This is a genomic window from Streptomyces sp. WM6386, from assembly GCF_000972385.1.
Lineage (GTDB): Bacteria > Actinomycetota > Actinomycetes > Streptomycetales > Streptomycetaceae > Streptomyces.
In genome coordinates this window covers 1-56,536 of the sequence record NZ_JXTE01000036.1, presented here as the reverse complement: position 1 = coordinate 56,536, position 56,536 = coordinate 1, and the positions used below count along the sequence as shown (strand labels likewise).

The 56,536-nt window shown below is 70.4% G+C and carries 55 protein-coding genes (1 of these 55 cut by a window edge); 20 read left to right on the top strand and 35 right to left on the bottom strand.

What is annotated here, in order from left to right:
- The 3 genes from tilS to dacB form a co-directional block, all read right to left on the bottom strand.
- Positions 1–521: the 5' portion of a tRNA lysidine(34) synthetase TilS gene (gene tilS / locus TN53_RS22385; RefSeq protein ID WP_046260374.1), read on the bottom strand. It extends 505 nt beyond the left edge of the window; the window shows 521 of its 1,026 coding nt (coding positions 1–521); its start codon is at positions 519–521; the stop codon falls past the left edge of the window.
- A 194-nt stretch (positions 522–715) separates the two neighbouring features.
- Positions 716–1,837 carry a zinc-dependent metalloprotease gene (locus TN53_RS22380; RefSeq protein ID WP_046260373.1) on the bottom strand — a complete coding sequence of 374 codons (1,122 nt, stop codon included), beginning with the start codon at positions 1,835–1,837 and terminating at the stop codon, positions 716–718.
- Positions 1,838–1,968: 131 nt separating this feature from the next.
- Positions 1,969–3,549: a D-alanyl-D-alanine carboxypeptidase/D-alanyl-D-alanine-endopeptidase gene (gene dacB / locus TN53_RS22375; protein ID WP_046260372.1), complete on the bottom strand. Its 1,581-nt coding sequence runs from the start codon at positions 3,547–3,549 to the stop codon at positions 1,969–1,971.
- A gap of 79 nt (positions 3,550–3,628) precedes the next feature.
- Between dacB and TN53_RS22370 the strand changes: the two genes are divergently transcribed.
- The gene (locus tag TN53_RS22370; RefSeq protein ID WP_046260371.1) at positions 3,629–4,120 is read left to right on the top strand and encodes an inorganic diphosphatase; all 492 of its coding nucleotides are present in this window, start codon (positions 3,629–3,631) and stop codon (positions 4,118–4,120) included.
- A 100-nt stretch (positions 4,121–4,220) separates the two neighbouring features.
- Positions 4,221–5,885, top strand: a complete 1,665-nt coding sequence (locus tag TN53_RS22365; RefSeq protein ID WP_046260370.1) for a threonine/serine ThrE exporter family protein — start codon at positions 4,221–4,223, stop codon at positions 5,883–5,885.
- 36 nt (positions 5,886–5,921) lie between these two features.
- On the opposite strand, the gene TN53_RS22360 is transcribed toward TN53_RS22365, so the two are convergent.
- Positions 5,922–6,863, bottom strand: a complete 942-nt coding sequence (locus TN53_RS22360; protein WP_046260369.1) for a DedA family protein — start codon at positions 6,861–6,863, stop codon at positions 5,922–5,924.
- Positions 6,864–6,996: 133 nt separating this feature from the next.
- Between TN53_RS22360 and TN53_RS22355 the strand changes: the two genes are divergently transcribed.
- Positions 6,997–7,362 (top strand): YbjQ family protein, encoded by a 366-nt coding sequence (locus tag TN53_RS22355; protein ID WP_046260368.1) that lies wholly within the window; start codon positions 6,997–6,999, stop codon positions 7,360–7,362.
- A gap of 24 nt (positions 7,363–7,386) precedes the next feature.
- Here TN53_RS22355 and TN53_RS22350 read toward each other — a convergent pair whose 3' ends face one another.
- Positions 7,387–8,148, bottom strand: a complete 762-nt coding sequence (locus tag TN53_RS22350) for a MerR family transcriptional regulator (protein WP_046260367.1) — start codon at positions 8,146–8,148, stop codon at positions 7,387–7,389.
- Between the two features lie 133 nt (positions 8,149–8,281).
- Between TN53_RS22350 and TN53_RS22345 the strand changes: the two genes are divergently transcribed.
- Together TN53_RS22345 and TN53_RS22340 are read left to right on the top strand one after the other, a co-directional pair.
- The gene (locus TN53_RS22345; protein WP_046260366.1) at positions 8,282–9,556 is read left to right on the top strand and encodes an ion channel protein; all 1,275 of its coding nucleotides are present in this window, start codon (positions 8,282–8,284) and stop codon (positions 9,554–9,556) included.
- A 24-nt stretch (positions 9,557–9,580) separates the two neighbouring features.
- A complete protein-coding gene (locus tag TN53_RS22340) occupies positions 9,581–10,981 on the top strand; it encodes a glutamate decarboxylase (protein ID WP_046260365.1) in 1,401 nt (466 codons plus the stop codon).
- A 5-nt stretch (positions 10,982–10,986) separates the two neighbouring features.
- Here TN53_RS22340 and TN53_RS22335 read toward each other — a convergent pair whose 3' ends face one another.
- The 5 genes from TN53_RS22335 to TN53_RS22315 all read right to left on the bottom strand — a co-directional run bounded on the left by TN53_RS22335 (position 10,987) and on the right by TN53_RS22315 (position 15,257).
- The gene (locus TN53_RS22335) at positions 10,987–12,183 is read right to left on the bottom strand and encodes a WD40/YVTN/BNR-like repeat-containing protein (protein ID WP_159038171.1); all 1,197 of its coding nucleotides are present in this window, start codon (positions 12,181–12,183) and stop codon (positions 10,987–10,989) included.
- 77 nt (positions 12,184–12,260) lie between these two features.
- On the bottom strand, positions 12,261–13,022 hold the full coding sequence (locus TN53_RS22330) for an ABC transporter permease (protein WP_046260364.1): 762 nt from the start codon (positions 13,020–13,022) through the stop codon (positions 12,261–12,263).
- Entirely contained in the window at positions 13,019–13,987 is a 969-nt protein-coding gene (locus TN53_RS22325; RefSeq protein ID WP_046260363.1) for a daunorubicin resistance protein DrrA family ABC transporter ATP-binding protein, read from the bottom strand. The genes TN53_RS22330 and TN53_RS22325 overlap by 4 nt, the downstream gene beginning before the upstream one ends.
- Before the next feature lie 73 nt (positions 13,988–14,060).
- Positions 14,061–14,702, bottom strand: coding sequence for a PadR family transcriptional regulator (locus TN53_RS22320; RefSeq protein WP_046260362.1), 642 nt, complete (start codon positions 14,700–14,702; stop codon positions 14,061–14,063).
- A gap of 18 nt (positions 14,703–14,720) precedes the next feature.
- Positions 14,721–15,257, bottom strand: a complete 537-nt coding sequence (locus TN53_RS22315; protein WP_046260361.1) for a DinB family protein — start codon at positions 15,255–15,257, stop codon at positions 14,721–14,723.
- Between the two features lie 282 nt (positions 15,258–15,539).
- Here TN53_RS22315 and TN53_RS22310 point away from each other — a divergent pair, with 282 nt between their 5' ends.
- Complete coding sequence (locus tag TN53_RS22310; protein WP_159038170.1) at positions 15,540–16,061, top strand: hypothetical protein; 522 nt, start codon at positions 15,540–15,542, stop codon at positions 16,059–16,061.
- 409 nt (positions 16,062–16,470) lie between these two features.
- Here the strand turns inward: TN53_RS22310 and TN53_RS22305 are convergent, their stop codons facing one another.
- Both TN53_RS22305 and TN53_RS22300 read right to left on the bottom strand, forming a co-directional pair.
- Positions 16,471–17,931 (bottom strand): aldehyde dehydrogenase family protein, encoded by a 1,461-nt coding sequence (locus tag TN53_RS22305; RefSeq protein WP_046260359.1) that lies wholly within the window; start codon positions 17,929–17,931, stop codon positions 16,471–16,473.
- Between the two features lie 141 nt (positions 17,932–18,072).
- On the bottom strand, positions 18,073–18,897 hold the full coding sequence (locus TN53_RS22300) for a helix-turn-helix domain-containing protein (RefSeq protein ID WP_046260358.1): 825 nt from the start codon (positions 18,895–18,897) through the stop codon (positions 18,073–18,075).
- 333 nt (positions 18,898–19,230) lie between these two features.
- Between TN53_RS22300 and TN53_RS22295 the strand changes: the two genes are divergently transcribed.
- Positions 19,231–19,728 carry an ATP-binding protein gene (locus TN53_RS22295; protein WP_095046647.1) on the top strand — a complete coding sequence of 166 codons (498 nt, stop codon included), beginning with the start codon at positions 19,231–19,233 and terminating at the stop codon, positions 19,726–19,728.
- Positions 19,729–19,834: 106 nt separating this feature from the next.
- Here the strand turns inward: TN53_RS22295 and TN53_RS22290 are convergent, their stop codons facing one another.
- From TN53_RS22290 to rpmG, 5 genes are all read right to left on the bottom strand, one after another.
- Positions 19,835–20,089, bottom strand: a complete 255-nt coding sequence (locus TN53_RS22290) for a DUF397 domain-containing protein (RefSeq protein WP_046260356.1) — start codon at positions 20,087–20,089, stop codon at positions 19,835–19,837.
- A 317-nt stretch (positions 20,090–20,406) separates the two neighbouring features.
- On the bottom strand, positions 20,407–20,640 hold the full coding sequence (gene rpsR / locus TN53_RS22285; RefSeq protein WP_046260355.1) for a 30S ribosomal protein S18: 234 nt from the start codon (positions 20,638–20,640) through the stop codon (positions 20,407–20,409).
- A gap of 5 nt (positions 20,641–20,645) precedes the next feature.
- Positions 20,646–21,824: a CobW family GTP-binding protein gene (locus tag TN53_RS22280; protein ID WP_046260354.1), complete on the bottom strand. Its 1,179-nt coding sequence runs from the start codon at positions 21,822–21,824 to the stop codon at positions 20,646–20,648.
- Positions 21,824–22,072, bottom strand: a complete 249-nt coding sequence (locus TN53_RS22275; protein ID WP_046260353.1) for a type B 50S ribosomal protein L31 — start codon at positions 22,070–22,072, stop codon at positions 21,824–21,826. Before TN53_RS22275 ends, TN53_RS22280 begins: the two co-directional genes overlap by 1 nt.
- 8 nt (positions 22,073–22,080) lie before the next feature.
- Positions 22,081–22,245, bottom strand: a complete 165-nt coding sequence (rpmG, locus tag TN53_RS22270; protein ID WP_046260352.1) for a 50S ribosomal protein L33 — start codon at positions 22,243–22,245, stop codon at positions 22,081–22,083.
- 62 nt (positions 22,246–22,307) lie between these two features.
- Between rpmG and rpmB the strand changes: the two genes are divergently transcribed.
- The 4 genes from rpmB (at position 22,308) to TN53_RS22250 (ending at position 24,046) form a co-directional block, all read left to right on the top strand.
- Complete coding sequence (gene rpmB / locus TN53_RS22265; protein ID WP_046260351.1) at positions 22,308–22,544, top strand: 50S ribosomal protein L28; 237 nt, start codon at positions 22,308–22,310, stop codon at positions 22,542–22,544.
- 13 nt (positions 22,545–22,557) lie between these two features.
- Positions 22,558–22,863 (top strand): 30S ribosomal protein S14, encoded by a 306-nt coding sequence (gene rpsN, locus TN53_RS22260; protein WP_046260350.1) that lies wholly within the window; start codon positions 22,558–22,560, stop codon positions 22,861–22,863.
- Between the two features lie 44 nt (positions 22,864–22,907).
- Positions 22,908–23,441 (top strand): hypothetical protein, encoded by a 534-nt coding sequence (locus TN53_RS22255; RefSeq protein ID WP_046260349.1) that lies wholly within the window; start codon positions 22,908–22,910, stop codon positions 23,439–23,441.
- Positions 23,442–23,521: 80 nt separating this feature from the next.
- Positions 23,522–24,046, top strand: a complete 525-nt coding sequence (locus TN53_RS22250; RefSeq protein WP_046260348.1) for a DUF4232 domain-containing protein — start codon at positions 23,522–23,524, stop codon at positions 24,044–24,046.
- On the opposite strand, the gene TN53_RS22245 is transcribed toward TN53_RS22250, so the two are convergent.
- Entirely contained in the window at positions 24,043–25,152 is a 1,110-nt protein-coding gene (locus TN53_RS22245; RefSeq protein ID WP_046260347.1) for a DUF2786 domain-containing protein, read from the bottom strand. The genes TN53_RS22250 and TN53_RS22245 overlap by 4 nt on opposite strands.
- 65 nt (positions 25,153–25,217) lie before the next feature.
- On the opposite strand from TN53_RS22245, the gene TN53_RS22240 reads away from it, so the two are divergent.
- The 3 genes from TN53_RS22240 to TN53_RS22230 all read left to right on the top strand — a co-directional run bounded on the left by TN53_RS22240 (position 25,218) and on the right by TN53_RS22230 (position 28,402).
- Positions 25,218–25,844 (top strand): LysE family translocator, encoded by a 627-nt coding sequence (locus TN53_RS22240; RefSeq protein WP_046260346.1) that lies wholly within the window; start codon positions 25,218–25,220, stop codon positions 25,842–25,844.
- Between the two features lie 75 nt (positions 25,845–25,919).
- Positions 25,920–26,645: a Clp protease N-terminal domain-containing protein gene (locus tag TN53_RS22235; RefSeq protein ID WP_046260345.1), complete on the top strand. Its 726-nt coding sequence runs from the start codon at positions 25,920–25,922 to the stop codon at positions 26,643–26,645.
- 68 nt (positions 26,646–26,713) lie between these two features.
- Positions 26,714–28,402, top strand: a complete 1,689-nt coding sequence (locus TN53_RS22230) for a bifunctional 3'-5' exonuclease/DNA polymerase (protein WP_046260344.1) — start codon at positions 26,714–26,716, stop codon at positions 28,400–28,402.
- 27 nt (positions 28,403–28,429) lie between these two features.
- Here the strand turns inward: TN53_RS22230 and TN53_RS22225 are convergent, their stop codons facing one another.
- From TN53_RS22225 to TN53_RS22185, 9 genes are all read right to left on the bottom strand, one after another.
- A complete protein-coding gene (locus TN53_RS22225; RefSeq protein ID WP_234441671.1) occupies positions 28,430–31,549 on the bottom strand; it encodes an AfsR/SARP family transcriptional regulator in 3,120 nt (1,039 codons plus the stop codon).
- Between the two features lie 364 nt (positions 31,550–31,913).
- Positions 31,914–32,810, bottom strand: a complete 897-nt coding sequence (locus tag TN53_RS22220; RefSeq protein ID WP_046260343.1) for a glycosyltransferase family 2 protein — start codon at positions 32,808–32,810, stop codon at positions 31,914–31,916.
- 63 nt (positions 32,811–32,873) lie between these two features.
- Positions 32,874–33,311 (bottom strand): hypothetical protein, encoded by a 438-nt coding sequence (locus TN53_RS22215; RefSeq protein WP_046260342.1) that lies wholly within the window; start codon positions 33,309–33,311, stop codon positions 32,874–32,876.
- An 85-nt stretch (positions 33,312–33,396) separates the two neighbouring features.
- Complete coding sequence (locus tag TN53_RS22210) at positions 33,397–35,859, bottom strand: SpoIIE family protein phosphatase (protein WP_046260341.1); 2,463 nt, start codon at positions 35,857–35,859, stop codon at positions 33,397–33,399.
- An 88-nt stretch (positions 35,860–35,947) separates the two neighbouring features.
- A complete protein-coding gene (locus tag TN53_RS22205) occupies positions 35,948–37,021 on the bottom strand; it encodes an ABC transporter permease (RefSeq protein ID WP_234441669.1) in 1,074 nt (357 codons plus the stop codon).
- Positions 37,014–38,564: a sugar ABC transporter ATP-binding protein gene (locus TN53_RS22200; RefSeq protein WP_046260340.1), complete on the bottom strand. Its 1,551-nt coding sequence runs from the start codon at positions 38,562–38,564 to the stop codon at positions 37,014–37,016. The genes TN53_RS22205 and TN53_RS22200 overlap by 8 nt, the downstream gene beginning before the upstream one ends.
- Positions 38,565–38,610: 46 nt before the next feature.
- Positions 38,611–39,654 carry a sugar ABC transporter substrate-binding protein gene (locus TN53_RS22195; RefSeq protein ID WP_046260339.1) on the bottom strand — a complete coding sequence of 348 codons (1,044 nt, stop codon included), beginning with the start codon at positions 39,652–39,654 and terminating at the stop codon, positions 38,611–38,613.
- 62 nt (positions 39,655–39,716) lie between these two features.
- Entirely contained in the window at positions 39,717–40,478 is a 762-nt protein-coding gene (locus TN53_RS22190; protein WP_046260338.1) for an SDR family NAD(P)-dependent oxidoreductase, read from the bottom strand.
- A complete protein-coding gene (locus tag TN53_RS22185) occupies positions 40,475–41,827 on the bottom strand; it encodes an L-fuconate dehydratase (RefSeq protein WP_046260337.1) in 1,353 nt (450 codons plus the stop codon). The genes TN53_RS22190 and TN53_RS22185 overlap by 4 nt, the downstream gene beginning before the upstream one ends.
- Before the next feature lie 388 nt (positions 41,828–42,215).
- On the opposite strand from TN53_RS22185, the gene TN53_RS22180 reads away from it, so the two are divergent.
- A complete protein-coding gene (locus TN53_RS22180) occupies positions 42,216–42,770 on the top strand; it encodes a Uma2 family endonuclease (RefSeq protein ID WP_046260336.1) in 555 nt (184 codons plus the stop codon).
- 177 nt (positions 42,771–42,947) lie between these two features.
- Here TN53_RS22180 and TN53_RS22175 read toward each other — a convergent pair whose 3' ends face one another.
- Positions 42,948–43,139 carry a hypothetical protein gene (locus tag TN53_RS22175; RefSeq protein WP_046260335.1) on the bottom strand — a complete coding sequence of 64 codons (192 nt, stop codon included), beginning with the start codon at positions 43,137–43,139 and terminating at the stop codon, positions 42,948–42,950.
- Positions 43,140–43,530: 391 nt separating this feature from the next.
- Between TN53_RS22175 and TN53_RS22170 the strand changes: the two genes are divergently transcribed.
- The 4 genes from TN53_RS22170 to TN53_RS22155 all read left to right on the top strand — a co-directional run bounded on the left by TN53_RS22170 (position 43,531) and on the right by TN53_RS22155 (position 48,356).
- Complete coding sequence (locus tag TN53_RS22170) at positions 43,531–44,811, top strand: uracil-xanthine permease family protein (protein WP_046260334.1); 1,281 nt, start codon at positions 43,531–43,533, stop codon at positions 44,809–44,811.
- A complete protein-coding gene (locus tag TN53_RS22165) occupies positions 44,811–46,118 on the top strand; it encodes an amidohydrolase family protein (RefSeq protein ID WP_046260333.1) in 1,308 nt (435 codons plus the stop codon). The genes TN53_RS22170 and TN53_RS22165 overlap by 1 nt, the downstream gene beginning before the upstream one ends.
- A gap of 212 nt (positions 46,119–46,330) precedes the next feature.
- Positions 46,331–47,326, top strand: a complete 996-nt coding sequence (locus TN53_RS22160) for an isopenicillin N synthase family dioxygenase (protein WP_046260332.1) — start codon at positions 46,331–46,333, stop codon at positions 47,324–47,326.
- 10 nt (positions 47,327–47,336) lie between these two features.
- Positions 47,337–48,356 (top strand): solute carrier family 23 protein, encoded by a 1,020-nt coding sequence (locus TN53_RS22155; protein WP_234441668.1) that lies wholly within the window; start codon positions 47,337–47,339, stop codon positions 48,354–48,356.
- 29 nt (positions 48,357–48,385) lie between these two features.
- Here TN53_RS22155 and TN53_RS22150 read toward each other — a convergent pair whose 3' ends face one another.
- Complete coding sequence (locus TN53_RS22150) at positions 48,386–48,700, bottom strand: cupin domain-containing protein (RefSeq protein WP_052745278.1); 315 nt, start codon at positions 48,698–48,700, stop codon at positions 48,386–48,388.
- 1,213 nt (positions 48,701–49,913) lie between these two features.
- On the opposite strand from TN53_RS22150, the gene TN53_RS49350 reads away from it, so the two are divergent.
- On the top strand, positions 49,914–50,504 hold the full coding sequence (locus tag TN53_RS49350; RefSeq protein WP_324609621.1) for a hypothetical protein: 591 nt from the start codon (positions 49,914–49,916) through the stop codon (positions 50,502–50,504).
- A 117-nt stretch (positions 50,505–50,621) separates the two neighbouring features.
- On the opposite strand, the gene TN53_RS22140 is transcribed toward TN53_RS49350, so the two are convergent.
- The 6 genes from TN53_RS22140 to TN53_RS22115 all read right to left on the bottom strand — a co-directional run bounded on the left by TN53_RS22140 (position 50,622) and on the right by TN53_RS22115 (position 56,532).
- Positions 50,622–51,095, bottom strand: coding sequence for a carboxypeptidase-like regulatory domain-containing protein (locus tag TN53_RS22140; RefSeq protein WP_095046645.1), 474 nt, complete (start codon positions 51,093–51,095; stop codon positions 50,622–50,624).
- 57 nt (positions 51,096–51,152) lie between these two features.
- Positions 51,153–53,036 (bottom strand): MFS transporter, encoded by a 1,884-nt coding sequence (locus TN53_RS22135; RefSeq protein ID WP_234441673.1) that lies wholly within the window; start codon positions 53,034–53,036, stop codon positions 51,153–51,155.
- 479 nt (positions 53,037–53,515) lie between these two features.
- Positions 53,516–53,827, bottom strand: a complete 312-nt coding sequence (locus TN53_RS22130; RefSeq protein WP_046260330.1) for a hypothetical protein — start codon at positions 53,825–53,827, stop codon at positions 53,516–53,518.
- Positions 53,824–54,654 (bottom strand): hypothetical protein, encoded by an 831-nt coding sequence (locus TN53_RS22125; protein ID WP_095046644.1) that lies wholly within the window; start codon positions 54,652–54,654, stop codon positions 53,824–53,826. Before TN53_RS22125 ends, TN53_RS22130 begins: the two co-directional genes overlap by 4 nt.
- Before the next feature lie 334 nt (positions 54,655–54,988).
- Positions 54,989–56,338 carry an FAD-dependent oxidoreductase gene (locus TN53_RS22120; protein ID WP_159038167.1) on the bottom strand — a complete coding sequence of 450 codons (1,350 nt, stop codon included), beginning with the start codon at positions 56,336–56,338 and terminating at the stop codon, positions 54,989–54,991.
- Complete coding sequence (locus TN53_RS22115) at positions 56,335–56,532, bottom strand: ferredoxin (RefSeq protein ID WP_046260400.1); 198 nt, start codon at positions 56,530–56,532, stop codon at positions 56,335–56,337. Before TN53_RS22115 ends, TN53_RS22120 begins: the two co-directional genes overlap by 4 nt.
- Between the last annotated feature and the right edge of the window lie 4 nt (positions 56,533–56,536).

The following is a 56,536-nucleotide window of genomic DNA, read 5'->3' as shown; positions in this document are numbered from 1 at the left end:
GCCCCCGAGACCGCGGCCATTCCGGACAGGGAGCGGATGCCGGAGCCGCGGGCGAGGCCGAGCAGGACGGTCTCGGCCTGGTCGTCGCGCGTGTGGCCGAGCAGGACGGCACAGGCCCCGTGGCGTGCGGAGGCGGCATCGAGGGCGGCGTAGCGGGCGTCACGGGCGGCTGCTTCGGGTCCGCCTTCGCGGCCGACGGTCACGGCGATGGACTCGACGGGGTCGAGACCGAGTTCGCGCAGGCGCAGGGCGACTTCGTCGGCGCGCAGGTCGGAGCCGGGCTGGAGGCCGTGGTCGACGGTGACGCCACCCGCGCGGATGCCGAGTTTGGGGGCCTCGAACGCGAGAGCGGAGGCGAGGGCCATGGAGTCGGCGCCGCCGGAGCACGCCACGAGCACGAGCGGCGACGACGGGCGCTCATGCGGGGTTTTCTCGGCGGAGGTCTGATGGTCGTTGAGGATGTCGTGGAGGACGCGGCGGACCGCCAGGCGTATCGCCGCGACCGCAGGATGGGGACCCATGTCCGGTTCCCTTCATGAAGTTTTCGGGGGTGAGTCCGAGTTCGGTCACTCAGAGTGTGTAGATGGTGACAGAACCGGGCCGTTCCCCGAGCATTGCACGCCTACCCAGGCCTCACGGTCCCTCGGACGGGTGATTGAAGGGGCGTTCGCCTGCCGTCGGCCGGTTTTCTTTCACGACACTTCCGCGGGGCTCACTACTCGGCCTTGCGGTGCACCCGCGCGATCCAGTCCGCCGGTTTGGCGATCTCTGTCTTCGTCGGGAGGGTGTTGGGGGAGGTCCACACCCGGTTGAAGCCGTCCATGCCGACCTCGTTGACGACAGCGCGTACGAAGCGTTCGCCGTCGCGGTACTGCCTGAGTTTGGCATCCAGACCGAGCAGCTTGCGCAGGGCCATGTCCAGGCGGGAGGCGCCCTTGGCGCGACGCTGCTGGAACTTCTCGCGGATCTCCTGGACGGTCGGTACGACTTCTGGACCCACTCCGTCCATCACGAAGTCGGCGTGACCCTCCAGGAGGGACATCACGGCGGTGAGGCGGCCGAGGATCTCCCGCTGGGCGGGCGTCTGCACGATCTCCACCAACGACCGGCCGCCGTCCTCCTCCTCGCCCTCGGGGCGCCCGCCGGCAAGCGACTGGGCGGCTTCCCGGATGCGTTCCAGGACGGTCATGGGGTCGACCTCGGTCTCCCCCAGGAACGACTGGATTTCGCCCTCCAGGTGATCCCGCAGCCAGGGCACGGCGGTGAACTGCGTGCGGTGCGTCTCCTCGTGCAGGGTCACCCACAGGCGGAAGTCGTGGGGCTCTACGTCGAGTTCGCGCTCCACGTGCACGATGTTCGGCGCGACCAGCAGGAGGCGGCCGCCGCCGTTGGCGCCGGCGGGGAGTTCACGGGTGGCCGGGGCGAAGGTCTCGTACTGGCCGAGGACACGGGAGGCCAGGAAGGACAGCAGCATCCCGAGTTCGACGCCGGTCACCTTGCCGCCGACGGCGCCGAGGACCGCGCCGCCCGGAGTACTGCCGCGTCGTTCCTGCATCTTGTCGAGCAGGGGCTTCAGGAGCTCCCGGAAGCCGGCGACGTTCGCCTTGACCCAGCCCGGGCGGTCCACGACGAGGAGCGGGGTGTCGTGGGTCTCCTCGGTACCCATTCGAGTGAAGCCGCGGACGTGTTCCTCCGAGGCCCTGGCGTGCTTGCGCAGCTCGGCGACGACGGCCCTGGCCTCGTCGCGGCTCACCTCCGGGCCCGGCCTCACCAGCCGGGTCGCGGTCGCCACCGCGAGATTCCAGTCGACCATCTCGGCACCACCGATGCTCGTCATGCGTCAACCGTACGTGAGCGTTCCCACTTGGGGCAGGCCACAGCGGTCGGTTGCGGCTGGCGTGCGCTGTGAGGTCGTCCGGGACGGGTGTGCCGACGGAGACGGCGGTACGGCCGTGGCGGCGCCCTCGGTCAGCGGCAGCCGCACGCCGCCAGCGCCGTGGCCGTGCGGTCCAGCGCCGACTGTGCCGCGTCCTTGCTCGTCGTGTTCGACGCGAGGAAGGCGAACGCCAGCAGTCGGCCGTTCTGGTCGACCACGGTTCCCGCCAGTGTGTTCACGCCGGTCAGCGTGCCCGTCTTGGCTCGTACGACGCCGGCCGCGCCGTCCGTGTAACGGGTGCTCAGGGTGCCGGTGAAGCCTGCGATCGGAAGGCCGGTGAGGACGGGGCGGAGTTCGGGGTGGGCCGGGTCGCCCGCCTTCACCAGGAGGGCTGTCAGCAGGTCCGCCGTCAGTCTGTCCTCTCGGTTCAGGCCGCTGCCGTCCTTGAAGGAGGCGCCGGAGACCGGGAGTTCGAGCTTCTTCAGCTGCGCCCGGATCGCCGCGCCACCGCCCTCGAAGTCGGCGCGTACCTTCGTCGCCACGGCCGTCTGGCGGGCCAGGGCCTCCGCGATGTCGTTGTCGCTGTTGGTCAGCATGCGCTCGACCAGGGCGGACAGGGGCGGGGAGGAAACCTCGGCAAGTGTCTTCGCGCGGTTCGTCGCCTTGGAGGGGCCGGGGGACGTGGTCCTGATCCCGGCCTCCTCCAGGAAGCCGGCGAACTCGCGGGCCGCGTCCTGCGCGGGGTTCTCCGCGCGGACCGCCGTGCCGCTGGTGCTGTCGTCCGTGCGGCCCTCGTCGGCCATCAGGGCGCTGACCGGGGCGAGGTTGTCGTTGTCGGCGCCGATCGGGTGGATCCCGGAGCCCGCGTACAGGGTCGTGTCGTACGAGAGGGTGACCTCCCGTACGTCGTCCTTCTTCAGCGCCTCGGCGGTGCTGGTGGCCAGGTCGCGCAGACTCGCCGCGCCGTCGGCGTCCTTGCGGGCCGTCAGGGTGGGGTCGCCGCCGCCGACGAGGACGAGTTCCTTGGTGTCGGGTTCCAGGTCCGCGCGCGTGGTGAGGCGGTGGTCGGCGCCCATCGCGGACAGCGCGGCCACCGCGGTGGCGATCTTCGTCGTGGAGGCGGGGGTGAGGGCGGTGCCCACACCGGTGCCGTAGAGCTGCTTGCCGGTGGCGATGTCGACGACCTCGGCCGTACGGCTGCTGCCGAGCGCCGCGTCCTTCAGGAGCGGGCCCAGCACGTCCGCCAGGGCCGGTCCGTTCGGCGCCGACTTCACCGTGCTGCCGGCGCCGCCGAGGCCGGTGAGGACGGAGGCGGCGCTGGGGGCGGGCTTGGGCGCCGCTTCCGTCGTACCGGAATCGCGATCGTGATCTGCGCCACCCGTGTGCTCCTGGGCGGCGGCCCGGTCCCGCTCGGCCGTACGCTGGCCGGAGGAGTCCCAGGGGCCGGCTGCCGTCACCACGACGGCGGTCAGTGCCAGTCCCGCGGTGGCTGCTCCGGCCGTGTACTGCCAGGTCCGCACGTTTGCGACCTGCACCGACATGGTTCGGCCGAGTCGCGTGACCCGTGGTTTCGCGGCGGTCGCGACCTGTGCCAGACGGGGTCGTACGGCGTTCGCGACCCGCGCCACATGCGGTCTCGCAGCCCGCCAAGGCCTCAGTTCAGGCACGACCACCAGCCCCTTTCGCGATCACACACCTGCGTGAGGGACACTTAACCACCAGAACTATGTGTTGATCATGGAGGAGCCACCGGTGGAGTTCGACGTCACGATCGAGATTCCGAAGGGTTCGCGGAACAAGTACGAGGTGGACCACGAGACCGGTCGGATCCGCCTGGACCGTCGACTCTTCACCTCGACCGCCTACCCGACCGACTACGGCTTCGTCGAGAACACTCTCGGCGAGGACGGCGACCCGCTGGACGCGCTGGTCATTCTTGACGAGCCGACGTTCCCGGGCTGCCTCATCAAGTGCCGCGCGATCGGCATGTTCCGGATGACGGACGAGGCCGGGGGCGACGACAAGCTGCTGTGCGTGCCGGCGACGGATCCGCGCCAGGAGCACCTGCGTGACATCCACCACGTCTCCGAGTTCGACCGCCTGGAGATCCAGCACTTCTTCGAGGTCTACAAGGACCTGGAGCCCGGCAAGTCCGTCGAGGGCGCCAACTGGGTCGGCCGGGTCGACGCCGAGGTCGAGATCGAGCGGTCGTACAAGCGCTTCAAGGAGTCCGGCGGCCACTGAGCCTCCTGATGTCCAGCGGGCCGCACGCACACGCGTGCGGCCCGCTGTGTGTCTGTGCGCATACTGGTGCGAACCGGAGGTGCGTACACAGGAGCTGTGAGTGAGGGAAGCGGAGGACCGCAAGCCGCAGTCGGACGAGGCGAGGAGTGTCTACGACCCCGAGATCACGTCCGAGTTCGCGATCCCCCAGGGGCTCGCCGTGCCCAGAGGCGGCACGGAACCGGAGACGACGAGCGAGTTCGCCGTCCCCGACGGTCTGGATGTCTCGCAGGTGTCCTCGGCCGAGCCCGAGGGGTCGGCGTTCAACACGCCGCGCACCTACAGCTCCAAGCAGGCGCCCGCGTTCACCCCGGCGACCGGCATACCGGTGGTGAGTCTGACCAAGGACGTGCCCTGGCAGGACCGGATGCGCACGATGCTGCGGATGCCGGTGGCCGAGCGGCCCGCTCCGGAGTCGGCGCCGAAGGCCGAGGACGAGGGGCCGGCCGTCCCGCGCGTGCTCGACATGACGCTGCGTATCGGCGAGCTGCTGCTCGCGGGCGGTGAGGGCGCGGAGGACGTGGAGGCGGCGATGTTCGCCGTCTGCCGGTCGTACGGCCTCGACCGCTGCGAGCCGAACGTCACCTTCACCCTGCTGTCGATCTCGTACCAGCCGTCGCTGGTCGACGATCCGGTCACCGCGTCCCGGACGGTACGGCGGCGCGGCACCGACTACACGCGGCTCGCGGCCGTCTTCCACCTGGTGGACGACCTGAGCGACCCCGAGACGGCGATCTCCCTGGAGGAGTCCTACCGTCGGCTCGCCGAGATCCGCCGCAACCGGCACCCGTACCCGGGCTGGGTGCTGACCGGGGCGAGCGGGCTGCTCGCCGGTGCGGCCTCGGTGCTCGTCGGCGGTGATCTGATCGTGTTCGTCGCGGCCGCGCTGGGCGCGATGCTCGGCGACCGGCTGGCATGGCTGTGCGCGGGGCGCGGGCTGCCGGAGTTCTACCAGTTCACGGTGGCCGCGATGCCGCCGGCCGCCATAGGGATCGCGCTGACGCTGGCCGGCATCGATGTGAAGGCCTCCGCGGTCATCACCGGTGGGCTGTTCGCGCTGCTGCCGGGGCGGGCGCTGGTGGCGGGCGTGCAGGACGGGCTGACCGGTTTCTACATCACCGCGTCGGCGCGGCTGCTCGAGGTGATGTACTTCTTCGTCGGCATCGTCGTGGGGGTGCTGCTCATCCTCTACTTCGGGGTGAAGCTGGGCGCCGAGCTGAACCCCGACGTCGTTCTGATCATCGAGAAGCGGCCGCTGTGGCAGATCGGGGCGGCGATGCTGCTGTCGCTGACGTTCGCGGTGCTGTTGCAGCAGGAGCGCTCGACCGTGCTGGCGGTGACGCTGAACGGTGGGGTCGCGTGGTCGGTGTACGGCGCGATGCACTCCGTCGGCGAGATCTCCCCGGTCGCTTCCACGGCGGTGGCGGCGGGGCTGGTGGGGCTGTTCGGGCAGATGCTGTCGCGGTACCGGTTCGCTTCGGCGCTGCCCTACACGACGGCCGCGATCGGGCCTCTGCTGCCGGGTTCCGCCACGTACTTCGGGCTGTTGTCCATCGCGCAGAACGACGTGGACAAGGGGCTGGTGTCGTTGGCCACGGCGGCGTCACTCGCCATGGCCATCGCCATCGGCGTCAATCTCGGGTCGGAGATCTCGCGGCTGTTCCTGCGCGTTCCGGGTGGATCTGCTTCGGGGCGCAGGGCGGCGAAGCGGACGCGTGGGTTCTGAGCGCACGGGAACTGGCTGTGCCCCTGAAGGGGCGCTTCAGTAACCCTGGTTGGGCGGGTACTGCTGGTTCTGCTGGCCGCCGTACTGCTGCTGGTCGCCGTATCCCTGGGGGTACTGCTGGGCGTACGGCTGCTGCTGTTGCTGGGGCTGCGGGGCGTAGTACTGGTCGTAGCCGTACTGCTGCTGACCCTGCTGGCCCTGGTGGCCCTGCTGGCCGTAGCCCTGGTCGTTCTGGTTGCCGTACTGCTGCTGGTGCTGGTGCTGCTCGTCGTCCGACGGGATGCGGCGGAGCTGGGTCGTCGCGTCGTCCATGGGCGGGGGCTGGTAGGCCTGGGGGGCCGGGGCCTCGGCTGCCGCCTTCTTCTTCTTGGAACGCTCGCGGAGGTACTCGATGATGATCGGGACGACCGAGACGAAGACGATGAGGACGAGGATCGCCTCGACGTTCTTGTGGATGACGTCGATCTGGCCGAGCCAGTAACCCGCGAGGGTGACGCCGGAGCCCCAGGCGACACCACCGATGACGTTGTACGTGAGGAACGTGCGGTACTTCATACGGCCGGCGCCCGCCACGATGGGGGCGAAGGTGCGCACGATCGGCACGAAGCGGGCCAGGACGATCGCCTTGGGGCCGTACTTCTCCATGAACTCGTGTGCTTTGTCCAGGTTCTCCTGCTTGAAGAGCTTGGAGTTCGGACGGTTGAACAGCTTGGGCCCGAAGAACTTTCCGATCATGTAGCCGACCTGGTCACCGAGGACGGCCGCCAGCACGATCAGGAAGCAGACCAGCCACAGCGGCTGGCTGATGTACTCGCCCTGGGCCACGAAGAGACCCGCTGTGAACAGCAGGGAGTCGCCGGGCAGGAACGCGAACAGACCCGATTCCGCGAAGACGATCAGCAGGATGCCGGGCAGGCTGAACGTCTCGATCAGATAGTTCGGACTGAGCCACTCGGGGGCGAGCGCGAGCGTGGTCACGAGTCTGTGGCTCCTGGTACTGGGAGACGGGCTGGGGCTGGCTGCCCCAAAGTATCAACGCAGCCGTCACAACCCAGGTTCCATGCGGTCTCCCAGGATGCACTGTGCGCCCGCTGGGACAAAGCTGTGGGCCATGGGTATCGAAGAGTACGGCGGCGGTCAGGGACCCCAGCCTGACGTTCTGGTCGTGACCACGAACGACGTACCCGGATTCCGGGTGCAGGAGGTTCTTGGTGAGGTGTTCGGGCTGACGGTCCGTTCCCGCCATCTGGGGAGTCAGATCGGCGCGGGGCTGAAGTCGATGGTCGGCGGTGAGCTCAAGGGGCTCACCAAGACACTCGTGCAGACCCGCAACCAGGCCATGGAACGGCTCGTCGAGCAGGCACGCGCGCGTGGTGCGAACGCGGTGCTGATGTTCCGCTTCGACGTGACCGAGGCGGCGGACGTCGGCACCGAGGTGTGCGCGTACGGGACGGCCGTGATCCTGACCCGGGAGTAGACCTCTTCCTCCCGGGCCGGGACCTCAGGAGGTGTGCCGGGCCGCGTTCGCGTCGATCGCGGCCCGCAGGTGCTCGGCCAGGCCGGGGCGCATGGAGTCGTAGAACGCCTTGAAGCGCTCGTCGGACACGTACATCTCGCCCAGAGACCGGTGGATGTCGTACGGGCACTCGTAGAACCAGCCGCAGATGTGCTGCCGGTGCTCCTCGGCCATGTCCATGGCCGCCTCGGACACCGGCGGGTCCCCGGCTGCCATCAGGCCGCTGTAGCGCTCGCTCCAGTCGGCCACTTCGGCCTGCATGCGTTTCCAGTCGTCCTTGGTGTAGCCCGCGGCGCGGCGCTGTGACTCGGCGTACGCCTCCGTGCCGCCCCAGCGCTCTTCCGCCTCCTCGGCGTGCTGCTCCGGGTCCTTGTCGCCGAAGACCTCGAACCGCTCCTCGGGTGTGAGGTTGATGCCCATCTTCCGTGCCTCCATGGCCTGCTCCACGGCCGCCGCCATCTTCCGCAGCTTCTCGATCCGGGCGGTCAGCAGCTCGTGCTGGCGGCGCAGGTGGGCGCGCGGGTCCGCGGCCGGATCGTCGAGCAGGGCGGCGACCTCGTCGAGCGGGAAGCCGAGCTCCCGGTAGAACAGGATCTGCTGCAGCCGGTCGAGGTCGGCGTCGCTGTAGCGCCGGTGGCCCGCGCGGCTGCGCTCGCTGGGGGCGAGCAGGCCGATGTCGTCGTAGTGGTGCAGCGTGCGCACCGTCACTCCGGCGAAACCGGCGACCTGTCCCACGGAATAGCTCACTTCGTCCGCTCCCTTCTCGGTACGTCCTCCACGCTGAGGCCTCACGCCACGTGAGGTGCAAGCCCGTCCCGCTTCGGGTCCCGTGCCGGACCCTCCAGATGTCGTGCCGGTTTTGTCCGTTTATCGTGAGCCCGTGGCCCAGGACACCGCGCAGCAGGCAATGGCAGCCCCGGCTCGCGCGCTGTTGCCTGTGATCCTCCCCGCTCTCGTCGTGGGCGTGGGCGCGAGTCTGCTCCTTCTCGGAGTGAGCGCGGCGGCCGAGGCGCTCCAGCACGTGCTGTGGCGGAACCTGCCCGACGCCCTGGGGGTCGGCCGGTACTCCGTGCTGTGGACGATCGTCATGCTCACCACCACCGGTGTGGTGGTCGGCCTCGTGGTGTGGAAGGTGCCGGGGCACGCCGGCCCCGAACCGGCCACCATGGGCCTGGACGCTCCCGTCCTGCCGCCCGCCGTGCTGCCCGGGCTGCTGCTGGCGACCGCGCTGATGCTCGCGGGCGGACCCAGCCTCGGCCCCGAGAACCCGATCATCGCCGTGAACGTCGGGCTCGCCTTCTGGCTGGGCCGTCGGCTGCTCCCCCGGCTGCCGGGCGGGCTGTGGGCGGCGCTGGCGGAGGCGGCGACGATCGGCGCGCTGTTCGGCACCCCGGTGGCGGCGGCGCTTCTCATCTCCGAGGCGCTGGCGGGGCGGCAGCTCAAGGGGGCGCTGTGGGACAACGTCTTCGCGCCGCTCGTCGCCGCCGCCGCGGGCGCCGTGACGACCACCCTGGTGGCCCACCCGACCTTCGATCTGCATCTGCCCGCGCTCGGGCGGCCCGGCTGGGGCGATCTGCTGGCGGTGCTGGTGATCGCGTCCGCCGCCGCGCTGCTCGGCATGTGCGCCGTCCGTGCCTTCCCCTACGTCCACCGCGGCTTCGCGCGACTGCGCCATCCGATGCTCGCGCTGCCCGCCGGCGGGCTCGTGCTCGGGCTGCTGGGGGCGCTCGGCGGTCACCTCACCCTCTTCAAGGGGCTGGACGAGGTCGGGGAGATCGCGGCCGACCCCGACGGCTGGTCGGCCGGCGAGTTCGCCACGATGACGGTGGTGAAGCTGGCCGCGCTGCTCGTCGCCGCGTCCTGCGGCTTCCGCGGCGGGCGGATCTTCCCGGCCGTGTTCGTGGGCGTCGCCTTCGGGCTGTGTGCCCATGCCCTGGTGCCCGGCGTCCATCCCGCGCTCGGTGTCGCCGCCGGGGTGCTGGGCATGCTGCTCGCCATCACCCGGCAGGGCTGGGTGAGCCTCTTCACCGCCGCCGTACTGGTGTCCTCGCCGGAGATCATCGCCCTGCTGTGCATCGCCTCGCTGCCCGCCTGGCTGCTCGTGACCGGCCGCCCCCAGATGCAACTGCACGCAGACGGAACCCCGGTCCGCTGAATCCCACCCCTGAGGAGTCGATCGATGCCGCTGCACCAAGGCCCCGAAACGCCCGACGAGCGCCCCCTGTCCGTCAACCCCTTCTTCGGCGAGGCGAACCCGGTCGCCGGTATGACCGAGGCCCCGCCCAAGCACCGGCTCCCGGACGCTCCCCTGCCGCCCTCGACCGCGTACCAGCTCGTCCACGACGAACTGATGCTGGACGGCAACTCCCGGCTCAACCTCGCCACCTTCGTCACCACCTGGATGGAACCGCAGGCCGGGGTCCTGATGGGCGAGTGCCGGGACAAGAACATGATCGACAAGGATGAGTACCCGCGCACCGCCGAACTGGAGCGGCGCTGTGTGGCGATGCTCGCCGACCTGTGGAACGCCCCCGATCCATCGGCCGCCGTGGGCTGTTCGACGACCGGCTCCAGCGAGGCGTGCATGCTCGCCGGGATGGCGTTCAAACGGCGGTGGAGCAAGCGGAACCCCGCGCCCGGTGCCCGGCCCAATCTCGTGATGGGGATCAACGTCCAGGTCTGCTGGGACAAGTTCTGCAACTTCTGGGAGGTGGAGCCCCGTCTCGTCCCCATGGAGGGCGACCGCTTCCATCTCGACCCGCAGGCCGCCACCGCACTGTGCGACGAGAACACCATCGGTGTCGTCGGCATCCTCGGCTCCACCTTCGACGGTTCCTACGAGCCGATCGCCGAGCTCTGCGCCGCGCTCGACGAACTCCAGGAACGGACCGGCCTCGACATCCCCGTACATGTGGACGGCGCGTCCGGCGCCATGGTCGCTCCCTTCCTCGACCCGGAACTGGCCTGGGACTTCCGGCTGCCGAGGGTCGCCTCCATCAACACCTCGGGGCACAAGTACGGGCTCGTCTACCCGGGCGTCGGCTGGGCACTGTGGCGCGACAAGGAGGCCCTGCCCGAGGAACTCGTCTTCCGCGTCAACTACCTGGGCGGCGACATGCCGACCTTCGCCCTCAACTTCTCCCGGCCCGGCGCCCAGGTCGTCGCGCAGTACTACACCTTCCTGCGGCTGGGCCGCGAGGGCTACCGGGCCGTGCAGCAGTCCACCCGGGACGTGGCCCTGCGCCTCGCCGAACGTGTGGAGGCGCTCGGTGACTTCCGGCTGCTGACCCGGGGCGACCAGCTGCCGGTCTTCGCCTTCACGACCGGCCACGACGTGACGGCGTACGACGTCTTCGATGTGTCCCGGCGGCTGCGGGAGAGCGGCTGGCTGGTCCCGGCGTACACCTTCCCGCCGAACCGGGAGGACCTGTCCGTGCTGCGGGTGGTGTGCCGCAACGGCTTCTCGGCCGATCTCGCCGAGCTCTTCGTGGAGGACCTGCGCCGGCTGCTGCCGGAGCTGCGCCGCCAGTCGCATCCGCTGACCCGGGACAAGGAGGCGGCGACCGGGTTCCACCACTGAGCCGGTCAGGTTCCGTCGCCCAGCTCGAAGGTCGTCCAGTGGGCCCCGTCGGCGGATATGCGGTACCTCCCGGCGCCGAAGCTGTCGCCCCACAGATAGCCGAGCGGGGTCGTGGTCACCCAGCCCTGCGGTCCCCGGCCTCCGGAGCGGCTGAAGGAACGGCCGTCATCGGTACTGCGCCAGACGCCGTCCTCGCCGTGGATCGTGAGGCTGCCGTCGGCGGCGGCGATCGGGGCACCGAGGATCGAGCGGGGCTCGGCTCCCTTGCGGTGCTTCCAGACCTGCTCCCAGGTGTGACCGCCGTCGGTGCTGCGGTCGATCGCGAGCAGGCCGTTCTTCACGTCGTCCTCGTCGAGCAGCTGGCCGTGATGGGCGGCGTAGAGCGCCGAGCCGTCGCTCACCACGGTCATGCTCCAGCCCTTCGGCCCGGCGGGCATCGCGGACGTACGCCAGCTCCTGCCACGGTCCTCGCTGACGGCGAGTGCGGGATTGCCGGAGCGCCGGTCGAGGCCGTAGGTGAAGAGCCGGGCACCGAGGTGACCCGCCGGGATCACGACCCCCTTCAGCGGAGGCTGGTCGGCCAGAATCCGGTACTCCCCCGTGGCGGGCATCACCGCCGCCAGACGGGACCGGGCGCATCCGTTGCCCTCCTCGTCGGGCCGTGAGCAGTTCTCGACCAGGACCCCGCCCTCGGGGACCGTCGTCGTGGTGCCCGTCGGTTCGGTGGTCGCCTCTCGCCAGCTGCCCCCTGCGTCGCCGGTGAACCACGTGCGCTCCGGCGGTGGCCACTTGCCCTCGGTGATCAGCGCGCGGCCGGGTCCGAGGACGACGAGTCCGGCGGTGATGCCGAGGTCGCCCGTCACATCCGGTAGCGGCGAGGTCCCCAGCCTCCAGGCCCCGGCTCCCTTCTCCAGCACGGCGACCCTCTGCACGCACCGGGCCTTCCCGCACTCCGCGAGCAGCGCGAACCCGCTGCCGTCCGCGGCGAACCCGACATCGACCGCGCCTCCGGGCAGTTCGGTCCCCGACGGGATGCGGGCGGGCACCGCTGCCTGAGAAGCGGAGACCCGCCCGTCCGAGTCCGTCCGCGCACACGCCGTCATGACGGCCAGCAAGCCCAGCACGACGGCCGCCACGACCGCCGCCCTTCCCCTGACCCACTCCATGCCGTCCCCCGATCCCGCTCCGCGATGCACCGACATCTCTGGTACACCGCTCGCCGCGCCGGGGTTCCCACTTCCTCACGACGACTTTCCGGGCGGCCCGCCGACAGCCCGGACTACGTGCTCAGCGCCCCGAACCGCCGTACCGCCAGCGGAAAGAACACCGCCACCAGCGCCACCGGCCACACCACGGCCGCCCACACATGCCCCGGCTCGCCGCCCGGTCCGCCGAACAACTCCCGTACCGCCGTGGCCGTCTGGGACATCGGGTTCCACTCCACGACCGTCCCCAGCCAGCCCGGCATGGACTCGGGCGTGGCGAAGGCGTTGGACAGGAAGCCCACCGGCCAGACCAGGATCTGCACGGCCTGCACCATCTCCGGCTTGCCCGCGACCATCGCCAGGTGGATGCCGATCCAGAGCATGGCGAAGCGGAACAGCAGCAGGAGGCCGACGGCGCCGAGGAACCCGGACACCCCGCCGTGCGCCCGCCAGCCGAGCGCGCAGGCGACGCCGATCATCACCGCCAGGCCCAGCGCCGACTGGAGCATGTCGGCCACCGAACGCCCCACCAGCACCGCCCCGTTGGCCATGGGCATCGCGCGAAACCGGTCGATGACGCCCTTGTTGAGGTCCTGGGTGACGGAGAGCATCGTGCCCTCCAGGCCGAAGGCCATGGTGAGCGCGAGCATGCCGGGGACCAGGTAGTCGACGTAGTCACCGCTCACGCCCCGGCCGCCGCCGACCAGATACGCGAACATCAGCAGCAGCATCACGGGGAAGACCAGCCCGACCAGGACCCGCACCGGCTGCCGTGCCCAGTGGGCGAGTTCCCGCCGGGTCATGGTCCAGGAATCGGTCAGCGCGTACGTACTCATGCGGCCTCCTTCGCTCGTCGGTCCCCGTCCGTGAGGTGCAGGAACACCTCGTCCAGCGTCGGCCGCCGCAAGGCCACGTCCTCCGCCTCGATCCCGGCCTCCTCCAGCGCCTGTACGACCCCGGAGAGCGCCGCCATCCGGTCGGTGACCGGGGCGCTGAGCAGCCGGCGGTCGGGGTCGACCGAGACGCCCGCCCCGCGCAGCGGCAACAGGGCAACCGCCGCGCCCAGTTGGCCCTCGTCGCGCAGTACTACGTCGATGCGGTCGCCGCCCGTCAGGGCCTTCAGCTCGTCCGGCGTACCGTCGGCGATCACCCGGCCGGCGTCGACGACCGAGATGCGGTCGGCGAGCTGGTCGGCCTCGTCCAGGTACTGCGTGGTCAGCAGGACCGTCGTACCGCCGCCGACGAGGGTGCGGACCGCGGACCACACCTCGGCGCGGCCGCGCGGGTCGAGGCCGGTGGTGGGTTCGTCCAGGAAGAGCACCTCCGGCTCGGTGATCAGGGAGGCCGCGAGGTCCAGGCGGCGGCGCATGCCTCCGCTGTAGGCGCGGACCGGTTTGCGGCCGGTGCCGACCAGGTCGAAGCGTTCCAGGAGCTCGTCGGCACGCGCGCGTGCCCGGCGGGCGCCCAGGTGGTAGAGACGGCCGAACATCTCCAGGTTCTGCCGGCCGCCGAGTTCCTCGTCGAGCGCCGCGTGCTGGCCGAGCAGGCCGATGCGGCAGCGCACCTCGTGCGCCTGCCGTACGACGTCGTGGCCGGCCACGACGATACGGCCCGCGTCCGGCCGGAGCAGGGTGGACAGGATGCGGACCAGGGTCGTCTTGCCCGCGCCGTTCGGCCCGAGCACTCCGTGCACCGTGCCTCGCCCGACCTCCAGGTCGAGGCCGTCCAGTGCGTTCTTTGCGGTGGTGGTGCCGCCGTACTTCTTGCGTGCCCCTTCGACGGTGATCGCCGCGTCGGCCACTGGGACTCCTTCGCTAGTCAAACTTGACTACCAGCTCGAAGGTAATACCCGGTGACCGATTGGTCAAACTTGATTAGCGGACGTCCTCCGGATGCCGCTGCCCCGTCGCGTACGGGTTCTCCTGGTCCTCGGCGAGGACGCCGACGAACGGCTCGCCCTCCCCCGCGAAGGTGTAGGCGCCGTCCTCGATCCGGGAGATCAGCCCCTGGGTCCACTCGGCCTCCGCGTCGGCCGTGTGCACCCAGAGGTTCATGATCTCGCCGATATGACCGAGCTGCCCCGGGCCCTCTTCCGGGATGTAGTGCTCGGTGACGGCCGAGCGCCACTCCTCGATCCTCCGGGTGCGCTCCTTGAGGAGGGCCACCGCCTCGGCGCGCGGGAGGTCGACCATGCAGCCGATGGCCGCCGACTTCATGTCCATCTTCTGGTCGTACGAGGTCAGCGCCTCGCGCACCAGACCGAGGTACTCCTCCGTGCCGGCCTCGGTGATCTCGTACTCCGTACGCGGCGGTCCGCCCGCGGTGGACGGCGCGATCTCATGCGCGTGCAGGAGTCCCTGCTTGGCCATCTGCTTCAGGGCGTGGTAGATCGAGCCGGGCTTGGCGTTGGACCACTCGTGTGCGCCCCAGTACTCCAGGTCGTTGCGCACCTGGTACCCGTGGGTCCGCCCGTGCTGGCGCACCGCGGCCAGCACGAGGAGACGGATCGTCGACATGCGGTCCAGGTTATGACCTCAGCTCCGCGCCAGTCCCACCAGCTCGAAGGCCGTCTTCCCGTCGAGGGACTCGCGGATGATGTCGGCGTGGCCCGCGTGGCGTGCCGTCTCGCGGATCAGGTGCAGCACCAGCCAGCGCATGGAGACCGACTCGTCCGGCGGGAACCAGGGGTCGTTCGGCAGCGGAAAGGTGTCGTCGAGGCTGGGCACGGCGCGGACGAACGCCTCCGTCTCGTCGGCGACCTTCTCCCAGTACGTCAGCTGCTGCTCCACGGTCTCGCCGTCGACCAGCAGGAAGCACTCGTGCCAGTTCGACTCGTCCCGCTTCACCGCCGGCGCCTCGCCCTTGGCCCGTGCGACCCAGCCCTGTTCGACCTCGGCGACGTGCTTGAGCAGGCCGGCCAGGGACAGTTCGCTCGCGCTGGGCCTGCCGGACGCCTGTGCGTCGGTCAGTCCGAGCAGGGCCCGGCGGATGCCGCCGCGCTGTTCGGCGAGGAAGGAGAGCAGTGCGCCGCGCTCGTCGCCGTGGGCCTCGGCTCGTACGTGAGTGACCATGACCGGCCGCCTTTCGTCTTTCGTCGGGGTCAGCTGGCTCTGCCTGACACCTACGAAGTTACGGACCCTTGCGGTCAGGTTCTGTCCTCAATGGAGAAGGCGTCGCGTACGGCGTGCGGCGCTCGGTAAGGATCTGCCGAGAGCCTCTCCGCTCGCGCCCGCGGTCCCCGTCCGTCCGAGGAGGATCATCGCGGCGGACGGTCACGGTCACGGGAGGGTGCGGTGGGCAAGGGGTCGAGGAAGAGACGGCGCCTGCGAAGGAAGAAGCCGCACCAGGGGGCGGTGCCGGGACCTGCCCGCCTTGCGCGTCCGCGCTCTCCTTGGGTCCGGAGGCTCACCGCGGTCTTCTTCGTCGTGGTCCTCGGTCTGCTGCCGTTCCTCGGGGGCGGCTACATGCTCGCGGGGGCTCTCGGCCTCGTGGGGCAACGGGCCGTCTTCACGGCGACGAGCTGTGGTGTGGCCGGAACCGGCAAGAACGCTTACGTCGCCTGTGGTGGGAACCTGGTCGTCGCGCACCGGCCCTTGCGGTACGCCACCGTCGGCACGCGGCTGCGGTTGGGGAGGCCTACGTCGGTCCGGGTGCTCGCCGGGGGGCAAGTGGAAACGGTCGGTCCCGCCGCGGTCTCCGGCTGGTCGGCCGTCACCCTGTGGGGCCTCACCGTGCTGACCGGCGGTGCGCTCGCGGTGTTGCGCGGGCGGTTGAGGTCGCCGTTCCGCGACACGGTGCTCCGGGTGGCGGGTGTGCCGGGCGGTCTGACGCTGGGTGCGCTCTTCGTGTACGTCGTCGTCCGCGTCGCTGCCTGACGCCGGGCCGGGCTGTTCTCGCCCCCGCCGCCCCTACCCGTCCCGTCCTCCAGGGGCTGCCGCCCCTTCGACCCCGCTCCCAGGGGGCTCCGCCCCCTGGACCCCCATCGGCCCGAAGGGCCTCGTCCTCGAACGCCGGACGGGCTGAAAGACACGGGCGGGCGGGGGATCGGGACGGCAGGCCCTCGTCCAGCGGACGCCGGAAGGGCTGAGAGACGCGGGTGGGCGGGGGTCGGGACAGCCAACCGTCGTCCCCGGACGCCGGACCGGCTGAAGGACACGGGCAGGCGGGATCGGGACAGCAGCCCTTGTCCTCGGACGCCGCGCCGGCTGGAGGAAAGGCGAAGCCGGCGATCCTGCCTCGCAGGGCTCGGGTCGCCGACCCGGTAGTCCGTTCGGTGGCCGCTCGTCAGAAGGGGAACCTGCTCCGCCCGTGCTGCACCGAGATCCACTTCAGCGTGGTGAACGCGTCCAGCATCGTCTCGCCGTTGAGGCGGCCGACGCCGGAGCTCTTCTCGCCGCCGAAGGGGACGATCGGCTCGTCGTGGACGGTGCCGTCGTTGACGTGGAACATGCCGGTGTCGATGCGCTTGGCGAAGTTGACGCCGCGCTCGATGCTCGCGGTGTGGACGGCGCCGCTGAGACCGTACGGGGTGTCGTTGACGACGCGGACCGCCTCCTCCTCGCCGTCGACCGGGATGAGGAAGGCGACCGGGCCGAAGACCTCCTGGTGAAGGAGGGCGGAGCCGGCCGGGATGTCGGTGAGGACCGACGGCGAGACCAGGTTGTCGGTCGTCTCGCCGCGCACCAGGGCCGTCGCGCCCTCGGCTATCGCCTGCTCGACGGTGCTCGTGAGGGCGTCCGCCTGGGAGGAGTTGATGACCGGGCCGATCACCGTCTCCGGGTCGCGCGGGTCGCCCACCTTGAGGCCCTTGACCTTGGCGACGAACTTCTCGGTGAACTCGTCGGCGATCGAGCGGTCCACGATCACACGGTTGGCGGCCATGCAGACCTGGCCCTGATGGACGTACCGGCTGAAGACCGCGGCGTCGACGGCGTAGTCGATGTCGGCGTCGTCGAGCACCACGATGGCGCTGTTGCCGCCGAGTTCGAGGACCGAGCGCTTGAAGTGCGAGGCGGTGACGGTGGCGACGTGGCGGCCGACCTTGTCGGAGCCGGTGAAGGAGATGACCTTCGGGACGGGGTGCTCGATGAAGGCGTCGCCGATCTCCGCGATGTCGGTGACGACGACGTTGAGGAGGCCCTTGGGCAGGCCGGCGTCCTCGAAGATCTTCGCGATCAGGGTGCCGCCGGTGATCGGGGTGTTCTGGTGCGGCTTCAGTACGACGCCGTTGCCGAGCGCCAGCGCCGGGGCCACCGACTTGATCGACAGCAGGAACGGGAAGTTGAAGGGGCTGATCACGCCCACCACACCTACCGGCACCCGGTAGACGCGGTTCTCCTTGCCGTCGATCGGCGACGGGATGATGCGGCCCTCGGGGCGCAGCGACAGGTGGATCGCCTCGCGCAGGAACTCCTTGGCGAGGTGGAGCTCGAAGCCGGCCTTGACGCGCGTGCCGCCGAGCTCGGCGATGATCACGTCGGTGATCTCCTGCTCGCGCTCGTTGATCAGGCCGAGGGCCTTCTCGAAGACCCCGCGACGGGTGTAGGGGTTGGTCTCGGCCCACTCCTTCTGGGCGCGGGCGGCCGCCTGGTACGCCTCGTCGACCTCGTCGACCGTGGCTATGGTGATCGACGCCAGCTTCTCCCCGTCGTACGGGTTGAAGTCGATGATGTCCCAGGAGCCGGTGCCCGGGCGCCACTCACCGTCGATGTACTGCTGGGCCAGATCAGTGAAGTACGACGACATGTGATCCCCAAATCGCTAGCAGACACACGCGACGCGCGATCGACGTCACGGTCTGATCACGCGTCATCGTACTTGTGCGACAAGCGAGTTGGGGACGCAGAGCGATGTTCTGGGGAAAACCCCAGGAGAGTCGGCGAGATCTCAGGAGAGTTGGAGGAGACCTCGTAGAAGGTCCCGGCTCTCGTCCGGTCCTGGGCTGTCCTGTTGGAGCTCCTTGAGTGCCTTCTCGTACTGGGCGACGTCCTCGCGCTTGTCCAGGTACAGGGCGCTGGTGAGCTGCTCCAGATAGACCACGTCCGAGAGGTCGGACTCGGGGAAGCTGAGGAGGGTGAAGGCACCGGACTCGCCGGAGTGACCGCCGAAGCCGAACGGCATGACCTGCAGCCGCACATTGGGACGCGTGGAGACCTCGATCAGATGCTGAAGCTGACCCCGCATCACCTCGCGGTCGCCGTAGGGCCGGCGCAGCGCCGCCTCGTCCAGGACGATGTGGAACTCGGGGCCGCCCGCTTCGGCGAGGTACTTCTGCCGCTCCAGGCGCAGCGCGACCCGCTTCTCCACGTCGGCCTCGCTCGCACCCTTCATGCCGCGCCGCACCACCGCGCGGGCGTAGGCCTCGGTCTGCAGCAGGCCGTGCACGAACTGCACCTCGTACACCCGGATCAGGGTGGCCGCGCCCTCCAGGCCGACATAGGTGGGGAACCAGCTCGGCAGGACGTCGGAGTAACTGTGCCACCAGCCCGCGACGTTGGCCTCGCGTGCGAGGGAGAGAAGTGAGGCGCGCTCCTGCTCGTCCGTGATGCCGTACAACGTCAGCAGATCCTCGACGTCCCTCGTCTTGAAGCTCACCCGGCCCAACTCCATCCGGCTGATCTTCGACTCCGAGGCACGGATGGAGTAGCCCGCGGCCTCGCGGGTGATTCCGCGCGCCTCACGCAGTCGCCTGAGTTGCGAGCCGAGCAGCATCCGCCGCACCACCGATCCGGGCTCTCCCGCGCTCACGTTCGCCAGCCTCCCCAGCCGTCTTCAGGAGCCGAAGTCTGCCACTAAAACACTTCGAGCTGTACTCGTCCGATTACAGAGATGGAAAGAAGCCAAAGATTCCACACAGCAGGACGTGAGGAGAAGGCAAGAGAAGCAAGGAAGTTGGCGGAAAAAATGCCCAACAAGCGGTACGGGAACGTCCAATTCGGTCATGTGCACGTGCATCTGCACCTTGCATCTGCACTCCTCATCCGAAACCATGGTCCCGCGCAACCGCTGCATCGCAACGACCGCGAACCTCCGGGAGTGCCTCGCATGGGGACGAATGGATCGACCATGCTCGAGCCGTTACGGCAGGGCCTTCCGCCGCTGGATCCCGCGGCCGTGTCCAACGCCGCCTCCTGTGCTCTGCCCGCCCGCTACGAAGCGGTGCGCGAGGCGCGGCAGTTCACCCGCAGAACGCTCGACCAGTGGGACATAGGCGACCGCTTCGACGACGTCTGTCTGGTCGTCTCCGAACTGGTCACCAACGCCCTGCGTCACGGTCTGCCGACGAGCAACGGACACACAGCCGAACACGTTCCGCCCGTGCGACTGCATCTGATGCGCTGGACGGAGCGACTGGTGTGCGCGGTGCGCGATCCCAGCCACGACAGTCCGGTCGCGCGCGACTCGGACGACTTCTCGGCGGAGTCCGGGCGGGGCCTGTTCCTCGTCGACTCCTTCGCGGACGGCTGGGGTTGGCATCCGCTCGCGGGCACGCTCAACGGCAAGGTCGTCTGGGCACTGTTCCGCCTGCAGTCCGCCGAGTGAGGCACCACGGCGTTTTTCGACGCCACGGTTCTACGCGCGTCACGGGGCGTGAGGCGTCGATCGCCCTGAGTCCTGCGCGCTGTGACGGGGCGCCGACCCCCGAACGTCAGCCCACTACGAGGTGGTCGAACTCGCCGTCCTTCACCCCGAGCAGCATCGCCTCTATCTCGGCGCGCGTGTAGACGAGCGCCGGACCGTCGGGGAACCGGGAGTTGCGCATGGCCACGCCTCCGTCGGGGAGGCGTGCGAACTCCACGCAGGAACCCTGCGAGTTGCTGTGCCGGCTCTTCTGCCAGGCCACCCCGTTCAGCTCCGTGGCTGCCATGCCGTTGTACACGTCGTTGTACACGTCGTGGTCCACAGGTCGCTCCCCGGTGGTGCGGTGGCTTCAGGGCCATTGATGCAGTGGTCAACTGGTCCGGATCATAGCTCTGTTCACGTGCAGATGCATGAGCAGATGCACGTGCACGCGGGGTGGTCCTGTGGTTACAGATGTGACGTACGGGGCGCCGGATACGTTCCCCCGGCACCTCGGCATCTGGGCCGAACCCCCTCGTGCATGAGGAATAGACGCGTACCGCGCCTGTTGTGTTCCAAGCTTCACCCAAATCGTGCGGAGGCAAAGTTCGGCCCCGGCATGGACCGTGTCCACGCCGGGGCCTCGGAAGGGGCGGGCGATCAGCGGTTGCCGTACGGCAACAGTGCCATCTCCCGGGCGTTCTTGATGGCGCGGGCCAGCCGGCGCTGCTGCTGGGACGTGACGCGGGTGACCCGGCGGCTGCGGATCTTGCCGCGGTCGGAGATGAACTTCCGCAGCAGATCGGTGTCCTTGTAGTCGATGTATGTGATCTTCGCCTGGTCCAGCGGGTTGGGACGGTTCTTGGCGGGCTTGCGCTCGGGCTTGCGGGGCATGCGGGTCAGACCTCCAGGAGGGTGTCGAAGGCGGGCGGCAACCGCTTCCAGGCGTCGCGGCCCGCGGCGTACTCGGTGTCGGTGAGCAGGCAGTGCTCCAGCAGCCGTTCGAGGCCGTCGCGGTCGAGGGCGGGCGACGTGAACACCAGGTGCTGGCAGCAGTCGCCGTGCTCGGGGTGCCAGTCCATCGCCGCGGCGGCCCGGCGCACCGGCGGGACCATCTCCCAGGCGGCGTCCGGCAGGGAGGCGAGCCAGGGGCCCGCGCTCTCCACGCACAGCGCTCCGCCGGCCGCGTCCCAGTGCAGCAGCACGTCCGGCTTGTCGGCCAGCCAGAACCGGCCACGGCTGCGGGCGGCCGCACAGGTGATGTCCTCCAGCGCCTCGTACAGCCGCTCCGGATGGAAGGGGCGGTACCGGTGCCAGACCAGCGTGGAGACACCGTGGGCATCCGCCTCGGCGGGAAGGAGGGCACAGGCGGGGTGCTGGGCGGCGGCCGCGGCCTCCACGTCGAAGCCGGCGAGGGCGGCCGCCGCCAACGGCGAGCGTGCGCAGGCCTGCGCATCGGCTCGCACACCGGGCTCTACGCCCGGGCCGGCGTGGCCGATCGGGACCTGGCGGGCCGTCGGATGCAGTTGCGCGAGCAGCTCGCGGTCCTCGTCGTCGGCCGCCTCCGAGTCGGCCACGGCGAGGACGGGGGCGTACTCCAGCTGGCGGGCGAAGGTGTCGGCGACCGTGCGCTGGTCGGTGGCGGCAGCGGCGAGGCCGCGTTCGGCGAGGTCGTCGCCGTTGCCCAGGTACGGCAGGACCAGCGCCGGGTCGACGGCGGTGATGACGCCGGTGACGGTGAGCCCGCCGGCCGTGACGACCTCGGCCATGGCCTTGGGCTCCACCGAGTCCCACAGCTCGACGACCGCGAGCCGCGTGAGACCGTCGTCGGCCAGCCGGCGCAGCTCCGGCACCAGGTCCTCGCGCAGCGCACAGCACGCGCAGTCGTTGACCAGGGGCGCCTCCCCCGCGGCGAGGATCCCGGAGGCGTCACGGATGGTCCGTACGACCGTGCCCGCCGCGGCCGTAGCCAGGTCGTGGTGGAGGACGACGCTGCCCGGCACGTCGGCGAGCAGCCGCTCGACGGCCGCCTTGCGGGCGTCGGCGTGCAGCCCGCCGACGATCACGACGGAGAGCATCAGCCGTTCTTCCCGTACCGGCGCTCGAAGCGCTCCACGCGTCCGGCGGTGTCCAGCACGCGCGCGGTGCCGGTGTAGAAGGGGTGGCTGACGTTCGAGATCTCGACGTCGACGACCGGGTAGGTGTGGCCGTCCTCCCACTCGATCGTCTTCTCGCTCGTCATCGTCGAGCGGGTCAGGAAGGTGTAGTCCGCGGCACGGTCCCGGAAGACGACCGGGCCGTAGGAGGGGTGGATTCCGTTGCGCATGGCGGTGGTCAGCGCTCCTCTCGGAAGTCGACGTGGCGGCGGGCGACCGGGTCGTACTTGCGGAGCGTCATACGGTCCGGGTCGTTGCGGCGGTTCTTGCGGGTGACGTAGGTGAAGCCGGTCCCCGCCGTGGACCGGAGCTTGATGACCGGGCGGAGTTCGTTGCGAGCCATGCTGGTACCTTACTGAAAATGAATTCCATTTACACAACCGCTTCGAGAGAGGTGCATCACCCGTGTCCGCCCACTGCATGCTGACCGGCGCCCAGCCCGGCTTCGGCAACCGCATCTCCCACTCCCACCGGCGCACTTCGCGCCGCTTCGACCCCAACATCCAGTCCAAGCGCTACTGGCTGCCCAGCGAGGGCCGCAACGTCCGGCTGCGGCTGAGCACGAAGGGGATCAAGACCGTCGACACGATCGGTATCGAGGCAGCCGTGGCGCGGATCCGCGCGCGCGGGGTGCGGGTCTGAGGGAGGAACCGGCATGGCGAAGAAGAGCAAGATCGCGAAGAACGAGAAGCGGCAGGAGATCGTCGCCCGGTACGCCGAGCGCCGCGCCGAGCTGAAGGAGATCATCCGGCGCCCGTCCTCCACGGATGCCGAACGGATCGCCGCACAGCAGGAGTTGAACCGCCAGCCACGGGACGCCAGCGCCACGCGCGTACGCAACCGGGACCAGGTGGACGGGCGGCCTCGCGGCTACTACCGCGCCTTCGGCCTCTCTCGCGTCGGCCTACGGGAGCAGGCGCACGCCGGGTACCTTCCGGGGGTCCGCAAGTCCTCCTGGTAGCTTGCTGCGGTCGTTGCGTCGACCGCTACAGCTAGGAGCCTCCAGTGACTTCGGCGATCTTCTCGCGCACCACGTCACACCGGCGGGTGCGGGTCGCGGCGGCCGCCGCGACCCTGGCGGGCGTACTCGCGCTGACCGCGTGCAGCGGGGACGGCGGCTCCGACGACAAGTCGACGCCGAGCACCGGTGCGTCGCCGACGGCGACCGCGGACACGGGAGGCGGGACCGGCGGGTCGGATTCCTCGTCGGCCTCCGCCTCCGCCTCGGACGAACTCGCGGGCAGCTGGCTCGCCACCACCAAGGGCAAGGCCGTGGTGCTGATGGTCAACGGCACGGAGGCCGGGCTCTTCGCGACCGGCGGGACCATCTGCAGCGGGACCGCGGGCGAGGAGGACGGCATGCAGATGATCCGCCTCAAGTGCACGGACGGCAGCAAGGACCGACAGACCGGAATGGTCGACTCCGTGAGCAGGACCGGCCTCAAGGTGACGTGGGACGGCGGTCTGGGCACGGAGACGTACACGAAGTCGGAGGGCGGCCAGCTGCCCTCCGGGCTGCCGACGGCGAGCCTGGGCTGATCCTCGTCACGGATTCCCCGCTTCGTGCGTGATGATCCATGCACGCCTTCACGCAGCACCTGAGCACTCAAGGACCCCTCATGCGCGCCCTTCCCCTCGCCGCCGCCGTCCTCACCGCGGCCCTGACGCTGACCGCCTGCTCCGACGACGGGGACACCAAGGACAAGGCCGCCACGAGCAGCCCCAAGGGCGTCACCGCCTGCGCGATCGGCGCGATGACGGTGCAGGTCGGGCCCGCCAACGCCGCCCCCGCCGTCGGGGACACCGGCAACGTGCCCGTCACGATCACCAACGACAGCGGCGCCAAGTGCACCCTCGACGGCCTGCCCTCCGTCACCCTCGGCACGGTCGCCGTCGAGCCGGACCCGTCCGCCAAGGCCACGAAGACGACCCTCACGAAGGGCGCCGCGACCTCCTTCACGCTCACCTACGTCATGGGCGAGGCGGGCGGCAGCAAGAGCCTCGCCGTGTCGGAGGGGAAGTTCAGCCTGCCCGGCTCCTCCGAGACGTACGACTTCAAGTGGTCGTACGGCGATGTCGCGGTGAAGAGCGACGGGAAGACCCCGGACGCCTCGGTGAGCGGGTTCCAGACGTCCGGCGACTAGCCGAGTGGCCGTCGGGACCTCACCTGCGCACGGTCCGCCGCGTCCGAGCCCTCGACCCAGCCCGCCTCGTCGCTGACACCGCGCAGCCGGGTCGTGGTCGTCTCCGGGAACATCTGATCGAGGCGGCCGGTGACCGCGACCTCGCGGGTGGCGAGCACCGGGAGCAGGTCCTCGCTCACCTGGTTCTCGGCCGCGGCACGCAGGCGGACTCCCACGCGGTGGGCGTAGGCCGCGAGGAAGGACTGCCGGAAGGTCTTGGTCCGCTTCCGGCCGCCCGCCCGCTGGGTCGCCTCCGCCCTGGTCATCGCCGTCGTGGCCTGGACGAGCAGGGAGGTGTAGAGCAGCTCCACCACCTCCAGGTCGGGTTCGAAGCCGACGACCGTGGAGAAGGCGAGCGGTTCGTTCCACACCGCCCGGCAGTGGTTCGCCGTCGCCACCGCGTCCAGCAGCACCGCCTTGGCCTGCTCGTACGGCGGTTCGACCCCGATCCGGCAGGCGCCGGGGGTGTCGTGGGTGGGCGCCTGCGCGTCCAGGAGCGCCTCGTCGACACTGTGCCGGGCCATCAGCTCCTGCGCCTTGGCGCTGAGCGCCTCCGCCTCCTCCGGGTAGTCCGTCCCCTCCGCCTTCGCGAGCAGCGCGCGGATGCGGGTGAGCATGCGGGACTCGGGGTGCGCTGTGCGGCCGGCCGGCTCGTCGAGGGACTCCAGGGCTGGAAGGCGGAGCAGCAGACGGTACAGCTCCAGGACCGCGGTGGCGCGGGAGAAACGGTCCTGTGGCGGGGCGTCGGCCGTCAGCTCGTCGAGCTGGGCCCGCCAGCGGGGGCCGCGCGCGCGGTCGTCGGGCGCCTGCGCGTGGATCAGCGCCGATGCCAGACATACGTGTACGTCGTCCAGCTCCCGCCGCACGATCCGTACGACGTCGGCGGGCTGCCAGCCCCGCCGCCAGGCCGCCGCCACGAACTCCCGGCCCCGGCGGTCGAGTTCGGCGTCGGCCGTCCTGTCGGCGGCGAGGAGGGAGGCGGCCGTGTCGAGGGCGGAGTCGGCGGCCGTGTAGAGGGCTGCCTCGAAGGCGCGGTCGACGGTGCCGGTGGCGCTGCTGCTGGTCACGGGGCGATCGTCTCACTCCCCGAAATTCGGGTGCCGCCGCCCGTGCGGGCTTCGAGCATGGCCGCATGGTGGACATGTCTCTCTACGCGGCCTTCCTCGTGGCCGCTTTCGCGCTCTGTGTGACTCCCGGCCCCGACATGATGTTCATCGTGGCGATGGGCGGACGTGGTGGCCCCGCGGCGGGGGTGATGGCGGCGTTCGGGGTGGCCTGTGCGATGTTCGTGCACACGGTGGCCGCGGCGCTCGGACTCTCGGCGCTGTTCCTGGCCCTGCCGGCGCTGTACCACGTGCTGCGCTGGGCGGGCGCGGCCTATCTGCTGTACCTCGCGGTGAAGGCGTTCCGGGACCGCTCGCCGATCGGCGAGGGGACCGTGACCGGGCCGGGGATGCGGCGGGCGTTCTGGCAGGGGGCCGTGACCAACCTCCTCAACCCCAAGGTGATCCTCTTCAACGTGGCGTTCCTGCCCCAGTTCGTGGCGCCCGAGATGGGGCACGTGTGGGAGCAGTTCCTGGTCCTCGGGCTCACGATCACGGTCATGGGCTTCACGGTGGACGGTTCGATCGGGCTGCTCTCCGGGAAGCTCTCCGCGCTGCTGCGGCGCAGCCGCCGGGTGGCACGGGGGCTCAACATCTTCAGCGGGACGGTGTTCACGGGACTGGCGGTGCGATTGGTGGCCGCGTCGCCGAAGTAGGGGCACGCACGCGTGGAGGGCGCGGAGCGTCAACCACAGGTTGACGCTCCGCGCCTGTCAACCTACGGTTGACGCATGACGACGAACCCCAACATCACGTCATCCGTACGCCTCGACGACCTCATCGCCGCCATCAAGAAGGTCCACGACCAGCCGCTCGACCAGCTCGAGGACGCGGTGATCGCAGCCGACCACCTCGGTGACGTGGCCGACCATCTGATCGGCCACTTCGTGGACCAGGCCCGCCGCTCGGGCGCCTCCTGGACGGACATCGGCAGGAGCATGGGCGTCACGCGGCAGGCCGCGCAGAAGAGGTTCGTGCCGAAGGAGGGCGCCGAGCCCAGCGCCGGCCAGGACTTCAGCCGCTTCACGACGCGTGCCCGCAACACGGTGATGGCCGCACACAACGAGGCCGTCGCCGCCCGCAACGCCGAGGGCCGCCCCGAACACCTGGTCCTCGGCCTGCTGGCCGAACCGGGCGCCCTGGCCGCCAAGGCGATCACCGCACAGGGCGTCCTCCTCGACGTCGTACGCCAGGCCGCCACCGCCGCACTGCCACCGGCTGTCGAGGAGGCCCCGGAGCTCGTCCCCTACGGCTCGGACGCCAAGAAGGTCCTGGAACTCACCTTCCGCGAGGCCCTCCGCCTGGGCCACAACTACGTCGGCACCGAACACATCCTGCTGGCCCTGCTGGAGTTCGAGAACGGCGAGGGCGTGCTGTCGGACCTGGGCATCACGAAGATGGCGACGGAGGAGAACGTGACGACGGCGCTGGCGAAGATCCAGCCCAAACAGGCCTGACCCCCGCCCGTGGGTGGCGGCCGACGAGCGACGGGGCGTTGTCAGACCCTCCTGCCAGACTCGGCACCATGACCGATCGCTGGGCTCTCGCTCCGGCCGAGGACGGCGGCGTGGAGATCGCCCCCCTCGGGGCCGACGGGCTGCCCGCCGGGCCGGTGCGGCGGGAGGGGGATCTCGCGAGGGCCGTGCGGGGGCGGCCCGAGGTGGCGCGGTGGGTGTGGCGGTCCACGGCCGAGGTGTATCCGCGGCTGCTCGCCGCGGGCGTGCGGGTCGAGCGGTGCTACGACATCGAGGACGCCGAGACCCTGCTGCTGGGCCACGCGGGGAGGTACGGCGAGCCCCGCTCGGCCGCCGCCGCCCTGGCCCGGCTGCGCGGCGGCCCCGTCCCGCCCGACCCTCCGCTGCGATCGGCCGAACCCGGCTCGCAGTCCTCCCTCTTCGAGCCGCAGGCCGTCCATCTGCCGCTCACCGACCTCCTGGAGGTGTACGCCGACCAGCAGCGCCGCCAGGACGCCACCGCCCATCCCGACCGGATGCGGCTGCTGATCACCGCCGAGTCGGCCGGGATGCTGGTGGCCGCCGAGATGAACCGCGCGGGGCTGCCGTGGAGCGCCGACGTCCACCGGCAGGTGCTGCACGAGATGCTCGGCGAGCGATACGCCGGCGGCGGTGAGCCCCGGCGCCTCGCCGAACTCGCCGACGAGGTGTCCGCGGCCTTCGGACGCCGGGTCCGGCCCGACCTGCCCGCCGATGTCGTCAAGGCGTTCGCGCAGGCCGGCATCAAGGTGAACTCCACCCGCCGCTGGGAGCTCGAGTCGATCGACCACCCGGCCGTGAAGCCCCTGATCGAGTACAAGAAGCTGTACCGGATCTGGGTCGCCCACGGCTGGTCCTGGCTCCAGGACTGGGTGCGCGAGGGGCGGTTCCGGCCGGAGTTCCTGTGCCACGGCACGGTCACCGGCCGCTGGGTCACCAACGGCGGGGGCGCGCTGCAGATCCCCAAGGTCATCCGTCGGGCCGTCGTCGCCGACCCGGGCTGGCGGCTCGTCGTCGCCGACGCCGACCAGATGGAGCCGCGAGTGCTCGCCGCGATCTCCCGTGACCCCGGGCTGATGGAGGTGGCGGGCCGGGAGAGTGACCTCTACCAGTCCGTCTCCGACCGCGCCTTCTCCGGCGACCGCGACCAGGCCAAGCTCGCCGTCCTCGGCGCGGTCTACGGCCAGACCTCCGGCGACGGCCTCAAGAACCTCGCCGCGCTCAGACGCCGCTTCCCCAGGGCGGTGGCGTACGTCGACGACGCGGCCCGCGCGGGCGAGGAGGGGCGGCTCGTGCGGACCTGGCTGGGACGGACCTGCCCACCGGCGGCGGGCGCGGGCGACGCCGCCGAGGAGGCCGGCATCCCGCAGGAGGACGCGCCCGAGACCCCCGCCGACGACGGCTGGGTGCCGGGGTACGCCTCCCGCAACGCCCGCGCCCGAGGCCGCTTCGCCCGTAACTTCGTCGTCCAGGGCAGCGCCGCCGACTGGACCCTGCTGCTGCTCGCCGCGCTGCGGCAGACCTGTGCGGACATGGCGGCCGAGCTGGTCTTCTTCCAGCACGACGAGGTGATCGTGCACTGTCCCGAGGAGGAGACGGAGACGGTCGTGGCGGCGATCCGGGAGTCGGCGGAACTGGCGGCGCGGCTGACGTTCGGGCAGACGCCGGTGCGGTTCCCGTTCTCCACGTCGGTGGTGCAGTGCTATGCCGACGCCAAGTGACCGGTCCGCGGTGCGGACGCCGAATGATCAGCCGTCGCCGAGCAGTTCGCGCAGCTCGTCCACGACCGCCTTCCTGTCCGTCCCGTCCAGCGCGGCGAGGGCCGTACGCCACTGCGCGCACGCTTCCTCGACGCGCCCCCGCTCCCGCAGCACCAGCCCGTACTGGTGGCGGGCGAGACCGCCCACATAGCCGTCGGCGCGGGCGTCAGCACGGCTCAGCAGCTCGGCGCACTCGCTCTCGGCCCGGTCCATGAGGCCCAGCAGCCGCAGCGCGCGCACCAGACCGAGCCGGGACTGGGACTCACCGTGCCAGTCCCCCTGGCCGCCGAGGATGCGCCGGCTCTCCTCGAAGTGCGGTACGGCGGCCGCCGGTTCACCCAGGGTGAGATGGGCGTAGCCGATGTTGCAGTGCGCGGAGTGCTGCACGATGACGTTGCCGATCTCGGCGCCGATGGCGAGCGAGCGCCGGTGCTGCTCGATGGCGGCGCGAGGGTCGGTGTGCTCGTACAGATTGCCGAGGTGGCCGTAGGTCACGGCCTCGCCCCAGGGGTCGTCCAGCTGCCGTGACAGCTCCAGGCTCTGGCGCAACGCCTGACCGGACTCCTCGTACCGGCCGAGGTTCTCCAGCAGCAGGCCCCGGTTGCCGAGGCAGCGCCGGATCCTGGAGAGGACGCCGAGTCGCCGCCAGAGCGCGAGGGAGTCGTCGGTGCGGGCGAGGGACTCGACGTGCCGGCCGGTGAGGAAGTACAGCCCGGCGAGGTCGATCAGCGCGTACGCCTCGGCGACCTCGTCCCCGAACCGCCGCGCCAGCCGGAGCGCGGCCTGTCCGAGCACCTCCATCTCGGAGACGCGGCCGCCGCGTTGGAGGTAGGGGACGAAGAGCCGCAGGAGGGTGGCGACATGGGCGGCGGTGCGGTCGTCGGGGGCGTCCGCGTACCGCTCGACCAGGGCGACGATGTTCTCCAGCTCCGACGTGGCCCAGGCGAAGGCCTCTTCGGAGGAGGCGAAGGCCGGCACCGACAGCACGTGCGCCGTGTGCTCGGGCGGCTGCGCTGCGGTGGGGCGGCGCCGGTCGTCCTGGTCGAGGCCGGGCTCGACGATCGCGGTGAGGGTGCGCTCGACGACGGCCGTGTACCAGCGCACCGCGGTGCGGGCGACGTCCGGGGCGTGCCGGGTGTCCGCCAGTTCGCGGGCGAAGTCGCGCACCAGGTCGTGGGGGGTGTAGCGGCCGTACGCCGTCTCGTCCAGGAGCGCCACGTCGACGAGGCGGTCGAGCGCGGCCTCCGCACGGCTGGTCTCGGTGCCGAGGAGCCGGGCGATGAGGGGTGCGCCGTACGTGGGCAGGTCGAGGGCGCCGAGCCGGCGCAGCGCGAGGGCGGCGTCGCGGTCGGTGCGGCGGCCGGAGGCGGCGAGCGCGTCGTGGGCGACGGCCAGGGAGCGGCGTACGGACAGGTCGTCGTACTCCAGGTGCCGCAACCTGTCCTCCGTGGCGGCCAGTTGGTCGGCCAGCACATCGGGGGTGAGGGCGCGGCGCGCGGCCAGGCGGGCGGCGACGATGCGCAGGGCGAGCGGGAGGCGACCGGTGAGTTCGACCAGGGGATGGCCGGCTTCGATGCGATCGCCGTCCTCGCCGCCGGTGCCGTCGCCGTCGCGGCCGGACATCGTCCGCAGCAGCGCCGCGCTGTCCTCCGCCGACAGCGGGGCGAGCGGGAAACGGCGGGCGCCGTCGAGGGTGGTCAGCGGGGAGCGGCTGGTGACGATCACCGCGCAGCCGGTTCCGGCCGGCAGCAACTGCCGTACCTGCGCGGCGGTCGCGGCGTCGTCCAGCACCATGAGCGTGCGCGTCGGCGCGAGCAGGGAGCGCAGCAACGCGGCCGCCGCGTCCGGGTGTTCGGGGATGGAGCGGGGGTCGGCGCCCAGGTCGCGCAGGAGCGCGGTGAGCGCCTGGGACGGCGTGAGGGGGGTCATGCCGGGGGTGGCGCCGTGCAGGTTGACGTACAGCTGGCCGTCGGGGAAGCGTTCCCGCAGGCCATGGGCGACGTGCAGGGCGAGGGCGCTCTTGCCCACACCGGCCATGCCGCTGATGACGGCGACGGCGGTGGGCGCGTCGGACAGGGTTCGGCGTACGGCGTCGAGGACGGTTGCACGGCCGGTGAAGTGGGCTGGCGGCGGAGGGAGTTGGGCAGGACGGGGTGGGCCTGTGGGCATCCCCCCGGGCTCGGCGTCGACGGCTCCGGGCTCGGCGTCGGCCGCTCCGGGCCCGGCCCCGGTGTCCTCGGCCCCGTCGGCCGCACCGACGACCGACGCACCCCCGGCCGCACCAGACGCACCCTCGCCTCCGCCCCCGCCACTCCCCTCACCCCCGGCGGACGCTCCCGTCGCCTCCCGCAACACCTCGACATGCGCCTCCCGCACCGCCGCCCCCGGCTCCACGCCGAGCTCCTCGACCAGCCGCGTCCGCAGATCCCGGTGGACGGCCAGCGCCTCCGCCTGCCGCCCGGTCCGATGGAGGGCCAGCATCAGCTGACGGTGGAAGGCCTCGCGCAGCGGATGTTCGGCGGCCAGGGACGTCAGTTCCAGGACCAGACCGTCGAGCCGGTCACCGACGGCGAGCTCGGCATCGTAGCGCCACTCCAGAAGCAGCAGCCGCGCCTCCCGCAGCCGCTGCGCGAAGGCGTATCCGCCCAGCTCGGCCGGGAGACCGCTGAGCGGCGAGCCCCGCCACAGCGCGAGCCCCTCGGTGCACGCGCGCACCGTCCGTGCCCAGTCCCGCCCCGCGTGCGCGGCGCGCGCCTCGGCGACGTGGGTGTCGAAGACATGGACGTCCAGCTCACCCTGCTCGACCCGGAGCAGATAGCCGGGCGGTACGGCCCGCAGCCGCTCGGGGTCGTCGAGCAGCCGTCGCAGCCTGGTGACGTGGTTGTGCAGCGAGGCGTGGGCGGAGGCGGGCGGCGCCCCGCCCCACAGCGCGTCCTTGAGGGAGTCGACCGAGACGGTACGGCCGGCCTCGAGAAGCAGCGCGGCCAGCAGCGTCCGCACCTTGGGGCTGCCCACCACCCGGGTCGCGCCGGCGTCGTAGAGAACCGGCGGCCCCAGCAGTCCGAACCGCAGCTCGCACGGCTTCACACCGAACCACTGCCTTCCCACGCGCCGCACCCGGCCGCGCTCCGCACTCGAAAACCCACCGCTTCTGGCGGGATTCCGCCCTCTGCGCGGCGGTTTTCCGCCACGTACCGTCGACCGGCGATCCGGCCGGAATCCGCCACCGTACCGGCCGTTCGAGGCCGCCGCTCGGCGACTTCACGCCAATCGGCCGACGACCCCGCAGAGGACCGTTGGCCACATGTTAGCGATCTGTTAGCGCCTCCTGATGTGATCACTTCATCGGATCTGGCCCGAGGGTGCGCGCGTACGACGCGTTGCTCGGGGGAGTGTCGCCGTCGTGGCCGGATCCGGGGACACGAGAGGGCCGCGGTCGCCGGAGGTGAGCGACCGGGGCCCTCGTCCCTTCTCAGATGACGGGCGGCCGTCCCAGCCGTGTGAGCCGCCAGACCGTGCGCCAGCGCATGGGCCGCCGCTCCCCCGCCGACTCCCGTATCCCTTCCGCGAATCCGCCGAACCAGGCGCGCAGCCCGGCCGCCGACCGGTTCCGTACGAGCGTGAGCAGTACCCAGACCCCGAGATGGACCGGGATGAGCGCGAGCGGCAGCCGGCGCCGGGCCAGCCAGACGCGGTTGCGGGCGTTCACGCGGTAGTAGACGGCGTGCCGGGCGGGCGAGGTCTTCGGGTGCTGGAGCAGCAGTTCGGGCGCGTACAGGATCCGCCAGCCCGCGTCGGCGGCCCGCCATGCCAGGTCGGTCTCCTCGTGCGCGAAGAAGAACCGGGCCGGCCAGTCCCCGATCTCGTCGAGCATCGCCATGCGAAAGCCGTGCCCGCCGCCGAGGAAGCCGGTCACATATCCGCCCCGCAGCGGATCGGAGGCGCCGACCCGGGGCACGTGCCGCTGCTGGGTCTCCCCGTGCTCATCCGCGATCCGGAAGCCCACGACGCCGAGTTGCCCGTCCGCGGTGAACAACTCCCGTACCCGCCGCAGCACATCGGCGTCGACGAGCAGCCCGTCGTCGTCCAGTTCGACGACGACGTCGACGTCCCCGAACTCCCGCAGCCGCGCGAGCCCGGCGTTGCGCCCGCCGGGACAGCCGAGGTTCTCCTCCAGCTCCACGACGGTGACTTCACCGGGCAGCGACAGCCGCTCGGCGAACTCCGGCAGCCGGCAGCCGTTCCCGACGATCACGATCCGCGCGGGCGCCACGTCCTGCTTGGCCACGGACTCCAGCAGCGCGTCGACCTCCTGCGGCCGGTTCCCCATGGTCACGACGGCGACGGCGACGCGTAGCGCCTCCCCCATGCCCTCACCTCATCCCGGCTCGCAAGTACCGCCGCGATGCTAGCCGTTCACGGTAAGGACGTCTCATGTACGCGGGTTCGCAGCGTGATCCGTACGCCGGTTCTCCTTCCGGCGTACGAACTTCAGCCCCGACCAGTCCTCCCCCAGCGCCGCCACCTTCACGTCGACGACGCCGAGCGGGAGGAGGATGTCCCGCAGATCGCTCTCACCGATGTCACTGACATGCCCGGCCGCCTTCCGGGGCCAGGCGATCCACAGCATGGCGTCGTCGGCGAGGTCGTCCACGAGCCGGGCCGCCTCGGCCTCCAGCTCCCGCCGCTCGCGATAGAAGGCGACGCCGACATCGACCCCGCGCGGCCCGCCCTCCACGACCTCGCACCCGTCGGGCAGCCCGGGAATGTCCCACGCCCCGGGCGCATGCCGCAGCCCCACCCGCTGTCCGCCCTTGATGCCGATCTTCCGGGCAAGAGGCGTACCGGAGTATCCGCTCGTCACACACATCACCTCCGCTCCTCCCCTCGTGAGGGGCCGGGCCGGCCGCCCCCGCGGGCGCAGCGGCCCGTCCGAGGGCCTCAAGGGTGAACCGTCAGCGTCCGCCCGGGTCGCCCACCCGCCCCGGGAGGTCCTGCTCCGCCCAGATGATCTTTCCGGACCGGGTGTAGCGCGTACCCCAACGGCGGGTCATCTGGGCGACCAGGAACAACCCCCTGCCACCCTCGTCGGTCGTCCGCGCATGGCCCATCCGGGGCGAGGTGTTGCTGGCGTCGGACACCTCGCAGATCAACTTGTCGTGCCGGATCATCCGCAGCCTGACGGGCCCGGTGCCGTGCCGGATGGCGTTGGTGACCAGCTCGCTGACCACCAGTTCCGTGGTCATCACCAGGTCCTCCAGCTGCCATCCGAGCAGCTGGCGGACAGCCAGCTTCCTGGCGCTCGCGACGATCGCCGGATCCGTCGGCAGGTCCCACGAGGCGACCCGGTCGGCGCCCAGCGCATGCGGCCGGGCCAGCAGGAGGGCGACGTCGTCGGTCTGCGGGCCGGTGAGCAGGTTGTTCACGACCGCCGAGCACAGCTCCTCCGGCGGCAGGCCGGACTGCGCGAGCACATCGCTGAGGCGGGACAGCCCGACGTCGATGTCCTGGTCACTGCTCTCGATGAGGCCATCGGTGTACAGGGCGATCAGGCTCCCCTCGGGCAGGGAGATCTCGGCGGACTCGAAGGGCAACGAGCCGAGGCCCAGCGGAGGGCCCGCCGGAAGGTCCGGGAAGGAGACCTTGCCGCCCGGGGTGACCACGGCGGGCGGCGGATGTCCGGCCCGGGCCATGGTGCACAGCTGGGTGACCGGGTCGTAGATGGCGTAGAGGCAGGTGGCGCCCAGTACCGCCGTGGCGATGGGTTCGTCGTCGCCGCCCTTCTCCTCCGTCAGACGGATCACCAGGTCGTCCAGGTGGGCCAGCAGCTCGTCGGGCGGCAGGTCCATGTCGGCGAGCGTCTGTACGGCGGTACGCAGCCTTCCCATGGTCGCCGCGGCGTTGAGGCCGTGCCCGACGACGTCGCCGACGACCAGGGCGACCCGGGCGCCGGACAGCTGGATCACATCGAACCAGTCACCGCTCACCCCGCCCCGGGCATCGGCCGGCAGATAGCGCGAGGCCACCTCCATGGCGGCCCCGCCGTTCAGCCCCTGCGGGAGCAGACTCCGCTGCAGGGCCAGCGCCGCGGCATGCTCACGGGTGTAGCGGCGGGCGTTCTCCACCCACACCGCGGCCCGGCCGACCAGCTCCTCGGCGAGCAGCAGATCGTCCTCCTCGAACGGCTGCGGATGCTCCATGCGGATGAAGGTCGCCACTCCCAGCACGGTGCCGCGCGCGGACAGCGGCACCCACATCACCGAGTGCATCCCGAACTCCGCGATGCTCTTGGCCCGTGCCGGGTCCTGAGCGATCCACGGGGCGGTGGCCGGGTCCAGGAACGGGTCCAGCACCGCCCTGCCGTTGACCATGGTCTCGACGTACGGCGAGGACTCGGGTGCGTCGATCGAGTCGCCGGTGGTGACCACCGACTCCGGGCAGCCCTCGTGGATCGACTGCTGTCCGGCACGCCGCACCAGAAACGCGCTGCCGGCCGGCCCCGAACCGGGTTCGTCGCCGTGCAGTACCGCTTCCAGCAGGTCGACGGTCACGAAGTCGGCGAGCCGCGGTACCGAGAAGTCGGCCAGTTCCTGGGCGGTCCGCAGCACGTTCAGGGTCCCGCCGATACAGGCGCTGGCCTCGCTGAGCAGGGCCAGGCGTTCGCGGGCCCGCCATCTGTCGGTGACGTCAATGCCCATGTAGCACACGCCCAGCGGGTACCCGTCCGGGGCGTCGAGCCGAAAGAAGGACGTGGAGTAGGCGTGTTCCTGGTGCGGATCCGCCCAGGTCCAGCCCCGGTACTCGTAGTCGATGACCGGCACGCCGGTCTCCAGCACCTGCCGCATCTTCGCTTCGAGCGCCTCGGTGTTCAGCCCTGGCAACGAGTCCGACATCCGGTGCCCGAGCCGCTCCTCGCGCGGCACACCGCCGTAGCGCTCCAGGGTGTCGTTCATCCACACGTACCGCAGGTCCGGGCTGAGCATGGCCATGCCGAGCGGTGAGCGGGTGAGAAAGGCCTCCAGCGCCTCCCCGCTGACGGCCCAGGTCGGGGCCTTCGACACGTCGATCGCCGATACGAGCCAGGCCTTGCGGTCGTCGGTGTCGGACATCGCGGTCACCCGCAGCCCGACCTCCAGACGGCGGCCGTCACGGTGCCGGGCGCCCACCAGGCCGACCCAGCTCTCCCGGCTCCCGCACTCCTCGGCGACCTCGGCGGCTCGTGACGCGTCCTCGGGCCGGGCCAGCAGAGTGGCGGCGGAGCGGTCGAGGACCTCCGCGGCGCGGTATCCCAGGAGCCGCTCAGCGGCCCCCGTCCAGCCGATGACCGCGCCCTTGGCGTCGATCACCGCGGCAGCCACATTCGCCATCTCGGACGGTCCATGCGTTCCGTCCGGTGTGGCCTCCTTGGGGACCTTCATGACAGCCGTCCCATCTGGCGGGTGGCATATGGGTCATTCTATGGCGTAGCAATCGGCGCTGCTCCCTCCGGACCGCTCCTGGGCCGCTCTACTCCTGGCCCTCGCCGGTGATGAGCCGGGCGATCATCAGCGCCACCAGGATGATCGCGCCATAGATGGCCTGGATCCAGAAGGACGACACCTGCGCCAGGGTGAGCAGGTTCTCCAGCATGCCCAGCAGCAGGACCCCCAGCAGCGCCCCGGCCAGGGATCCCCTGCCGCCGCTCAGACTGATACCGCCGATCACGGCAGCCGCGAACACGGTGAAGATCAGGCCCTGTCCCTGATTGGCGTTGATCGCCCCGACCCGCCCGGCGATCACCAGGCCGGCCAGCGCGGCCAGGGTCCCGCCGATGACCAGAACTCCCCAGGCCACCCGTTCGACCCGGATGCCCGCCGCCCGCGCCGCGGGTGTGTTGCCGCCCACCGCGTACACCGCGCGTCCCAGCCGGTGACAGCGCAGCACCCACCCGGCGCCGGCGAAACAGGCGCCGGTCACCCACACGGAGACGGGGACGCCGAGCCAGGTGTCGGACCCGAGAGCCAGGAACGCGGCGGGGGCGTCGAACAAGGTCTTGCCGGACACCATGCCGACCAGGACCCCGCGCAGCACGATGTTCATCGCCAGGGTCACGATGAAGCCGTTGAGCTGGAGCTTGACGATCAGCAGACCGTTCACGGCCCCGATCAGCGCCCCGGTGAGCGGAATGATCAGCAAGCCGAACCAGGTGGGCAGTTCGCTGCCGAACCCCGCCGAGACGGCCGGGATCACGGCCATGAAGCCGAGGGCCGGGGCGAGTCCCGCGATCGACTCCAGCGAGAGGTCCATCTTGCCGCTGATCAGGATCATCGCCTCGGCGAGCACCAGCAGTCCGAGCGCCGAGGAGGCGCTGAGCACGTTCAGCAGGTTGTCCCGCTCCAGGAAGCTCTCGTTGCTGACCGCGCCGATGACCAGCAGCAGGAGCACCGCGGGCAGCAGCGCGAGGTCGTGGATCCGGCCCAGGGCGATGGTGCGGACGGGACGGCGGACCGCGGTGTCCGGCCCGCCGCCGGGCGTCGGGTCGCCTTTCGTCGGGCCGCTGTTCGGGCCGTTGGCCGAGCCGTTCGGCGCGGTGTCAGTCATGGCCGGTGCCGACCCCTTCGATCGAGGCCACCAGTTCTTCGTCGGTCCAGCCGACGGCGTACTCGGCGGCGAGAGAGCCGTTGAACATCACCAGGACGCGGTCGCAGCTCCGCAGGTCCGCCAGCTCGTCCGAGACGACGAGCGCCGCGCGTCCCGCGGCCCTGGCCCGGTCGACGACCGCCAGCAGCGCCCGCTTGGACTGCACGTCGACACCCGCCGTGGGATTGATGAGCACCAGTACCGCCGGGTCGGTGGCCAGGGCCCGGCCCATGACGACCTTCTGCTGATTGCCGCCCGACAGTTCCTTGACCGGCTGATCCGGGCCGTCCGTCGTGATGTCGAGACCGGTGATCGTCCGGCGGGCGAAGGCGTCCCGGGCCGGGCGCGAGATCACGCCCAGCCGCCCCAGCCGGTCCATGATGCTCAGGGCGGCGTTCTCGGCCACCGAAAGCTCCGGTACGAGCCCTTCGTGGTGCCGGTCGCGCGGCACGCAACCCACGCCCGCCGCGAGCGCCGAGGGGACGCTGCCCGGCCGCGTCGTACGGCCGAGAACCTCGATCCGCCCGCTGTCGGGCCGGTACAGCCCGGCCAGCGCCTCGGCGACCTGGTGGCTCCCGGAGCCCGCGAGCCCGGTCAGCCCCACCGTCTCGCCGGATCGGACAGTGAAGCTGACGTCCGTGAAATGCGGGCCGCTCAGCCGGTCCACCCGTACGGCCACGGGCGCGTCCACCGGCTGTGACCGGGCCGTGCCGGAGCCGGAGACCGCGGCCGTGCCCCGCCCTCCGGTCATCGCCTCCACGAGTGCGGTCCTGCCCAGCTCGCCCACGGGCGCCGTGGTGATCCAGCGGGCGTCGCGGAAGACGGTGACGGCCTGGCAGACGGCGTAGACCTCCTCCAGATGGTGGGAGATGTAGAGAAAGGTGATACCGGCCCGCTGCAACCGCCGGACATGGGTGAACAGACGGTCGATCGCCCGGCTGTCGAGCTGGGCGGTCGGCTCGTCCAGAATGATGAACCGGGTTCCGCGGGAGATGGACCTGGCGATCTCCACCATCTTGGCGTCCTCGACGGTGAGCCTGCCGGCCGACATGTTCACGTCGACCTCCACACCCCATGCGCCCAGCAGCTCGCGGGCCGCCGCGCGCATCCGCCGCCAGCTGATCACCTGGCCGCGAACCGTGGGCTGCCGGTTGACGTACAGGTTCTCGGCGACCGTGAGATCAGGAATGATCGTCGACTGCTGGTAGACGCAGGCGACCCGCCGCTGCCACGCCTCACGGTCCGCCGGGGCGGGCGCGGGTTCGCCGTCGAGCAGGACGACGCCGCGGTCCGGCCGCTGCATGCCGGTCAGGATGGCCACCAGGGTCGACTTGCCGGCCCCGTTACGGCCGACCAGGGCGTGCGACTCGCCGGCCAGGACGGTGATCCGCGCATCGTCCAGGGCCACGGTGGGCCCGTAGCGCTTGTGGATCCCGTGGGCCTCGGCCACCGCACGGCGGCCGGTGCCCTCGGCGCGGGGGTCGGTCGGTGGCGTCCGGTTCATCGCGGTCTCGCTTTCCTGAGGGCCCGGGCAGGCGGTCTCCGGGGTGTCAGGAGCTCTTGCCGATCCGGTTGCCCCACAGGGACGCGTCGTCGACGTTGTCCTCGGTCACCAGCGGTGCCGGGAGCTGGTCCTCCAGGATTCCGCTGGGCAGCCGGACGATGGTGCTGCCGTGGTCGGTCGGGCCCGGGCGGAAGGTCTCGCCCTCCATCGCCCGCTTGATGTAGTAGATGCCGTATTTGGCGTACTGGTCGGCCGGCTGGGAGACGGTCGCATCGATCTGACCCTTGCGGATCGCGTCCAGCTCCTGCGGGATGCCGTCGTTGGAGACGATCACGATGTGCCCGGGGTCACCGGCTGCCACCAGCGCGTCGTGCCGCCGCAGCGTGCTCAGCGTGGGGGCCAGGTACACGCCGCCGGACTGCATGTAGATGCCCTTGATATCGGGGTTGGCGGTGTACAGCGCCTCCAGACCGGCCGCTGCCTTTTCCGCCTTCCAGCCGGCGGCAATGTCCAGCACCTTGATGCCCGGGTAGTTCTTCTTGACGCACGCGCTGAACGCCTCCGACCGGTCCCGCCCGTTGACCGACGCCAGGTCCCCCTGGATCTGTACGACCTTGCCCGTCTTCACCGCGTCGCCGATCTGCCGGCAGGCCTTCTCCCCGAAGGCACGGTTGTCGGCCCTGACCACCATCGCGACCTTGCCCTTGTCCGGCGCCACGTCGACGGCGACCACCGGCACGTCCTTGCGCTGGGCGGCGTTCAGCCCGGCGACGATCGCCGCGGAGTCCAGCGGGGAGACGACCAGGCCCTTCACGTCCTGGGCGAGCAGATTCTGGATGTCGGTGATCTGTTTGCTCGGATCGGAGTCGGAGTTCACCGTCCGCAGCACGCGGACGTCCTGGGCGGCGGCCTGCTCGGGGATGTAGGAGTCGTACGACTCCCAGAACGGTGAGGTGAGCAGCGGCAGCACCACTCCCACCTTCCCCGAAGCCGTGTCGGTGGTGCTGCTCGTGCCCCCACCGCAGGCGGTGACGGCCGGCCCGCAGCAGAGTGCGAGGGCTGTTCCGACGGCGGCGATGCGTCGCTTCATGGTGCTCGGCTCCGAGTAGGTGGTCAGTGGTCGGTCGGTGGTCGGTCAGTGGTCGTTTCGTGTCAGTGGAAGGAGCCCGGATGTCTGCGGATGCCCTGTATCCCTCCGTCCACGGCGAGTGCCGTCCCGGTGGTGGCACCGGCCAGTGGCCCGGCGAGATACGCGATGGCGTCCGCGACCTGCTGGGCGGTGACCAGGCGGCCGGTGGGCTGGCGGGCGATGAGAGCGGCGCGCTCGGCCTCCGGGTCGTCGGAGTGTTCGAGCAGCCGACGCACCCAGGGGGTGTCCACGGTGCCCGGGGTGACGCAGTTGACCCGGATGCCCTCGCCGATGTGGTCGGCGGCCATCGCCAGGGTCAGCGCGAGCACCGCGCCCTTGCTCGCCGCGTACAGCGCCCGCTGCGGCAGCCCGGCCAGCGCCACGACCGAGCAGGTGTTGACGATGGCCGCGCTGGAGGAGCGGCGCAGATACGGCAGTGCCGCCCGGCTGGTGCGGACGATGCCGAGCACATTGATGTCCAGCACGTGGTGCCATTCGTCGTCCGGGTTGTCCTCGACGGTGCCCTGGGCGCCGACGCCGGCGTTGTTGACCAGCACATCCAGGCCTCCGAACAGGTCCGCCACCCGGCTCACCGCGTCGGCCACCGCTACGGCGTCCCCGACATCGGCCTGTACCGGATGCAACCGCGCGGGCCCCAGAACCCGGTCGAGCACCGCCACCCGGCACCCCCTCGCGGCCAGGGTCTCGGCGGTGGCCAGGCCGATCCCGGACGCACCGCCGGTGACGACCGCGGCCAGCCCCTGGAACTCCTCCCCGGTGTTCACGCCGGGGCGCCCTCGGCCGGGGGCGGGTCGTAGGGGACCTGCCAGGCGGAGCCGCCGGGAAACGCGTACGCGGCGAGCGACTCGGGCCGCATCGCCGAGCTGAAGCCGGGGGCGGTCGGGGCCGCGTACCGCCCCCGGACGATCACGGCCGGGTCGAGGAAGTGCTCGTGCAGATGATCCACGTACTCGATGACCCGGTCCTGAACGGTGCCGGAGACCGCCAGATAGTCGAACATCGCCAGATGCTGCACGAGCTCGCACAGGCCCACCCCGCCCGCGTGCGGGCACACGGGGATCCCGAACTTGGCCGCGAGCAGGAGGATCGCCAGGTTCTCGTTGACTCCCCCGACCCGGCAGGCGTCCAGCTGCAGAAAGTCGATCGCGTCCGCCTGGAGCAGCTGCTTGAACATCACCCGGTTGTGCACATGTTCGCCCGTCGCCACCGGCACCGGCGCCACTGCCCGGCGGATCTCCGCGAGACCGAGAATGTCGTCCGGGCTGGTCGGCTCCTCGATCCAGTACGGGTCGAACTCCGCCAGCCGCCGGACCCACCCGACCGCCTCCTCGACCCCCCAGCGCTGATTGGCGTCCAGCGCCATCCGCACCCCGGGACCGATCGCCCCCCGCGCGGTACGGCACCGCCGCACATCGTCGGCCAGGTCGGCGCCGACCTTGAGTTTGATCTGCCGGAACCCGCTGTCCACGGCCTCCCGGGCCAGCCCGGCGACCTTGCTGTCGGGGTAACCGAGCCAGCCAGGGGACGTGGCATACGCCGGATACCCCTCGGCGCGCAGCCGCGCCTCCCGCTCCTCCATCCCGCCCCGCGCCCGCCGCAGAATCCCCAGCGCCTCATCGGGGGTCAGCGCGTCCTCCAGATACCGGAAGTCGATCAACGCGACCACCTGCTCCGGCGCGAGGCCGGCCAGCAGCTTCCACAGCGGCTTCCGCTCCCGCTTCGCGTACAGATCCCATACGGCGTTCACCACGGCCCCGATGGCCATGTGCACCACGCCCTTCTCCGGCCCCAGCCAGCGCAGCTGACTGTCACCGACGAGCGAGCGGCAGAACCCTCCGAGGTCGGACAGCACCTCTCCCAGCCGCAGCCCCACCACATGCGGGCGCAGCGCCTTGATCGCCGCCACCTCGACCTCATTGCCCCGGCCGATGGTGAAGCAGAACCCGTGCCCCTCCAGCCCGTCCCCGGCATCGGTGCGGATGATCACATACGACGCCGAATAGTCCGGATCGGGATTCATCGCGTCCGACCCCTCGAGCCGACGAGACGTGGGAAACCGGATGTCGTAGGCGTCCAGCGCCGTGATCCGCCCCCGCGTCGGGTGGGGCCTCATGGCAGGCGACTCATCGACGTCATCGGAAGGACTCCACAGAATCAGGCCTGACGGCAAGCTTGGATACCCAAATGACTCTATATCGCCCAAATAACCCGCGCGCCTTGCCGCACGACTGTGTCTCCGAGGCCTGAGCTCCCTCACAACCAGCACTGCAGCCAGGCGGAAAACAGAACAGCGGCTCCCCGAAGGAAGCCTGGGCGTGACAGCCGTCGGCCCGTCGACGCCTGCGGGTTCCCGCACGCGTCGGTCCACCGGCTCCATCGTCGGGCTCGGTGATCACAGATGATCCGTACCCCGCGGCGCCGGGTCCGCCCACCTGCTGTTCCGCCCAGTGATGCGGCACTCACCGCCGTATCATGACGGCACACGGGAAGGAGCACCGTTCATGAGTGTCGACGCGATCGTGCACACCGAGTTCCCCAAGGGTTACACGGTCCTGTTCGGGGCCGACGGAAAGGTGATCATGACCCCGCAGAGCGAGGAGCACTCGAGCACCATCAGGTCGATGCAGATCGACTCGGCCGCCGCCCTCGGCCGCCATGCGAAGGTCACCTCCGACGTCTACATCGACTTCCCCGCCGACGAGAACTCCGCCCCCGACCTGGCCGTCCTGCGTGAGGACGCGCGCAAGGAAGGAAAGCGCTACAGCTTCGAGGACGTCCTGCTGATCTCGGAAGTCGTCTCGACCTCCTCGGCACGCAAGGACTACGACGACTGCACCGCGAAGTACGGCCGGTACGGCATCCCCGTCTACCTCGTCGTGGATCCCTACGCCCGGGAAGTCGTCCTGCACACCGAGCCCACCGCGAGCGGCTACAGCACCGCACACACCCGCGCATACGGCACGGGCAAGCTCCCCATCCCCCTGGCCGACGGCCGCACCTTCACCCTCGACCTCGACGAACTCCCCCTGCCGGACCTGGGGACCGACTCTCGCTGAGAAGGCGCGCCCCGAAGCACGAAGAGGCCCGGCAGCCCGTCGGCGAGGGCGCGATCATCGAAACCGCCCCTGAACAGCTCCACGTCCCGGTGGCCGGAAGGCGAGCCCCCGGGGAAGGACGGCACAGGAAGCCGGCGCCGGGGATCGTTCCCCCCGCCCTCGGGCACTGTGGCCAGGTCAGGCACGAGTGAGGTCGGACAGGAGCACGGACAGGAGGCGTTCCTCCATGACCGCGCTGCCCGACTCATCGACCTCGTCGGCCGGCACCTCGGCGCGGTGGAGGCCGAGGCCCTGGCCCCAACCACCGAGCTCGCACCGCCCGCTCTCGCGACCATCCTGAGCCGTTACCGACAGGCCGTGCCCGGACACGGCGCGAGCCCTCCCGCCGTGTAGGGCGCGACCCAGGGGCGTACGCACCAAGACTCAGGTGTCAGGCCTTTGCGCCACTGTTCCCAGCTGAGGTTCCAGTCACTGGTGAGCGCAGCGGCAGCGCCGCCCACCGGTTGAAGAGCCGACGGCATGCTCACCGAAGGGCACCCAGCCGTTGCCCGTCCGAAATCCGTGTGAAACGCGTCCTCCTTACGGTCGAGCGCACGTCGGTCACGGCTGCAACGGCCGACGGGCGCCCGGGCGGCCCGGCGCGAACCAGCCATCTTCCACCGCGTTTTGAGGAGGGAAGGATGGCTGTGCAGCCTCCTGCCGACACGCGCTCCCCCGAGTCCGGCCCGCACCCCGTCGACGTACGACGCCCCTGCACCGCATGGTGCCGCTGAGCCTCCAGCATCTACTCGTCGCCTACTCGGGCATGGCCACCATGCCGCTGCTCGTAGGAGTCGCGCTGAAGCTGCCGGACGACCGTGTCCGGCTGCTGATCAGTGCCAACCTTCTGGTCAGCGGTCTGGCGACGCTGCTGCAGACACTCGGCTTCAAGTGGTTCGGGGCGCGGCTGCCGATCGTGATGGGGGCGACGTTCACCGCGATCACTCCGGCCGTGCTCATCGGCCAGGAGCACGGTCTGGCCGCCGTGTTCGGCGCGACGATCGTCGCCGGGCTCGTGACGGTGGCCGTCGCGCCGTGGTTCGGGCGGATCCTGCATCTGTTCCCGCCCCTTGTCACCGGCTCGGTCATCGCGGTGATCGGGTTCTCACTGGTGCCGTCCGCGGCCGGGCTCGTCACCGGGAGCGGCCAGGGCGGAAGCGGCGTCCAGAGACTCGGCCTCGCCGCGGTCACCGTCGTCCTCGTCGTCCTCGTCGAACGGCTCGCGCCGCCTGCCGTGGCCCGCTTCTCGGTACTGGTCGCGATGGCCGCCGGGACACTGCTGGCTGTTCCCCTGGGTCTGTTCGACGGTTCGGCGGTCGGTGCGGCGAAGGCCCTGAGCCTGCCGGATCCGACCGCGTTCGGGGCGCCCACGTTCGTCGTCACAGCGATCGTCGCCATGCTCGTCGTGCAGGTGGTCAACATGGTCGAGTCGGTGGGCGACACCCTCGCCGTGGGCCAGATCGTGGGGCGCGGCGACGACCCGGAGACCGTGGTGCGGGCACTGCGTGCGGATGGCGCGGCCACCGTGGTCTCCGGCGGGCTCTCCTCCTTCCCGATCGTGACGTTCGGGCAGTCCGTGGGCCTGTTGAGCGTGACCCGGGTGATGAGTCGTCATGTCGTGGCGCTGTCCGGCGGGTTGATGGTCCTGCTCGCCTTCGTGCCCGCGCTCGGGGCGGCGGTCGCGGCGGTGCCGGGACCCGTGCTCGGTGCGGTGTCGCTGGTGACGTTCGGCACCGTCGGGGCGGTCGGTCTGCGGATCCTGAGCCGCGCCGACCTCGCCGACGGGCGCAATCTGCTCACGGCGGCGCTCGCGTTCGGCCTCGGCATGATCCCGGTCGGCGCTCCCGACTTCTACGCCCCGCTCCCCGCGTCCCTGCGCACGGTCCTGGACAGCGGTATCGCCGCGACCGGAATCGTCGCCTTCACGTTGAATCTGCTGTTCCACCACACCCGCCGCATTCGCCACACTCACCTCTTCGGTCGCGGCAAGGAGCAGTCCTGATGTACCTCGACACGATCACCGATGTCTGTGTGTGGAGCGGCGGGCGGTGGCTCGACGCGCGGGACGTGCATCTGGCGGACGGGCGGGTGACGGCCGTCGTCGCGGCCCGCGAACTCCCTCGTGGCAAGAGGGTGTTGAAGGCAGCGGGCGGGCATCTGATCCCGGGCCTCGTCAACACGCACACTCACCTCCACCAGGCGTGCATGCGTGGCATCGGCGAAGGCGAGCCGTTGCTGTCCTGGCTGCGAACCGTCGGCGAGGAGACCGTCGCGCTCACCCCCGAGCGTGCTTACGCCGCTTCCGCTGCCGCGGCGACGGAAGCGCTGCGCAGCGGCACCACCACACTGGTCGACCACATGTGGCCGAACCCGTCCCCCGAGATCCACGACGCGGTGCTGCGCGCCCTGAACGACTCGGGGATCCGTGCGGTGCTGTGCCGGGGCGTGGCCGACCGGGCGGACCCGTCCCGCAAGTGGGGCTTCGACCCGCGCCTCATGCAACCGCTGGAAACCGCCCTCACTCACACCGACGAACTGACGGCTGCCACGGCGGGCAGCCGCGTCTCGCTGGGCCTCGCCGTGCCCAATCCGCGCTCCCTCACCCCGGAAGGGATGCGGCAGGTGCGGGCGTACGCCGAAGACCGGGACCTGCCTGTGTCGATCCACCTCCTGGAGACACCGACGGACGACCAGATGTGCCGTCAGCACACCGGCCAAGGGGCCGTGGAATACCTGGAGTCGGCCGGATTCCTGTGGGAGCGGCTGCTCGCCGTGCACTGCGTGGAGCTGGGCACGGCGGGCCGTGCGACCCTCGCCCGGCACGGAGTCGGAGTCTCCTACAACCCGCTCAGCAACATGCGCCTGGGCAGCGGCATCGCCCCTGTCATCGCCATGCGGGAAGCGGGACTCCGGGTGGGGCTCGGGGTCGACGGAGCCGCCAGCAACGACACCCAGGACATCCTGGAGGCGATGCGGATCGGGGCGTATCTGCAGCGAGCCGCGCACCGGCGGGCCGATCTCCTCGGCTTCACGGAGATGCTGGCCATCGCCTCGGGCGGCGTCAACGAGGTACTCGGGCTGGATCCCCGCGCGGATGGTGTGGTGCCGGGGATCAGGGCCGACCTCGTGCTGCACCGCTTCGAACGGGACTACGCGTGCCTTCCGGTGCGCGATCCGGGCGCGACGCTGCTGACCTGTGCCTCGAGCCGCACCGTGGACACGGTCCTGGTGGCAGGCGAGGCGGTGGTGCGTGACGGACGCAGTGCCCGGCTCTCCGAGGAGTTCCTGGTGGACGTGATGCTGCGGTAACAGAGCCGGTTCCGTGGACGAAACACGGCGCCGCCAGGCTGGCTTCATCGCGCATGGCCCCCGTCGAGGGGGCACGTGCCAGCCCACGGCGCCGGACCCACCAACGGGTCCGCAGGTGACCGTGCCCGCGGACCTCTGCGTGTCCGCGGCGGGGGTGCAGGGGCGGTGACTGCACTCCGTAGAGACCACTCGTTCCAGGAGTGCCATCCGCGATGACAGACCCGACTTACTCGACGTACACCCTCACCGAACTCGACCGGGAGACCCGCATGGGCGGGGCCGGCAGCGAGACCACGAGCCGGGAGATCCGGCGGATCGACCTCACCGACTTCGAGGCCCGCAAGGCCGAGATCACCGAGGAGCTGTGGGCGGCGGCCACGGACATCGGCTTCTTCCAGCTGGTCAACCACGGCATCGAACAGGCCCAGGTGGACGAGGCGTTCGTGAACGCCGAGTCCTTCTTCGCGCTGCCCGAGGACCGCAAGGCCCGGCACGCGCTCAAGAAGGGACTCAACTCCGGGTGGGAGTCCATGACCCAGGTCAGGCCGTCCGTCGGGACACCGGACCAGAAGGAGTCGTACCAGCTCACCCGCCCCCACATGGAGGGGCTCTGGCCCGACGACGTCCTGCCCGAATTCCGGCCGCGGGCCCTCGGCTTCGAGGCGCGCTGCCGCGAGGTGGCGATGCGGGTGCTGTCCTGCTTCGCCGACAGGCTCGGCTTCGACAGCGACTTCTTCGCCCGCGCCCACGACTCCCGTAGCGCGCACTACCAGTCCACCCTGCGGATGCTGCACTACTTCGCGTTGCCCGAGGACGCGGAGTACGACCCGACCGTGTGGCGGGCCGGCGCGCACACCGACTTCGACTGCCTGACCCTGCTCTTCCAGCGGGACGGGCAGGGCGGTCTGCAGGTGTGCCCGGGGAAGGAGGCCGAGGCGCAGGAGTGGACTCCCGTGGTGCCCTCGGCCGACGTCATCACCTGCAACATCGGCGACATGCTGATGCGGTGGAGCGACGACCGGCTGCCGTCCAACTTTCACCGGGTCAAGTCCCCGGGTCCCGGCGAGGACCGGGGCGCCCGCTACAGCATCGCCTTCTTCGCCCAGGCCGACCGTGACGTGGTGATCGAGGGGCCGGACGGCCGGTATCCGCCGATCACGGCGGAGCGGTACATCCAGCAGCGCATCGCCGCCAACTTCGCGCGGTAGAGGGGTTGTTGTGACCTGGCCGTTCGCCAAGGCGGCACGTTTCTTCCCGCCACTGGTCAGCGGTGTGGTGATCACCGTGGTCGGCCTGGCCCTGATCGGTGTCGGCGCCGACCTCGTCATCGGCAACGATCCCGAGGCGGCGGACTACGCGGCACCGTCCCGCCTCGCCCTCGCCGCCCTCGTCGTCATCGTCATCCTGCTGGTGGCCAGGTTCGGCAGGGGCTTTCTGGCCCAGACCGGTGTCCTGCTCGGGCTGCTGGCCGGTACCGCGGTCGCGGTACCGATGGGTCTGGTGGATCTGTCCGCCGCCCGCGGCGCCGACTGGATCGGGGTGAGTGCTCCGTTCCACTTCGGCGCGCCCGAGTTCCCGCCCGTCGCGGTCATCTCCATGTGCGTCGTGATGCTGGCCCTGTTCGCCGAGTCGACCGCGGACCTGATCGCCGTCGCCGAACTCACCGGCAAGGAGCTGACGACCGGGGACGTGGCGCGCGGGCTGGCCGCCGACGGACTGTCCGGGGTGTTGGGCGGAGTGATGAACGCCTTCCTCGACACCGTCTTCGCCCAGAACGTCGGCCTGGTGTCGATGACGCGGGTGCGCAGCCGCCATGTGGCCGCCGTCGCGGGCGCCATCCTGGTCGCCCTGGGCCTGATTCCCAAGCTGGGGGCGGTGGTGGCCGGGCTGCCCGGACCGGTCGTGGGCGCGGCGGGACTGGTCATGTTCGCCACCGTCGCCGCGGTCGGCATCAGTACGCTGCGGAAGGTCGAGTTCGAGGGTACGCACAACCTGCTGATCGTCGCCGTGTCGATCGGCGTGGGTCTGGCGCCCGACGTGGCGCCGGACCTCTACTCCCGTTTCCCCGACGGCGTGCGCATCGTGCTGGGCTCACCGGTGACGAGCGCGACCCTGCTCGCCTTCGGACTGAACCTGTCCTTCAACCGGAGCGGGCAGTCACGCACGGCGGACGACGAGGCGGGGGCAGCGAAGCAGACTCGGCCGACGTCCACCACCCCGGCGGAATACGTCCCCTAGCGCGGAGGCCGGGGCGACCGCGCACGTCATCAGCGCGGGCTCGGGTCGGCCGGGTGCTGGTGGTCGGTGCCGGGTGCGTTCTGGACCGCGAGGATACGGACGCGGTCGCGGTCGCGGTCGCCGGGGGCACGCCAGCGGTGCGGGACGCCACCCGGGTAGATGAGGCTGTCGCCCGGGCCCAGGCGTTCGAGACGCGGGCCGGACGGAGTCTGCAGCTCGACTTCTATCTCGCCGTCCACCACGTGGACGAACTCGTCGCCGGGGTGCTCGAAGTGGTCCCGGAAGTCCGCGTCTCCCTCCTTCCCAGCGCAGGACCGGTCTTCGCGCCTCCGCCCCCTGTCCACCGCACGGCTGCTCCCCGCGGCACGCTCCGCACGCAGGGAGCGGCCTCTGTCTGGCACCTGCCCGTCACGCGGCGGCCGGCATCGCTGGTCAGGTGGGCACGCCCGGCACCCGGCCCGCCTGGCGGACCTCCACACCCGTCTGAGCGATCAGTTTCGCGTCTCTCTCGTGAAGGCCGGTCAGCAGGGACATGACGAAACAGCGCATTGTACGCGCCACTTACCACTCAGTAACCCGATCGCAGACCTGAACCCCTCGAACGGGACAGCGCTCTCGCCCCCGTTCGGCAGGGCGTCTACCAACGAAGAAGAAGTCCAGTCGGTGAGTTCGACCCCGGCTGCGACGCCATACCCGACTCATGCGCCCAAGGAGACAGAGCATGAACAAGATCGAACCAATGGCCGCCGACGGCAACGGCCCCGAGGACCACACCACGCAGCCCCTCGGGAGCGTCGACCAGGCCGCCCGGCTCCAGTCCGGGAAGGCCTCCACCTCACGGAGGTCGGCGAGGAGATCATTGAGCAGGCGTTTCTCCTCGACGCGGACGCCACACTCGATCATGGCCTCGCCGAGCGCCGGGTCCCGAGGAGTGGGAGCCGGCTTGCCGGTGGTGAGCGGACTACCGAGGCCGCGTTCGACAGCGTTCAGGTAACCGGGCTGCCGTCATCCGCTCGTCCTCGGCGTTGCCGGCGGCGAGCAGTCCGGCGTTGGCATGGCCGCGGTCGACGACCAAACGCAAGCCAACCGCCTGCGGCGCGCCGGGAACCGCAGCACACCCACGTGACCCCGCGCAACCTCGCCACCGACAACGACCTACTGTCCTGCCGAATGCGCCAGCTGCTGTCCGTTCCCGACAAGGACGATATCAACACGCCCACCGGACAATCCGACACCACACACCATGGGGCCACTGCACAGCTTCTGCACCAATGCGCTACCCGAGCGCACCCCCACGCCGACCACAGCTGACGGCGCGTCAACAGGTCCACGAAAGTGCCAGGTCAGGATGGGTCACGCGGTTCTCAGTCCGTTCTCTGCGCGAAACCCCAAACCTCTGACCAACGCATTCCGAAACGCAGGTCAGAGAGTACGTCCACCGATGGACCACTCGGCCCGAAATAGAAGAAACCCCAGGTCAGAGACCTGACCTGGGGTTCAGAAAGAGCCGCCTTCGGGATTCGAACCCGAGACCTACGCATTACGAGACCAGGGTTCGTGCCTAGTTCCGGCTCGTGCCGCCCGGTGCTGTTCTGCCTGATCAGACCACATGCGACCAGTTCCACCGTGACACCCTGTGTTATCCGGTCCAAAGGCGTCCGGCCGCACTGTGGCCGCACATGGAACACCCACGGGTGTTCCGGGCGATCGGAACGCCATTGTCACCCTCCGACAGGGCAGCCGCAATGCTCCTGCTCCTGCTCCGAAGTGCCGATAACCGGTAAGAGAGCCCGCACGCACCAGTTGGCGCCAGGGTCTGCTGGGTCATCTCTCGTCGAGCCGTTCATCGAGGATCTCGGCAGCCCAGCCACGCAGCCGTCGGCGCATGGCCTCTACCTGGCCACCAGCATCGCGACCACAGCCTGCCTCATCCGCCAGCATGTGCCAGAACTCGGACAAGGCGCCCGGATGGTGGCCGTAACGGCGTTGATGCTGGCCGGCACCTTGTCGGCCTACGGCCATCCCTCCGCCAGCGCCCTCGCTGCGTACGAAGCCGACCCCGCCGTGATGGAGCTCCGACTGGACCTGCAGGAGAACCTGGAGTACGCCGTCGCCACCCTGATCGCAGGCACGCTGGCGCGGTCCTGAGGGTTTGCATGGTGATGTCCTTCAAGGATTTCGAACCGCGCGGGTCCGCGGCGTACGACCGGTGCTTCGGTGGTACGCCGCGGACCACGACCCCAGGGCCTCTCGGGTTGCGAACTATCAGTGGTGGGCGAGTTCAATCTCAACGGGTTCGGCGTACGGCCGGTAGCCAGGGGCAGTGACCGCCGGCGTGGCCGTACCCGGCACCAGGCCGGGTACGTTGAACACGCCCAGGGCGTCGGTCTGTTCACTCGCCACGACCTCCCCGCGGGCATCGGTCACGATGACCGCGGCGGCGAAATCGGGAGCCCGGTGTTCGGCCGAGTGCACCATCCCGACAAGCCCGCTGCTGCTGCCGAGCACGATGTCGTACGAGAGCGGCTCGCCCTCCACCACGAGGGTCGCGGCCCGCGGCTCGTATCCGTCTGCCGAGGCGATCAGGATGTACGACCCGATCCCGGGCGCATCGAGGGCGTACGAACCGTCGGCGTGACCGAAGGACCTGCCCACCTGACGCCCACCCAGCATGGTCAGGATCACAGCGGTCCCAGCCACCGGCGACTCTCCCGCTCCACGCACGCGCCCGCCGACCATGTGCCCTCCACCGGCGCCTGCCTGGGCACCGCGCTCGACGTGGTCGTCGGCTCCGCATCACCCGGCGCCTCGGCCACGGCGGCGGGGGCTGTCCGACGTCTCCGCCGGCGCGTCGCCCGCAGCCGAGTGACGGCGCGGAACGAAGAAGGCCAGGACAACAGCGAGAAGCGCGGAACCGGCGGCAACAGCCAGGGCCGTCTTGAAGCCGTTCTCCGACGGCAGCGCGGCACCCTGGAACGGAGTGATCATCTGGGCGAGGATCACCGCCACGACGGCACTGGCGGTCGAGGATCCCAGCGAGCGCATCAGCGTATTGAGGCTGTTCGCCGCCCCGGTCTCGGACGCGGGCACCGCGCCCATGATGAGGGTCGGCATGGCACCGGCATTGAAGCCGATACCGGCACCGATGATGGAGGACACCAGAACGAAGTGCCAGATCTCGCTCATCAGCAAGATGCCCAGGCCATAGCCGACGGCGACGATGAAGGCACCGATCATCAGCGTCGTCCGTGGTCCCCTGGCCCGTGAGACAGCTGCGGACAGGGGGGCCGTGGCTATCATGACCAGGCCCGTGGGCGCGGTGACGAGTCCCGCGGTCGTCAGGGACGTACCCAGGCCGTAGCCGGTCGCCTCGGGCAACTGAAGCAGCTGCGGGAACACCAGCATCATCGTGAACGTGCCCACGCCGATGGCGATCGAGGCGAGGTTGGTGAACAGGACTTGGCGGCGCGCGGTAAGGCGCAGGTTCACCAGCGGCTCACTGACGTGGAGTTCGTACACGCCCCACACGACGAGGATCACCACAGCCGCTGCGAACAGGCCGAGAGTGGTACCGCTTCCCCAGCCCCAGTCGTCGCCCTTGGATATCGCCAGGAGAAGGCTGATCAGACCAGCCGCCATACCGACGGCACCGATGACGTCGAAGCGTCCGCCGCTGCGTATCTTCGAGTCCGGCAGGAACAACAGGACCAGTACACCCGCCAGGGCGCCGACGACGCCCGAGGCCCAGAACAGCACGTGCCAATCGAAGTTCTCCGCGACGGCGGCTGCGGCCGGCAGACCGAGCGCACCGCCCACGCCGAGGGAAGCGCTCATCAGGGCGGTCGCGGAGCCGAGCCGCTCGGGCGGCAGCTCGTCACGCATGATGCTGATGCCGAGCGGGATCATGCCGGCAGCGAGGCCCTGCAGCGCGCGGCCGACGACCAGCGGTACCAGGGACTCGCTGAGCGCGGCGACGACCGAGCCGGCCACCAGCATGGCGATGCTCACCAGGAGCATGCGACGCTTGCCGAACATGTCTGCGAGACGACCAACCACCGGAGTGGCGACAGCGCTGGCCAGCAGCGTGGCTGTGACGGCCCAGGAGGTGTTGGAGGCCGAGGTGTCCAGGAGGTCCGGCAGCTGCGGCAGGATCGGAATCACCAAGGTCTGCATCAGCGAGAAGACGATTCCACCGAAAGCCAGGATGGCGACAAAAGGACCGGTCCGCGAAGGCGCAGACGTACGGGTGCCACCTCTGTCCGTGACAGCAGTGGGCGTGGATGGGGTCATCATCGGGTTCTCCGTACATGGTGGTGGGCGAGGGCAGCGACAGCGGGTGGCGCTTCGGTCCGGGCCCAGCTCGCGGCCGACACCGCTGGCCTTGATGCCGCCGAACGGCGCGACCGGGTCGGGCTGGAACCGATTGGCGCCGACGTTCCCGCTGCGGATCCGCTCAGCGACGGCGATACCGCGCTCGCGGTCGGTGGTCCAGACGGTGCAGCCGAGGCCGTAGTCGGTGTCGTTGGCGATCCGGATCGCGTCGGCCTCGTCCTCATAGGCGATCCCTGACAGGACCGGGCCGAAGATCTCCTCCTGGACGGCGATCGTGTTGCTGTCGACGTCGGCGCACACGGTCGGCTCGACGAACCAGCCCGCGGGGCACCCGCCGCCGACCGTGATCCGCCCGCCCTCGGCACCGCCTTCGCGATGTAGCCCTCGATGCCGTCCCGCCGGCGCTCACCAGTCATCGGACCGATCTGGGTGCCGGGGTCGAGCGGGCCGCCGACCGTCATCGAGTCGGCGAACGGGGAGAACACGACGACCTTCGCGTAGCTGCTGCGCGAAGCCCGTTACCGGGTGCCGACGCAGCAGGCCTGGGCGTTGTTGACCAGCGTCGTGGTGAACGGGTCCTAGCCGATCGTGGCGAGGTCGAGCCTGGCGTCGTCGGGGATGACGGCGGCGGATTTGCCGCCCAGCTCCAGCGTCACCGGCCGCAGATCTCCGCGGTCAAGCGGCCCGCCGCGGTGAAACAGGGGAAAGCGACCTTGCCAACGCCGGGATGCGCGACGCGGTGCCCGTGTCCCGGCGCCGGCGTTGGCCCGGCTCATGTCTCACTGGTCATTGAGGCCGACACTTGACCGGCACGTGTGCCTGCTTGGTCAGGTCTCGAAACTCGGTGACCCATAGGGCGCCACGATGGCGCTGTACTGCTTTTGAAACGCCATCAGGTCCTCGAGTGACCGCAACGGCTTGTCGTGGATGAGTTGGGCGAACTGAACCAAGATGATCGGCTGCACGCCCATGCCGTAGAGGCGACCGATGTCTTTGGCGCGCAGCGCCGCCGACTCCTCCTGGTCGAGATCGAACCCGCGAGCGTATTCATCGATGTCGCGCATGAACAGCTCGCGTGGCGCCGAGTCGAGGTTGAGGGTGACCAACCGGATTGCCTTGTTCAACTGGTAGAGGCTCATTCGAAACTCCACTGGAAGAAGGGCAGTCGGGCCATCGGCGTGTCCAGCAGCTGCCAGGACATACAGGGCACACCACCGGCCATTCCGGCCAGCAGCACGAAGGTGAGAAACCCTGCCGCGTAGTTTCCTGCCTGCTTCAGGCGTTCCTCGCTGAGCTTCTCGAGTGCCTGCTCGACGTCGCCATGACCGACCAGCGCCGAAGCCCAACGATCGAACTCCTCGTCGGGCGCCAACGGCCGTGGCCCGCCGACTTCGACCGACAGGTGCCCGCTGCAGACCACAGCGATTCTTTGGTCACCCGGAAAGTCCTCGATGAGCGATCGGAGAACTCCGCCCACATCGTAGAAGCGGCGTGCTGGAGGTATCGGCGGCGCCATCACGTTGCAGAACACCGGCACGATGGGCAGGTCGCCCTGCGGACGCAAGAACGCCAGCGGCATCGTGAACGCATGGTCAATCAAGAACTCGTCGGAGAACGCGAAGTCGACGCCGCGTTCCGGCCCGTGGCGGATGATGTGACGAGCCAGATCCACGTCGACCGCGGCCTCATAATCCGGCGCGCCCCACTCGCGCTCCCACGGCCACGTTCCCTTGGCGGTGGGGGATTTGCCGATGAGAAACTGCGGCATGTTGTCCAGGAAGAACTGGTTCAGGTGGTCGTTGCCGATACAGACCACGACATCGGGACGCGACGCGGCCAGCGCATCCCGCAGAGCCTGAAATTCTCGAGTCGCGCCCATCACTGACGGATCGTTGCCCTGTGGGTTACGCAGACGGGCCAAGCCCGGGTGATGCGATACTCCAAATATCGAGACGATATTACTCACTCACTACACTCCCCTTCGGGCGCAATTCGCCTTTGACCATATCGACCTTGAACGCAGCGGTCCTGGTCTGTACGGCCTTCTACGTGACCAGTGCTGATGTTGCTGATGTGCCCGCCCTCGGGCACACGATCGGCGGTGCTCGGTGCCGTGCTCAAGAAGCCCGGCTGGGCGGGAGCAGATCGTGCCGTGACACCGATGGCGGTGTTCCTTGACAGTGATCCGAGAACCTGGATGAGGTGCACGGCGGAGCGGGAGGCATTGCCGCCTCCGCCGTACGGCATCGCGGTTCTCCGTTACCTGTCACTGAGAACAGCTCCGCGCTCTGCTGGCCTGCCTACTTGTTCGTGGTGGGAGTGATGTTTTTGTTGTGGCGCAGCAGGTTCTTCGGGCCCCAGGCGGTCTTGATCTCGGTGAGCCGCCGGTACTTGGCCTCGCTCCCGAACACGCCGCGGCGCCACTCCTCACCCTGATCCTCGGTTCCGGGAAGGCCGTGGCTGTGGAGGGCGTCGCTCCAGGCGGTGCGGGCGGTGATGGCCTGCTGCCACGTGCGGAGGCTCTTGGGTGGCATGCCGACGGCCAGGGCGCCGGTGAGCCGACTGCCGGTGCGGTAGACCGCGGTGAACTTGCGTGCTTCAAGGCTCCCTTCGACGATTCGTACTTCGTCGTGACCGCGCAGGTGGCCGTAGGCGCGGATCTTCATGTCGTACTGGTCGGACCAGAAGTACGGGACGGGCGCGAAGGGCCGCTGTGCGCCCAGGAGGTTCCGGGCGGCTGCCATGGCCTGCTCGGTGGCGTTGGCGCGGTGCTCGACGCGCATCGAGGTGTCGAAGAGCGGGTTGTGCCAGCGGGCCACGTCACCCGCGCCGTACACGCCGGGTGCGGCGGCGGAGAACGCGTCGCAGACCAGTCCGTCGTCGAGGGGGAGACCGCTGCCGGTCAGCCATTCGGTGTTGGGACGGGAGCCGACGGCCACCAGTACCGTCTCGGCCTCGACCAGGCTGCCGTCGGCCAGCCGTACGCCGTCGGGGACGACCTCGGTGACCGCGGTACGGGTGCGCAGGTCCACGCCGTGCTCCAGGTGGGCCCGGCTGAGGATCCGGCCGATGTCCTCGCCCACCGCGTGGGCCAGCGGGACGGGCGCGGGTTCCAGGAGGGTCACGCGGGTGCCCAGGCCGGCCGCCACCGCCGCGGCCTCGGCGCCCAGGAACCCGGCGCCGACCACGGCCAGGGTTCGGCCCGGGCCGAGGCGGTCCTTCAGGGCGAGTGCGTCGTCCAGGGTGCGCAGGGTGTGGGCCGCGGTGCCGGGCAGCTGCCGGGGGCGGACTCCGGTGGCCACGATCAGCCCGTCGTACGCCACCTCGGTGCCGTCGGACAGCAGCACGGTCCGGGCAGCGAGGTCCGCTCCTGTGGCTTCGCAGCCGTAACGGGCGTCCAGGCCAAGGGAGTCGAGGTCATCCTGGGTACGCAGGGGAAGCCGGTCGGGCGTCCAGGCGCCGGAGAGGATCTCCTTCGACAGCGGTGGCCGGTCGTAGGGAGCCGACGCTTCGTCGCCGATGAGCGTGATGGTGCCGGTATGGCCGGAGCGGCGCAGGGTTTCGGCGGCGGCGAGGCCGGCCGCGGAGGCGCCGACAATGACGACGCGGCTCGGTGTACCGGCCGGTGGACTGGTCGTGTCCGCGGTCATGACTCTTCCAGGCGGATCGCGGCCGCGGGGCACACTGTGGCCGATTCACGGACGGCGTCGTGGAGTTCGGCGGGCGGGGTGGCGTCGAGGAGGACGACCAGGCCGTCCTCGTCCCGCTGGTCGAAGACGTCGGGGGCGATGAGTACACACTGGCCCGAGGCGACGCACTTGGGGACGTCGACTTCTACACGCATGACG

Coding starts and splice junctions, on each gene's coding strand:
- TN53_RS22140 (WP_095046645.1), bottom strand. CDS start 51,095: ATGGTCGGCGGGCGCGTGCGTGGAGCGGGAGAGTCGCCGGTGGCTGGG.
- TN53_RS22340 (WP_046260365.1), top strand. CDS start 9,581: ATGCCGCTGCACCAAGGCCCCGAAACGCCCGACGAGCGCCCCCTGTCC.
- TN53_RS22305 (WP_046260359.1), bottom strand. CDS start 17,931: ATGTCGTCGTACTTCACTGATCTGGCCCAGCAGTACATCGACGGTGAG.
- TN53_RS22130 (WP_046260330.1), bottom strand. CDS start 53,827: ATGAGCCTCTACCAGTTGAACAAGGCAATCCGGTTGGTCACCCTCAAC.
- TN53_RS22115 (WP_046260400.1), bottom strand. CDS start 56,532: ATGCGTGTAGAAGTCGACGTCCCCAAGTGCGTCGCCTCGGGCCAGTGT.
- TN53_RS22330 (WP_046260364.1), bottom strand. CDS start 13,022: ATGAGTACGTACGCGCTGACCGATTCCTGGACCATGACCCGGCGGGAA.
- TN53_RS22380 (WP_046260373.1), bottom strand. CDS start 1,837: ATGACGAGCATCGGTGGTGCCGAGATGGTCGACTGGAATCTCGCGGTG.
- TN53_RS22165 (WP_046260333.1), top strand. CDS start 44,811: ATGTACCTCGACACGATCACCGATGTCTGTGTGTGGAGCGGCGGGCGG.
- TN53_RS22240 (WP_046260346.1), top strand. CDS start 25,218: ATGGTGGACATGTCTCTCTACGCGGCCTTCCTCGTGGCCGCTTTCGCG.
- TN53_RS22215 (WP_046260342.1), bottom strand. CDS start 33,311: ATGTGTGTGACGAGCGGATACTCCGGTACGCCTCTTGCCCGGAAGATC.
- TN53_RS22230 (WP_046260344.1), top strand. CDS start 26,714: ATGACCGATCGCTGGGCTCTCGCTCCGGCCGAGGACGGCGGCGTGGAG.
- TN53_RS22295 (WP_095046647.1), top strand. CDS start 19,231: ATGGGGACGAATGGATCGACCATGCTCGAGCCGTTACGGCAGGGCCTT.
- TN53_RS22220 (WP_046260343.1), bottom strand. CDS start 32,810: ATGGGGGAGGCGCTACGCGTCGCCGTCGCCGTCGTGACCATGGGGAAC.
- rpsN (WP_046260350.1), top strand. CDS start 22,558: ATGGCGAAGAAGAGCAAGATCGCGAAGAACGAGAAGCGGCAGGAGATC.
- TN53_RS22200 (WP_046260340.1), bottom strand. CDS start 38,564: ATGAACCGGACGCCACCGACCGACCCCCGCGCCGAGGGCACCGGCCGC.
- TN53_RS22205 (WP_234441669.1), bottom strand. CDS start 37,021: ATGACTGACACCGCGCCGAACGGCTCGGCCAACGGCCCGAACAGCGGC.
- TN53_RS22275 (WP_046260353.1), bottom strand. CDS start 22,072: ATGCGCAACGGAATCCACCCCTCCTACGGCCCGGTCGTCTTCCGGGAC.
- TN53_RS22355 (WP_046260368.1), top strand. CDS start 6,997: ATGGGTATCGAAGAGTACGGCGGCGGTCAGGGACCCCAGCCTGACGTT.
- rpmG (WP_046260352.1), bottom strand. CDS start 22,245: ATGGCTCGCAACGAACTCCGCCCGGTCATCAAGCTCCGGTCCACGGCG.
- rpsR (WP_046260355.1), bottom strand. CDS start 20,640: ATGCCCCGCAAGCCCGAGCGCAAGCCCGCCAAGAACCGTCCCAACCCG.
- TN53_RS22315 (WP_046260361.1), bottom strand. CDS start 15,257: ATGGTCACTCACGTACGAGCCGAGGCCCACGGCGACGAGCGCGGCGCA.
- TN53_RS22250 (WP_046260348.1), top strand. CDS start 23,522: ATGCGCGCCCTTCCCCTCGCCGCCGCCGTCCTCACCGCGGCCCTGACG.
- TN53_RS22300 (WP_046260358.1), bottom strand. CDS start 18,897: ATGCTGCTCGGCTCGCAACTCAGGCGACTGCGTGAGGCGCGCGGAATC.
- TN53_RS22320 (WP_046260362.1), bottom strand. CDS start 14,702: ATGTCGACGATCCGTCTCCTCGTGCTGGCCGCGGTGCGCCAGCACGGG.
- TN53_RS22160 (WP_046260332.1), top strand. CDS start 46,331: ATGACAGACCCGACTTACTCGACGTACACCCTCACCGAACTCGACCGG.
- TN53_RS22180 (WP_046260336.1), top strand. CDS start 42,216: ATGAGTGTCGACGCGATCGTGCACACCGAGTTCCCCAAGGGTTACACG.
- TN53_RS22235 (WP_046260345.1), top strand. CDS start 25,920: ATGACGACGAACCCCAACATCACGTCATCCGTACGCCTCGACGACCTC.
- TN53_RS22335 (WP_159038171.1), bottom strand. CDS start 12,183: ATGTCGGTGCATCGCGGAGCGGGATCGGGGGACGGCATGGAGTGGGTC.
- TN53_RS22120 (WP_159038167.1), bottom strand. CDS start 56,338: ATGACCGCGGACACGACCAGTCCACCGGCCGGTACACCGAGCCGCGTC.
- TN53_RS22210 (WP_046260341.1), bottom strand. CDS start 35,859: ATGAAGGTCCCCAAGGAGGCCACACCGGACGGAACGCATGGACCGTCC.
- TN53_RS22170 (WP_046260334.1), top strand. CDS start 43,531: ATGGTGCCGCTGAGCCTCCAGCATCTACTCGTCGCCTACTCGGGCATG.
- TN53_RS22280 (WP_046260354.1), bottom strand. CDS start 21,824: ATGCTCTCCGTCGTGATCGTCGGCGGGCTGCACGCCGACGCCCGCAAG.
- TN53_RS22185 (WP_046260337.1), bottom strand. CDS start 41,827: ATGAGGCCCCACCCGACGCGGGGGCGGATCACGGCGCTGGACGCCTAC.
- TN53_RS22195 (WP_046260339.1), bottom strand. CDS start 39,654: ATGAAGCGACGCATCGCCGCCGTCGGAACAGCCCTCGCACTCTGCTGC.